General features: G+C 37.7%; 45 protein-coding genes and 1 tRNA gene (2 of these 46 only partly in view). 30 read left to right on the forward strand and 16 right to left on the reverse strand.

Going from position 1 to position 57,671, the window contains the following annotated elements:
- Together ACFIO5_RS00840 and ACFIO5_RS00845 are read right to left on the reverse strand one after the other, a co-directional pair.
- On the reverse strand, positions 1-1,046 hold the 5' portion of the coding sequence (locus ACFIO5_RS00840) for a saccharopine dehydrogenase family protein (protein ID WP_375633624.1). The gene continues 193 nt to the left of window position 1, outside the view; only the first 1,046 of its 1,239 coding nucleotides appear in the window; its start codon is at positions 1,044-1,046; the stop codon falls past the left edge of the window.
- 55 nt (positions 1,047-1,101) lie between these two features.
- Positions 1,102-2,199 (reverse strand): carboxynorspermidine decarboxylase, encoded by a 1,098-nt coding sequence (locus ACFIO5_RS00845; protein ID WP_375633736.1) that lies wholly within the window; start codon positions 2,197-2,199, stop codon positions 1,102-1,104.
- A 167-nt stretch (positions 2,200-2,366) separates the two neighbouring features.
- On the opposite strand from ACFIO5_RS00845, the gene ACFIO5_RS00850 reads away from it, so the two are divergent.
- The 7 genes from ACFIO5_RS00850 to mnhG all read left to right on the forward strand — a co-directional run bounded on the left by ACFIO5_RS00850 (position 2,367) and on the right by mnhG (position 9,146).
- Entirely contained in the window at positions 2,367-2,864 is a 498-nt protein-coding gene (locus ACFIO5_RS00850; RefSeq protein ID WP_375633623.1) for a BA14K family protein, read from the forward strand.
- Between the two features lie 230 nt (positions 2,865-3,094).
- Entirely contained in the window at positions 3,095-6,016 is a 2,922-nt protein-coding gene (locus ACFIO5_RS00855) for a monovalent cation/H+ antiporter subunit A (RefSeq protein ID WP_375633932.1), read from the forward strand.
- Positions 6,016-6,357, forward strand: a complete 342-nt coding sequence (locus tag ACFIO5_RS00860) for a Na+/H+ antiporter subunit C (protein WP_375617427.1) — start codon at positions 6,016-6,018, stop codon at positions 6,355-6,357. The genes ACFIO5_RS00855 and ACFIO5_RS00860 overlap by 1 nt, the downstream gene beginning before the upstream one ends.
- Positions 6,357-7,979, forward strand: a complete 1,623-nt coding sequence (locus ACFIO5_RS00865) for a monovalent cation/H+ antiporter subunit D (protein ID WP_375633621.1) — start codon at positions 6,357-6,359, stop codon at positions 7,977-7,979. The genes ACFIO5_RS00860 and ACFIO5_RS00865 overlap by 1 nt, the downstream gene beginning before the upstream one ends.
- Complete coding sequence (locus ACFIO5_RS00870) at positions 7,976-8,461, forward strand: Na+/H+ antiporter subunit E (protein ID WP_375617425.1); 486 nt, start codon at positions 7,976-7,978, stop codon at positions 8,459-8,461. Before ACFIO5_RS00865 ends, ACFIO5_RS00870 begins: the two co-directional genes overlap by 4 nt.
- Positions 8,458-8,739: a K+/H+ antiporter subunit F gene (locus tag ACFIO5_RS00875; protein ID WP_375633620.1), complete on the forward strand. Its 282-nt coding sequence runs from the start codon at positions 8,458-8,460 to the stop codon at positions 8,737-8,739. Before ACFIO5_RS00870 ends, ACFIO5_RS00875 begins: the two co-directional genes overlap by 4 nt.
- Positions 8,736-9,146: a monovalent cation/H(+) antiporter subunit G gene (gene mnhG, locus ACFIO5_RS00880; RefSeq protein ID WP_375633619.1), complete on the forward strand. Its 411-nt coding sequence runs from the start codon at positions 8,736-8,738 to the stop codon at positions 9,144-9,146. The genes ACFIO5_RS00875 and mnhG overlap by 4 nt, the downstream gene beginning before the upstream one ends.
- Before the next feature lie 16 nt (positions 9,147-9,162).
- On the opposite strand, the gene ACFIO5_RS00885 is transcribed toward mnhG, so the two are convergent.
- From ACFIO5_RS00885 to ACFIO5_RS00900, 4 genes are all read right to left on the reverse strand, one after another.
- Positions 9,163-9,555, reverse strand: coding sequence for an MliC family protein (locus ACFIO5_RS00885; RefSeq protein ID WP_375636430.1), 393 nt, complete (start codon positions 9,553-9,555; stop codon positions 9,163-9,165).
- A gap of 17 nt (positions 9,556-9,572) precedes the next feature.
- Positions 9,573-9,968 carry an MliC family protein gene (locus ACFIO5_RS00890; protein ID WP_375617422.1) on the reverse strand — a complete coding sequence of 132 codons (396 nt, stop codon included), beginning with the start codon at positions 9,966-9,968 and terminating at the stop codon, positions 9,573-9,575.
- Between the two features lie 416 nt (positions 9,969-10,384).
- Positions 10,385-11,518: a 3-dehydroquinate synthase gene (gene aroB, locus ACFIO5_RS00895; RefSeq protein ID WP_375617421.1), complete on the reverse strand. Its 1,134-nt coding sequence runs from the start codon at positions 11,516-11,518 to the stop codon at positions 10,385-10,387.
- Positions 11,493-12,125 (reverse strand): shikimate kinase, encoded by a 633-nt coding sequence (locus ACFIO5_RS00900; protein ID WP_375633735.1) that lies wholly within the window; start codon positions 12,123-12,125, stop codon positions 11,493-11,495. Before ACFIO5_RS00900 ends, aroB begins: the two co-directional genes overlap by 26 nt.
- Before the next feature lie 260 nt (positions 12,126-12,385).
- On the opposite strand from ACFIO5_RS00900, the gene ACFIO5_RS00905 reads away from it, so the two are divergent.
- The 3 genes from ACFIO5_RS00905 (at position 12,386) to ACFIO5_RS00915 (ending at position 15,149) form a co-directional block, all read left to right on the forward strand.
- Entirely contained in the window at positions 12,386-13,324 is a 939-nt protein-coding gene (locus tag ACFIO5_RS00905) for a site-specific tyrosine recombinase XerD (RefSeq protein WP_375617420.1), read from the forward strand.
- A 78-nt stretch (positions 13,325-13,402) separates the two neighbouring features.
- Complete coding sequence (locus tag ACFIO5_RS00910) at positions 13,403-14,359, forward strand: acetyl-CoA carboxylase carboxyltransferase subunit alpha (protein WP_375633734.1); 957 nt, start codon at positions 13,403-13,405, stop codon at positions 14,357-14,359.
- A 40-nt stretch (positions 14,360-14,399) separates the two neighbouring features.
- Positions 14,400-15,149 carry a L,D-transpeptidase family protein gene (locus tag ACFIO5_RS00915; protein ID WP_375617418.1) on the forward strand — a complete coding sequence of 250 codons (750 nt, stop codon included), beginning with the start codon at positions 14,400-14,402 and terminating at the stop codon, positions 15,147-15,149.
- Positions 15,150-16,035: 886 nt separating this feature from the next.
- Here ACFIO5_RS00915 and ACFIO5_RS00920 read toward each other — a convergent pair.
- From ACFIO5_RS00920 to ACFIO5_RS00930, 3 genes are all read right to left on the reverse strand, one after another.
- Positions 16,036-17,097, reverse strand: a complete 1,062-nt coding sequence (locus ACFIO5_RS00920) for a CobW family GTP-binding protein (protein ID WP_375633924.1) — start codon at positions 17,095-17,097, stop codon at positions 16,036-16,038.
- Between the two features lie 406 nt (positions 17,098-17,503).
- Positions 17,504-18,601 (reverse strand): D-alanyl-D-alanine carboxypeptidase family protein, encoded by a 1,098-nt coding sequence (locus ACFIO5_RS00925; RefSeq protein ID WP_375642807.1) that lies wholly within the window; start codon positions 18,599-18,601, stop codon positions 17,504-17,506.
- 692 nt (positions 18,602-19,293) lie between these two features.
- Entirely contained in the window at positions 19,294-20,100 is an 807-nt protein-coding gene (locus ACFIO5_RS00930) for a lysophospholipid acyltransferase family protein (RefSeq protein WP_273790137.1), read from the reverse strand.
- A 129-nt stretch (positions 20,101-20,229) separates the two neighbouring features.
- On the opposite strand from ACFIO5_RS00930, the gene thiD reads away from it, so the two are divergent.
- Entirely contained in the window at positions 20,230-21,084 is an 855-nt protein-coding gene (gene thiD / locus ACFIO5_RS00935) for a bifunctional hydroxymethylpyrimidine kinase/phosphomethylpyrimidine kinase (RefSeq protein ID WP_375617415.1), read from the forward strand.
- Positions 21,085-22,982: 1,898 nt separating this feature from the next.
- On the opposite strand, the gene ACFIO5_RS00940 is transcribed toward thiD, so the two are convergent.
- The gene (locus tag ACFIO5_RS00940) at positions 22,983-23,459 is read right to left on the reverse strand and encodes a GNAT family N-acetyltransferase (RefSeq protein ID WP_375633918.1); all 477 of its coding nucleotides are present in this window, start codon (positions 23,457-23,459) and stop codon (positions 22,983-22,985) included.
- A 181-nt stretch (positions 23,460-23,640) separates the two neighbouring features.
- Between ACFIO5_RS00940 and ACFIO5_RS00945 the strand changes: the two genes are divergently transcribed.
- The gene (locus ACFIO5_RS00945) at positions 23,641-23,763 is read left to right on the forward strand and encodes a hypothetical protein (protein ID WP_375633916.1); all 123 of its coding nucleotides are present in this window, start codon (positions 23,641-23,643) and stop codon (positions 23,761-23,763) included.
- Between the two features lie 306 nt (positions 23,764-24,069).
- Here the strand turns inward: ACFIO5_RS00945 and ACFIO5_RS00950 are convergent.
- Positions 24,070-24,144, reverse strand: a tRNA-Gly gene (locus ACFIO5_RS00950).
- Positions 24,145-24,330: 186 nt separating this feature from the next.
- Here ACFIO5_RS00950 and ACFIO5_RS00955 point away from each other — a divergent pair.
- The 7 genes from ACFIO5_RS00955 to ACFIO5_RS00985 all read left to right on the forward strand — a co-directional run bounded on the left by ACFIO5_RS00955 (position 24,331) and on the right by ACFIO5_RS00985 (position 32,756).
- On the forward strand, positions 24,331-25,308 hold the full coding sequence (locus tag ACFIO5_RS00955; protein WP_375633609.1) for an ABC transporter substrate-binding protein: 978 nt from the start codon (positions 24,331-24,333) through the stop codon (positions 25,306-25,308).
- Positions 25,309-25,370: 62 nt separating this feature from the next.
- Positions 25,371-26,267 carry an ABC transporter permease gene (locus ACFIO5_RS00960; RefSeq protein ID WP_375634319.1) on the forward strand — a complete coding sequence of 299 codons (897 nt, stop codon included), beginning with the start codon at positions 25,371-25,373 and terminating at the stop codon, positions 26,265-26,267.
- The gene (locus tag ACFIO5_RS00965; RefSeq protein ID WP_375618340.1) at positions 26,260-27,054 is read left to right on the forward strand and encodes an ABC transporter ATP-binding protein; all 795 of its coding nucleotides are present in this window, start codon (positions 26,260-26,262) and stop codon (positions 27,052-27,054) included. The genes ACFIO5_RS00960 and ACFIO5_RS00965 overlap by 8 nt, the downstream gene beginning before the upstream one ends.
- Before the next feature lie 4 nt (positions 27,055-27,058).
- Positions 27,059-28,099, forward strand: a complete 1,041-nt coding sequence (gene holA / locus ACFIO5_RS00970; protein ID WP_375633607.1) for a DNA polymerase III subunit delta — start codon at positions 27,059-27,061, stop codon at positions 28,097-28,099.
- Between the two features lie 1,956 nt (positions 28,100-30,055).
- Positions 30,056-30,985 carry a prephenate/arogenate dehydrogenase family protein gene (locus ACFIO5_RS00975; protein ID WP_375634321.1) on the forward strand — a complete coding sequence of 310 codons (930 nt, stop codon included), beginning with the start codon at positions 30,056-30,058 and terminating at the stop codon, positions 30,983-30,985.
- A 409-nt stretch (positions 30,986-31,394) separates the two neighbouring features.
- Positions 31,395-32,249, forward strand: coding sequence for a YihY/virulence factor BrkB family protein (locus tag ACFIO5_RS00980; protein ID WP_375633605.1), 855 nt, complete (start codon positions 31,395-31,397; stop codon positions 32,247-32,249).
- Positions 32,250-32,279: 30 nt separating this feature from the next.
- On the forward strand, positions 32,280-32,756 hold the full coding sequence (locus ACFIO5_RS00985) for a YaiI/YqxD family protein (RefSeq protein ID WP_375634323.1): 477 nt from the start codon (positions 32,280-32,282) through the stop codon (positions 32,754-32,756).
- 2 nt (positions 32,757-32,758) lie between these two features.
- Here ACFIO5_RS00985 and ACFIO5_RS00990 read toward each other — a convergent pair whose 3' ends face one another.
- Positions 32,759-33,454 (reverse strand): TlpA disulfide reductase family protein, encoded by a 696-nt coding sequence (locus ACFIO5_RS00990; RefSeq protein WP_375634325.1) that lies wholly within the window; start codon positions 33,452-33,454, stop codon positions 32,759-32,761.
- A gap of 32 nt (positions 33,455-33,486) precedes the next feature.
- Between ACFIO5_RS00990 and argH the strand changes: the two genes are divergently transcribed.
- The 5 genes from argH (at position 33,487) to ACFIO5_RS01015 (ending at position 39,956) form a co-directional block, all read left to right on the forward strand.
- A complete protein-coding gene (gene argH / locus ACFIO5_RS00995; protein ID WP_375633603.1) occupies positions 33,487-34,887 on the forward strand; it encodes an argininosuccinate lyase in 1,401 nt (466 codons plus the stop codon).
- A 51-nt stretch (positions 34,888-34,938) separates the two neighbouring features.
- Positions 34,939-35,118 carry an LPS translocon maturation chaperone LptM gene (lptM, locus tag ACFIO5_RS01000; protein ID WP_375618333.1) on the forward strand — a complete coding sequence of 60 codons (180 nt, stop codon included), beginning with the start codon at positions 34,939-34,941 and terminating at the stop codon, positions 35,116-35,118.
- An 8-nt stretch (positions 35,119-35,126) separates the two neighbouring features.
- Positions 35,127-36,407 (forward strand): diaminopimelate decarboxylase, encoded by a 1,281-nt coding sequence (gene lysA, locus ACFIO5_RS01005; protein ID WP_375634328.1) that lies wholly within the window; start codon positions 35,127-35,129, stop codon positions 36,405-36,407.
- A gap of 126 nt (positions 36,408-36,533) precedes the next feature.
- Positions 36,534-38,963: a TIGR02302 family protein gene (locus ACFIO5_RS01010; RefSeq protein ID WP_375676947.1), complete on the forward strand. Its 2,430-nt coding sequence runs from the start codon at positions 36,534-36,536 to the stop codon at positions 38,961-38,963.
- A 222-nt stretch (positions 38,964-39,185) separates the two neighbouring features.
- Positions 39,186-39,956, forward strand: coding sequence for a class I SAM-dependent methyltransferase (locus ACFIO5_RS01015; RefSeq protein WP_375632423.1), 771 nt, complete (start codon positions 39,186-39,188; stop codon positions 39,954-39,956).
- A gap of 912 nt (positions 39,957-40,868) precedes the next feature.
- On the opposite strand, the gene ACFIO5_RS01020 is transcribed toward ACFIO5_RS01015, so the two are convergent.
- The 3 genes from ACFIO5_RS01020 to tsaD all read right to left on the reverse strand — a co-directional run bounded on the left by ACFIO5_RS01020 (position 40,869) and on the right by tsaD (position 44,581).
- A complete protein-coding gene (locus ACFIO5_RS01020) occupies positions 40,869-41,549 on the reverse strand; it encodes a response regulator transcription factor (protein WP_375633600.1) in 681 nt (226 codons plus the stop codon).
- A 906-nt stretch (positions 41,550-42,455) separates the two neighbouring features.
- A complete protein-coding gene (locus ACFIO5_RS01025; protein WP_375634332.1) occupies positions 42,456-42,890 on the reverse strand; it encodes an EVE domain-containing protein in 435 nt (144 codons plus the stop codon).
- A gap of 596 nt (positions 42,891-43,486) precedes the next feature.
- Positions 43,487-44,581: a tRNA (adenosine(37)-N6)-threonylcarbamoyltransferase complex transferase subunit TsaD gene (gene tsaD / locus ACFIO5_RS01030; RefSeq protein WP_375671992.1), complete on the reverse strand. Its 1,095-nt coding sequence runs from the start codon at positions 44,579-44,581 to the stop codon at positions 43,487-43,489.
- Between the two features lie 308 nt (positions 44,582-44,889).
- On the opposite strand from tsaD, the gene ACFIO5_RS01035 reads away from it, so the two are divergent.
- The 4 genes from ACFIO5_RS01035 (at position 44,890) to ACFIO5_RS01050 (ending at position 50,324) form a co-directional block, all read left to right on the forward strand.
- Positions 44,890-46,074, forward strand: a complete 1,185-nt coding sequence (locus tag ACFIO5_RS01035) for a COG4223 family protein (protein WP_375671991.1) — start codon at positions 44,890-44,892, stop codon at positions 46,072-46,074.
- Between the two features lie 11 nt (positions 46,075-46,085).
- Positions 46,086-47,645: a heme biosynthesis protein HemY gene (locus ACFIO5_RS01040; protein WP_375642816.1), complete on the forward strand. Its 1,560-nt coding sequence runs from the start codon at positions 46,086-46,088 to the stop codon at positions 47,643-47,645.
- Between the two features lie 147 nt (positions 47,646-47,792).
- The gene (locus tag ACFIO5_RS01045; protein ID WP_375606037.1) at positions 47,793-48,539 is read left to right on the forward strand and encodes a glutamine amidotransferase; all 747 of its coding nucleotides are present in this window, start codon (positions 47,793-47,795) and stop codon (positions 48,537-48,539) included.
- A 798-nt stretch (positions 48,540-49,337) separates the two neighbouring features.
- The gene (locus ACFIO5_RS01050; RefSeq protein WP_375705050.1) at positions 49,338-50,324 is read left to right on the forward strand and encodes a DUF2125 domain-containing protein; all 987 of its coding nucleotides are present in this window, start codon (positions 49,338-49,340) and stop codon (positions 50,322-50,324) included.
- A gap of 1,313 nt (positions 50,325-51,637) precedes the next feature.
- Here the strand turns inward: ACFIO5_RS01050 and ACFIO5_RS01055 are convergent.
- Entirely contained in the window at positions 51,638-56,347 is a 4,710-nt protein-coding gene (locus tag ACFIO5_RS01055; protein ID WP_375705051.1) for an NAD-glutamate dehydrogenase, read from the reverse strand.
- A gap of 274 nt (positions 56,348-56,621) precedes the next feature.
- Here ACFIO5_RS01055 and ACFIO5_RS01060 point away from each other — a divergent pair, with 274 nt between their 5' ends.
- Positions 56,622-57,278 carry a carbonic anhydrase gene (locus ACFIO5_RS01060; RefSeq protein WP_375612226.1) on the forward strand — a complete coding sequence of 219 codons (657 nt, stop codon included), beginning with the start codon at positions 56,622-56,624 and terminating at the stop codon, positions 57,276-57,278.
- 230 nt (positions 57,279-57,508) lie between these two features.
- Positions 57,509-57,671 carry the 5' portion of a signal recognition particle protein gene (gene ffh, locus ACFIO5_RS01065; RefSeq protein WP_375634440.1) on the forward strand. It continues 1,406 nt past the right edge of the window, so 163 of the gene's 1,569 nt are visible here — the first part of the coding sequence; the start codon lies at positions 57,509-57,511; the stop codon falls past the right edge of the window.

Genomic DNA, 57,671 nt, shown 5'->3' on the forward strand with positions numbered 1-57,671 from the left:
GCCCCAGTTTCATGAAAAGCTTGTTTGTGATCGGCTATATTATAGATAAAAATTTCTCTCGGGTTTCCATCTTTTTCGCCTTTAATAAGATCTCCAATACAGGTTTTTCCTGTATAGTCTGGGGCGAGAGAGGAAGGGTTGGGTAAGACGGCCTTTACGACTTTCAAGGGCACGACTTCTTGTCCTTCTGCTGTCTTAATGGGCTGTTCAGATAAGAGACCAAGATTTTTCAGAACCGTAAAAACAGTGATATAACGATCACCAAATCCCATCCAGAAACGGACATTCTCTACATCAAGATTTTTGGAAAGTGAATGAATTTCATCATGTCCTGTCATATAGGCTTTTTGTTTTCCCACAACGGGAAGATCCCATTCATGGCTGACTTCAAACATTTTATTGGAAGTCCATTTTTTATTTTGCCATGACCATACTTGTCCTGTAAATTCACGGAAGTTAATTTCTGGATCAAAATTTGTAGCAAACCAACGTCCATGATTTCCGGCATTAATATCAATAATATCAATATCTGTGATTTTATCAAAATAATCATCGCGCGCTAATGCTGCATAAGCATTCACTACACCTGGGTCAAAACCTGCTCCTAAAATAGCGGTTATACCAGCTTTTTCACATTCTGGACGCCGAGGCCATTCATAATTGCCATACCAAGGAGGTGTTTCACAAATTTTCAATGGGTCTTCATGAATCGCTGTATCGATATAAGCGCATTTTGTTTCAATACAAGCTGAAAGAACAGACATATTAAGAAAGGCAGAACCAACATTAATGACAATTTCACATTTGGTCTTTTGGATGAGCTTTATAGTTTCTTCTACATTCATGGCATTGAGCGAATGGCTTTTGAGAACACCTTGCTCTTTCATTGTGTTTTTTTCTTTAATAGAAGCAATGATGGCTTCACATTTTTTGAGTGTTCGTGAAGCAATATGAATTTCACCAAGAATATCGTTGTTTTGAGCACATTTGTGTGCAACAACTTGTGCAACACCTCCAGCACCAATAATGAGAACATTTTTTTTCATTGTAGGTCCATCTCCCTTTTTAATACTGTTGTATGACGTTTTTTATGGTTTATCTTTATGAAAGGCTTTCCTGATAGTCGTTATAGCTGAATTGGCGTTGAAGTGTTAATGTACCATCGCACTCTTTGAGAACAATAGCAGGCATTGTAACGCCATTAAACCAGTTTTTCTTGACCATTGTATAACCTGCTGCATCCTGAAAAGACAGTCTATCGCCTATTTTAAGAGGTTTTTGAAATTGAAATGTTCCAAAAATATCGCCGGCAAGACAAGATTTTCCACAAATCATAATTTCGTGTGGTCCTAGATTGGGTTCTAATTTGGCATTTTCACGATAAATGAGAAGATCAAGCATATGTGCTTCAATTGAGCTATCAACGATGGCTAGATTCTTTTCATTATACAATGTGTCAAGAACACTGACTTCTAATGTGGTGCTTTTGGTAATAGCAGCTTCTCCTGGTTCTAGAAAAAGAGTGACACCATGAGTTTTAGAAAATTGTTTTAAGCGTTTTGCGAAAGCTTCTAGAGGATAATTTTCAGCCGTAAAATGGATTCCGCCGCCAAGGCTTATCCAGTCAACAGCAGAAAAAAGTTCTGCAAATTTTTCTTCCATATATCCAAGCATTTGGTTAAAAAGATTAAAGTCAGCATTTTCACAATTGTTATGGATCATCAATCCGTTGATAAGAGGCAGAACTTCTTTGATAGCGCTTTGGTTTGTTTCTCCTAAGCGGCTAAAAGGGCGAGAGGGGTTGGCAAGATCAAAATTTGATGCGCTGATTCCTGGGTTTAACCTTAAACCTCTTTGAATGGTTTTTGTTGCATCAGAAAAGCGTTGAAGCTGTTGGATGGAATTAAAGATGATTTTATCTGCATAACCACAGGCTTCATCAATTTCATCATCTGCCCAAGCCACTGAATAAGCATGGGTTTCTTTGCCAAATTTTTCTCTTCCTAAACGTAGTTCATAAAGGGATGATGATGTGGTTCCATCCATGAACTCAGACATTAAATCAAAAACACTCCATGTGGCAAAACATTTTAAAGCAAGTAAAATTTTAGCTCCGGACATTTCCCGTAAACGAGAAATTGTTTGCATGTTTTTGATGAGTTTCGATTTGTCTATAAGATAGTAGGGGGTTTTTATCATCATTTATTCATTCTTTTTTGAAGGATCTTATTGCCAAGATCAACGTTTAGTACAAAGAGTAACAGAATGTCTCAAGAAAAAAGAATCTTAAGAAAAGAATCTGTTTCTGTCTAGCAAGAGAAAGGCTTTCTGTAATTACTGTTGTTTATTATGTTGAGTTTTTTGTTATGAGTATGAAAAAAAAATTATATTATGCTTTAGCTTTTGTATTTGTTAGCAGTTTTTTCATTATAACAACCACTCTTGTTAATTGGGGGCAAAATAGAAGTGACGCTAAAGCCAAACTGGTTACTCAGACTTCTGTCCTAGATAGTTCGGTGCCTCTGATTTTTACGGGGCGTAGAGAACTTAATGGTTTCAAAGGTTATCGTCATTATCGGCGTGGTTATCGTAAATACAGTGATAATTGGTGGTATCCTGAAGTGGCATTTGTTACATCACCGCACTTAAGCACAAAAGGCGCATCATTAAAAGTTGTACCAGATGCTAAAAAAGTGTTTTTAACGTTTTCTTCGGAAAAATTAGAAAAAAAAGAGCCATGGATGCTTAAACAACATATTGAATCTTGCCGTGCGCGTTATCGCTCTTATAATAAAAATGATAATAGTTTTCAGCCTTTTCATGGGGGGCGTAGGCAGTGTTTATCCCGCTTTTTTAAAGGATAGAAATTAAATAAAATTTTAATTGCTTCTTGTCGTGGGCGTTATTGTTCTTACAATAAAGAGAAGACTTGTGTGGTGCGCAGTATTTTCATGCAAGCATTGTTTTTTTTAAAAATTTAAATGCTTTTAAGTTTTATTAAATCTTATTATCATTAAGTGTGGAATGGGGGGGTGAGAATATAAGTTTTTGTTTTGTCGATGACAAAATATTAAGGTAAAATGGAGTTTAAAGAATGACAACACGGGAAGCAATGTTGGTATTGCTCGTTTTGCTTCCCTTTGGTGGAAGTGCTGTCATTGGCTTTTTTCGTTCGACAGCAAAAAATAATGAAGCGTGGTTTGCTGGGGTCGTCGCACTTTTCTGTCTTATTTTTACAATAATGCTTTATCCGGAAGTTCGCGGAAACCACATAGTGCGTTTAGATATTTCTTGGCTTCCAGAATGGGGAAGCGATTTTATTCTCCGCATAGATGGTTTGTCGTGGCTTTTTTGCTTGCTTATTACAGGGATTGGGCTGCTTGTTGTCATTTATTCACGTTATTACATAGATCCAGCGGATTCTGTACCGCGTTTTTTTTCCTTTTTTTTGGCCTTTATGGGATCAATGATAGGAATAGTTTTATCAGGTAATCTCGTCTTTTTGGTTGTTTTCTGGGAACTCACCAGTATTTTTTCTTTTTTGCTGATCGGCTATTGGTACCATAATGCAAGTGCGCGTGAGGGTGCGCGTATGGCTCTAACGATCACAGGTTTTGGCGGCTTTGCTCTTTTTATTGGAGTTTTATTGATTGGGTATACTGTTGGCAGTTTTGATTTGGATAAGGTGCTACAGTCTGGAGATATGATCCGGTCAAGTTCTCTTTATAGTCCTATCCTTATTTGTATTTTATTGGGAGGGTTAACAAAAAGCGCGCAATTTCCCTTTCATTTTTGGCTACCTAACGCGATGGCTGCTCCAACTCCCGTATCGGCTTATTTGCATTCGGCAACAATGGTAAAAGCGGGATTGTTTTTGCTTGTTCGTTTATGGCCTGTGCTCTCTGGAACAGAATCTTGGTTTTGGCTGGTTGGCTTTTCAGGACTCTCAACTCTTCTTCTAGGTGCTTATTTTTCGATGTTTCAGCAAGACTTGAAAGGACTGCTTGCGTACTCGACTATTAGTCATCTTGGATTAATTACAACACTTTTAAGTCTTGGTAGTCCACTTGCATGTGTTGCGGCAATCTTTCATATGGCCAATCATGCTACTTTTAAAGCTTCTTTATTTATGGCTGCTGGCATTATTGATCACGAGACGGGAACACGTGATATGCGTAAACTGTCAGGGCTTTATCGTTCTATGCCTATCACAGCAACTCTTGCTTTAGTTGCGAGTGCAGCGATGGCTGGGGTTCCTTTGTTGAATGGTTTTTTATCGAAAGAGATGTTTTTTGCTGAAGCTGTTGAAACGCATATGGAATCATGGCTCGATTGGATTGCGCCTTATGTGGCAACGCTAGCTAGTCTGTTTAGTGTGACCTATTCTATACGCTTTATTCATGGCGTTTTTTTAGGACAAAAGCCTGACAATTTACCCAAGACTCCCCATGAACCACCGCATTTCATGCGTTTACCAATGGAGCTTTTGGTGTTTATTTGTTTAGCGGTTGGTATTTTTCCTAATTTAACAATAGGACCTATTTTAGATAATGCGGTCGTGTCTGTTTTAGGAACAATGACAATTCCTTATAGTTTGGCTGTTTGGCATGGGTTTAACACTCCATTAGTGATGAGTTTTGTTGCATTATTAGGGGGCGGATTGCTCTATGCTGTCGGGCATCGTTATTTTTTATCCTGTGATGATGGGGCTCCTTTTTTCCGTCACTTAAAAGGACCGCGTATTTTTGAACGCATTCTCGTAATTATTTCTTGGAAATGGGCCCGTGCGGTGGAATCTGCTTTGTCAACACGCCGTTTGCAGATCCAATTGCATTGGATTTTTTGGGTCTGTTTTGCCTTTGTTGGTCTTTTACTTTGGTGCGATGGTTTCATTCCAGTGGGGACATTACCGCTTTTTCCACTTGATATTCCTTTTCTCGCTCTTTGGCTGGTTGGCGGATTATGTGCGCTTTTAGTTGCTTGGCGAGCAAAGTTTCATCGTCTTGCTTCACTTATGCTTTTAGGGGGAGCTGGTTTGATGACTTGTGCAACCTTTTTATGGCTTTCTGCTCCTGATTTAGCAATAACACAATTGGTTGTTGAGGTTGTTACAGTCGTTTTATTATTGCTTGGTTTACGGTGGTTGCCTAAACGTTTGCATGACCCTGGGCCAGCTGCTGTTCGTTTTTGGGTTCGCTTGCGTCGTTTCCGTGATTTCATCATATCCCTTGTAGGAGGTGCTGGTGTAGCATGGCTTTCTTTTGCAGTGATGACACGTCCCCAAGGTACAACGATTTCTGATTTTTTTCTAACGCATGCTTACTCAGATGCTGGTGGTCGCAATGTTGTGAATGTGTTATTGGTTGATTTCCGTGGTTTTGATACCATGGGAGAAATTGTGGTTTTGGGTGTTGTTTCCCTTACTGTTTTTGCCCTATTACGACGTTTTCGTCCTGCGCCTGAGAGTATTGATGCGCCTTTTCAACAACGTATCCAGAAAGCCTTTGATATAGCACAGCCTAATCGAAATGTGGGAGATACAGTATTGAATTATTTAGCTGTTCCTGCTGTTATTATGGGTTGGCTCTTTCCGATTATTATCGCTTTTGCTATTTATTTATTCATGCGAGGGCATGATCTGCCAGGAGGTGGATTTGTCGGTGGTATTACTTTGGCAATAGGATTTATTTTACAATATCTTGCACGCGATATTCGGTGGGTGGAAACGCATTTGAGAGTTTTACCTTTGCGTTGGATAGGCTTTGGCTTATTGTTGTCAGTCGTAACGGGGATGGGCTCTTGGTTTTTTGGATATCCTTTTTTAACATCCTTTTTTCGATATATTCATCTTCCGTTAATTGGGAAAGTTTCCATGGCATCCGCTTTTTTGTTTGATTTTGGTGTGCTTTCTCTTGTGTTAGGAGCAACTGTTCTCATTTTAATTGCACTTGCACACCAGTCAATTCGGAGTTACCGAATCGGTAAGAAACCTATTTTAAAAGAGAAGGAAAATTAATGGAAATTGTTCTTTCTTTGGGTATCGGTGTTTTTGTCGGATCAGGTATTTGGCTTGTTTTGCGTCCACGTACTTTTCAAGTCATTCTTGGTTTGTCCTTGATCTCCTATGGTGTTAATCTTTTTATATTTTCAATGAGTAGACCGCGTAGTAATGCTGCTCCAATTGTTGATCCTACCCCTGTTATTAATCCAGCTAATTATGTCGATCCTCTCCCACAAGCCTTGGTTTTAACTGCAATTGTGATTGGTTTTGCAACAACAGCTTTATTTTTAGTTATCTTGTTGGTTTCACGTGGTTTAACGGGTTCTGATCACGTTGATGGACGTGAGGTGCAATAATGGAAATAGGAGTGCATCATCTCCTTATTTTGCCTATTCTTTTGCCGTTAATCACTGGAGCACTTCTTCTTTTTTATGATGAACGTCGTGCAAGACTTAAATCATTCATCAGTCTTTCTTCTGCGGGACTGTTGGTCGTTACTGCTATTTTATTGATTATACGTACTCTTGAAATAGCACCGGCTTGCGATGTTTATCGACTTGGTAATTGGCCGTCTTCTTTTGGAATTGTTTTAGTCCTTGATCGCTTAAGCGCTATGATGCTTTTACTTTCCAGCTTGTTGATGACTAGCGTGTTGGTTTTTGCGCGGGCTCATTGGTACAAAGCTGGTTCTCATTTTCAGTCACTAATGCAATTTTTTATGGTGGGGATAAATGGTGCTTTTTTGACTGGTGATTTATTTAATTTATTTGTGTTTTTTGAAGTTATGTTAACAGCTTCCTATGGGCTTGCTTTGCATGGTTCTGGTCAGACACGCGTGCGCGCAGGGTTGCATTATGTCGTGGTTAATCTTGTTGCTTCATTATTTTTTTTAGTTGGTATAGCGCTCATTTATGGAGTCGTTGGTACTCTTAATATGGCCGATTTGGCTGTTAAAATAAAATATATATCTTCTACAGATATTGTTTTGTTCGAAATAGGTGTTGCACTTTTAGGTATTGCTTTTTTGCTTAAAGCGGGTATGTGGCCGCTTAATTTTTGGTTGGTGCCAACTTACAGTGCAGCAGTAGCACCAGTTGGAGCTTCTTTTGCACTTTTGAGCAAGGTGGGTATTTATATTATTTTACGTTTAACGTTGCTATGGTTTGGTTCTGAAAGTGAATATTTTAACCATTTTGGTCATACGGTTTTGTTTTATGGTGGGCTTGCCACTATGATTGTTGGTTTTATTGGGGTATTGGCAAGCCAAGTTTTGGTGCGTTTGGCAGCTTATAGTGTCCTTGTCTCTTCTGGTACATTGTTGGCCGCGATCGGGATCGGCAATGCAGCACTGACAGCAGGTGCACTTTTTTATATTGTTTCTTCAACTTTAGCACTGGGAGCTTTTTTTCTTTTGGTAGAGTTGGTTGAACGCTGTCAAGATGTGGCTGCAAATGTTCTTGCTGTCACAATGGAGGTGTATGGTGACGATGAAGAGGAGGAAGAAGATGAAGTTGGCATCTATTTTCCGGTAACCTTGGCAATTCTTGGAGCTTGTTTTGGTATTTGTGCCATTTTGATTATTGGATTGCCGCCTTTTTCTGGTTTTGTTGCTAAATTTATGATGTTCATGGCAATTTTAAATCACAGTAGAGAGGATTTTTCTGTCTCTCTACCGGTTTACCAAGATTGGCTTTTTGTAGTTTTTGTCACTCTCTCTGGTTTTGCGGCTTTGATTGCATTGACACGAACGGGTATCCGAACTTTTTGGGTTTCTCTTGAAGGGCGTATTCCCCGTGTGCAAGTGATAGAATTTGCGCCTATTGCCGTTCTCCTTGCTTTGTGTTTTCTTATAACAATTGTAGCCAGTCCTGTTAGTCATTATATGTCTGAAACTGCTAAGACTTTGTATGAACCTCAAAACTATATTGGGAGCGTTTTAACGGATTTTTCTCTCGAAAATAGGGAGGTGAGTAAATGAATCGTTTTTGTCCTTCCCCTTTTTTCAGTGGTGTCATTGTCCTTATGTGGCTTATTTTAAATGGTTTTAGTTTAGGGCAATTTCTTTTAGGGATTTTAACCGCTTTGTTTTGTGGTTGGATGATACGGCTTCTGGAGCCGGAGAAGGCTGTTATTAAAAGCTGGAGTGCGGTTTTTCGTCTCGTTTTTCGAGTATTTATAGATTCTATATTCTCAAATGTTTCGGTGACTTGGTTTGTTTTAACAAAAAGGTCTCGAGAGCAGAAATCTGGTTTTATTGTAGTACCTCTTCTGCTTCATAATCGCACTGCTTTGGCTATTTTAGCATGCATCCTTTCGGCAACCCCTGGAACTGCTTGGGTTGCCTATAATAGTAAAAAGGGTGAACTTTTGCTTCATGTCTTAAATTTTAAAAATGGATATGATTACAAACAGTTGATCAAACAACGGTATGAGCAATTGCTTTTGGAGATTTTTTTATGAGTATGGTGATTCTTTATTGGGGGCTTTTCTTTTCACAGTTTTTTTTAAGTTTAGCGGTGATTTTCGCGCTGTTTCGGTTGATTCGTGGTCCACGGGCGCAGGATAGAATTGTTGGTTTGGATGCCCTTTATATAAGCACTATTCTTTTGTTTCTTACATTCGATATTCGTTCAGGAACAACCGCTTATTTTGTCGCAGCTCTCATTATTGGATTGTTGGGATCTGTCTCAAGCATCGCTTTGGCGAAATTTCTTATGCGGGGGGAGATTATTGAATGAAAGATGATATATCGCTTGTGGTTGCTATTGCTATCACAGTTTTCTTAATATTAGGGTCTGGATTGACATTGATCGCAACGATAGGTTTGGTGCGTTTTTCCAATTTTTATAAGCGTTTGCATATGCTTTCAGTATGTACGAGTTGGGGCGTTGGTAGTATTCTTATTTCTTCATTTCTTTATTCAATATTTGTGGACCATTATTTTGTTTTTCATGAAGTGTTGCTAATGTTTTTTTTATTTTTAACAGCACCGGTAGCTTCTATGTTGCTCTCACATACAGCAGCTTATCGACATCATTCAGAAGAACAGTCAGAAAAACCGCTGGCTCTTTTATTACACCAGACGGAGGAAAAGTCATCCACGTCAGAAGGAACATCAAGAGATGAGAGCCAGCGCGGTTCTTGAAATGTAAGAACCTTCTTTATTCTGTGCTTTTTTCTTCTACACAGTGGATGGGCTTTTCTTCTTTTGGATCATTAATAAGATCGTAAAATATGGCTTCATTTTTAGTTACCCACCAAATGTATTGACCACCCACATATTTTCCTCCAGAAGCGGCAATTACATTAGAACCAACGATGCGCTTACCGTTCCATTTTAAATCAACAAGCGCAATATTGCCAGCATTATGATAAGTTGCCTCAACATGCTCTTTGCTTGTTCCCATGTCGCATTGATAGAAGACGGTCTCTGTTGTTGGTTCTGGATCATTTGGTACTTCAATGACTAAAGAACTTGCTAATGCATTAATTGAACCGAGGAGGAACACACTTAACGTAATGAAAAATTGTTTAGTAAAAGAAATTTTTTTCATAATATTTCCCGTGTTATTTAAAATAATAATGTTGACTCATCTTTACATAGGATAGGTTTTTTTTCTTCTGGATCCTGAGCAAGGTCATAAAGCGTGACTTCTTTGTTCTTCTCCCACCAGATGTACTGAGCTCCTGCAAATTTTGCTCCTGTTGCCGCGATGACATTAGCAGCAATGACACGATCACCGTTCCATTTGAAATCAACCAACGAAATATTGTCAGCATTAAGATAAACTGCCTCTACGCGCTCTTTACCTGTTTCAGTATCACACTGATAGGTAATGGTCTCTGTTTTGGGCTCTGGATTGTCTGGTACTTCAATGATTAAAGAACCAGCTAAGCTATTGTTTGAGCTGAAGAGTGATAAACTTAAAGCGGTGAAAAATCCTAAAATGTGCAAAGTTTTTTTCATGATGCTTCCCTATATTCCTAATATTGTGCACAAAGAATAATTTGACTGATACGATGGTGTCTACGGCAGGATTCGAACCTGCGACCCCAGGATTCATACCACTTCGATTTTCACCGCCAGCCTTATCGGCTGTTTGTGGTCTGGACTGTCTCTTCACCTTAAAGCTTTTGCTCTTTAGGTGCTGCCCGTTCAGTCTCTACACCTTTCTCTCATTTGAAAAGAGACTTGGCTCGGGATTGGCATATAGTCGCCCATGAAGCTTTCCCCGAATTTGAGCAGATTCACTTTGAGGATTTCTCCTCAAAGTGCCCAATTTCTTTAGGAATCCTGTGCTCTATCCTACTGAGCTACGCAGACATCATCATATTTAATCTTTAATAGAAGTATAAAAACGAATCAATTATATTCAATATGAATTAACGAATTTCTGTTAATTTTTGTTCCAAAAAGGATAAAACTGCATCTGGTGAAACATTTTTTGCAATAAATGATTGGCCAAGTCCGCGTGTTAAGATGAAAGTCAAATTGTTTTGCGAAACTTTTTTATCTTGGGCAATGAGAGTCATTAAAGTTTCAGCATCTGGTAGACCCCCTGGGATATCCTTTAATTGTGTAGGCAATCCTATAAATTTGAAGTGCGCTTCAATGCGTTGTGTAAGCGTGGGGCTTATTAAATTTAATTGAGCAGAGAATTGATGAGCTAGAATCATCCCAATTGCTACGCTTTCGCCATGGATTAAACGGTTGGAGTCATAAGCGGTTGCTGTTTCAAGCATGTGTCCAAATGTATGGCCAAGATTTAAGAGTGCACGCTCTCCCGTTTCGTACTCATCGCGTGCTACAATGTCAGCTTTAAATTGGCATGAGCGAACAATGGCCTCTGTTCGCATAGGGCCATTAGAGAAAATTTTCTGCCCATTTTTTTCAAGCCACTCAAAAAAGTCAGGTTGGTTAATGAGACCGTATTTTACTATTTCTGCGTAGCCAGCGCGAAATTCGCGCGGCGGCAGGGTATCAAGAAGACACGTATCAGCAATAACGCATTGTGGTTGATAAAAAGCACCGATAAGATTTTTGCCATATTGGCTATTGATTCCAGTTTTTCCACCAACAGAGGAATCAATTTGTGCAAGAAGCGTTGTGGGCATTTGAATGAAGTTCATACCACGGCGGATTATACTTGCCGCAAATCCTGCTAGATCGCCAATGACACCACCGCCAAAAGCAATAACACAGTCGCCTCTTTCTAAACGCGCAGCAAGAATTTGATCGATGACAACTTGCAGGGTTGAAAATGATTTTGATTGTTCTCCCGCTTCTACAATAATAGGGACAGTATGAATTTTATTTTTTGTTAATTCTGCTTGCAATATCTCCAAATGAAGGGAAGCAACATTTGTATCTGTAACAAGCGCCAAGCGCGTTTGATGAGGATCTTTTTTATTAAGAGCATGTTTAATTTGTGAAGCAGCTTGTGTAATCAGACCCGGACCAATGATGATATCGTAACAGTGTTTGTCCAGTTTAACAGTAACGGTTTTGGTTTGCATGCTGGTTATCCCTATTGTTAATTTCTGTGTATAGGTAGTGCTGTACGGATCGTATAACATTTTGTGCTACGGTATGACGGCTTTCTTTATGACTGTTAATTGTTAAGTTTGCCTTTGCATAGATAGGATAACGCTGTTCCATGAGTTTTTGCATGGTTTCTTTAGGATTGGCTGTTTGAAGCAAGGGACGTGTCGGGTGCTTTGAGACACGTTGCATGAGGATATCAAGATCGACTTTTAGCCATATGGATATACCATTTTTGTGAATGGCTTTTCGGATATTTTCATTTATATAGGCACCACCACCTGTTGCTAAAACAAGGGGATTTTTTTTCATGAGGTTTAGAATAACACGCTGTTCAAGAGCACGAAATTCGGATTCACCATAAATTTCAAAGATTTCCGTAATTGTCATTTGTGCAGCTTTTTCAATTTCTTGGTCAGAATCATAAAAAGGTAAACGGAGCATGGTGGCGACGCGTTTTCCGATCACTGATTTGCCTGCCCCCATAAGACCAACAAGGACAAGTGCTCTTTTATCAAGGGACGATAAGAGCTGATTCTTTATTTGTGTTATGGGAACGCGTTTTGGTCGATTGCTTTTCATAACTTTATTTCGGCATTTATCCATCTTAAAGTCAATTCCTGTTAATCTTTGTGAGGCATAATACGAGATAGAATATTTTTGGGTAGGTTATTGTCTTATGCCAACATTGACTAGATTTTTGATGATTCTTTTCATTTTGCTTTCTGTTCTTTTCATTATAATGGGTGCTCTTGTGGTTTGGGTTGAACCAGTAACTGTGGATATGTACATTGATGTTCCCTTGGATTCATGGAATCTTTCTACGGAAGCGAATCAATGAAATGAAAAGTGGTGCTGTGATAGATCATTTTCTTGAGATGATGAGTGCGGAGAGAGGGGCTTCGTCTCATACGCTTGCGGCTTATCAGCATGATTTGCAGTGGGCACAAGACGAATTGTCTTCACACTCTGTTTCGCTTTTTTCAGCACAAAAAGAAGATTTAATTACCCTTTTGTCGCTTATGCATACTTTTGGTTTTGCGGCATCGTCGCAAGCGCGCCGTTTATCAACTTTGCGTCAGTTTTATCAATTCCTTTATGCTGAAGGGTTGAGAGCAGATGATCCCTCTCATGATATTGATGCACCTCGTCAGAGGCGTCCTTTGCCCAGAATCATGAGTGAAGATGCAGTGATAAAATTGCTTGATTTTGCGGAGTTAGAAGTCAATCAAGCAGACTATGGGTCCAAAGGTTATTTCCGTGCACTGCGTCTTCAGCTATTGATTGAAATGCTTTATGCAACAGGGTTACGTATTAGTGAGTTGGTGAGTCTGCCGGTTCAGTCTGTTCGAAGGAAGGAATACAGCGTTTTGGTTCGTGGTAAGGGCAAAAAAGAACGAATGGTGCTGTTATCAAAAAAAGCATGTCAAGTTCTTTCACAGTGGTTAAACTTGCGTGATCAGGGAAAGGATGCTACGAGTTCTTATCTTTTTCCTGCGCATTCCGAGACAGGATATATTGCTCGTCAAGTCGTTGCACGAGAGTTGAAAAATCTCGCTAGAAGAGCAGGGATAGGAAGTGATAGCTTTTCTCCCCATGTGTTGCGTCATGCTTTTGCTAGTCATCTTTTGCAAAATGGTGCTGATTTGCGTGCCGTTCAACATTTGTTAGGTCATTCTGATATTGCTACCACTCAGATTTATACCCATGTGTTGGAAGAGGGACTTTATCGTTTAGTCAATGAGCATCATCCACTTGCCGATGAGCAAAAGGCTCGTTAAAGAAAAGGTGATGTTTTTGAAAAAGACTTTATAAAGCAAATTATAAGTGTATAAGTGACACTGAATGAGTTGATACAAATGTATAATTATCTTGATTTTGAAAAACCAGTTGCTGATCTTGATGGGAAAATTCTTGAATTAAAAAAAATTTCTCAGGAAAAAGGCAGTCTTGATATGAGTGACGAGATTGCTCGTCTTGAAACGCGTTCCCAAACAGCGTTGCGCGATATTTATAAAAAATTATCGCCGTGGCAAAAAACACAAGTCGCTCGTCATCCGGATCGTCCCCATTTTATGGACTATTCTAAACGCCTATTGAGTGATGTTACGCCTTTGGCCGGAGATCGCAAGTTTGCTGAAGATGAGGCTATTCAAGCGGGGTTTGCACGCTTTAAAGGTGAGGCCATTGCTTATATCGGTCAAGAGAAAGGTCACGATACGGAAACACGTTTGCGCTATAATTTTGGTTCTGCACGTCCAGAAGGCTATCGTAAAGCTGTACGTATTATGGAAATGGCTGACCGCTTTGGTTTGCCACTCCTCACTTTTATTGATACAGCAGGTGCTTATCCTGGGGTAAGCGCTGAAGAACGTGGGCAAGCGGAAGCAATTGCTCAATCAACAGCTACAACTTTGCGTTTGAAAGTTCCTGTGGTTTCCGTTGTTATTGGAGAAGGCGGTTCTGGAGGGGCGATAGCAATCGCGGCTGCCAACAAAGTTTATATGTTGGAGCACGCAATTTACTCTGTTATTTCACCAGAAGGAGCAGCTTCTATCTTATGGCGTGATCCAGCTCGTGCAAAAGATGCTGCAATGAATATGCGTATTACCGCTCAAGATTTGTATCGCTTAAAGATTATTGATGGCATTATTTCGGAACCTTTAGGGGGAGCGCATCGTGGCAAAGAGATTGTCATTGATGCAACGGGTGATGTTATTTCAGAGGCTTTAAAAGCTATGGCTGGAAAAGATGGTCAAGTGCTTAAACAAGAGCGAAGGGAAAAATACCTTCAAATTGGTCGATCTCTAACATAGATTATTTTTTGTGAGGGGTGTTGGATTGGAGTTTTATTCGATGACATTTAGCAGATTCCTCGCTGTGTGTGTGTTGTTTGTAATGGGACTATTGACAGCATGTGAAGGAAGATTACCAGCCTCTATTCGCGCTAAAGTTGAGCAGCCGTTGCCGCAAGAAATCAAAAATAGAATGGTTCTGTATGATATAGATCCCTATGCACCGATTATGATGCGGTTTTTTAAGGAAGAAAATCTTGCTGAAGTTTGGAAGCAATCTCGTTCAGGACCTTTTATCTTGGTTGCTCGCTATGGCATTTGCAAATGGTCTGGTAAGCTTGGACCTAAATATAAAGAAGGGGATCTTCAGACACCAGAGGGTTTTTATACTATTAGCGCAAACCAAATGAATCCTTATTCAAAATATTATCTCTCTTTTAATATAGGATTTCCTAACCTTTATGATCAGGAAAATGGTCGCACAGGAAGCAATCTTATGGTTCATGGTTCTTGCTTTTCCGCAGGTTGTTATTCTATGAGTGATAAGAACATGGCTCAGATTTATGCGTTTGCACGGGATGCTTTTAAAGGAGGACAAAGAGAGTTTCAGTTGCAGGCTTTTCCTTTCCGCATGACCGAGGATAATATGTCACGTCATAGCAAGAATCCTCATTATCAATTCTGGATTATGCTTAAGAAAGGTTATGATTTTTTTGAAAAAAATCGTCAACCTCCAACTGTTGAGGTTTATGGAAAACGTTACGTTTTTAATCGCGATATTGATACAAATTCAGTTTCTCTAATGCAGTGAGTGGTATTGTATCCTACTGCACCGTAAACACTATCACTTAATAATGGTGATACAGGATATGCAAAAACTTTGCACATAAGATGTTTAAGTGAGTGGTCAATATTTTAAAGTGCAGAGTTTTTTCATAGAGCTTTATGTAAGTAAATCATATGAAGTGGGAAGCCAAGAGGAATTTTCTCAAAGAAGTTGGATTGTTTGCACATCGTTACTGGTATCAATCTTCGTTTTTAGTGAAGAGTAAGTTAATATAAAATGTACCTCTCTTTTTATTTCTTTCAAAGAGTTTTATTCTTTTATGCTGTGAAATATTGTCTTGTCGTGCTGTTATATAAGATACATTCACATATTTTAAAATGCGATATTGCCTCTGTCTAATTTTGGTTTTTTTCTTAACAGGGATTTTGATTTCAATTAGCTTGAATAAATATAGAGTTGAGCAGAATATTTTAGAACCAAGAATTTGGCCAATCGGTCTGTGAAATGAATCACATGAAATGGTTTGCAGATGAAGCGCATTTAGAGAGAAAACAATCTATTTGCAGATTGATGGGTATTAAATTTTGTATCATAACAATTTGATTTATAATGATAATTTAGTTTTTAAGTCAAATTAGAACCCTGAATACCGTAAGCTTCTCTCATTTCAAAGCCGTTCCATGTTGAATAAATTAAAACCATTTGCTTGCACGTTACAAGCGGGGATAGCCGCGTGGGTGAAACTGTGCAAGAAAGACTAAAATGCTTTTTACAAACCGTCTCAAGTACCAAGAGCTGTTTCAACATTGGGAATTAGCAAAGTGTGTAATGGTGCCGGTTTGCTCCTTTAAAAGCATAAAGATGGTGGTGCTAATGAATTTAATGTTATATCATTGAAGGGGAGAAAAAATTAAAATTTTATTCCTGGAATGACCAGGGGATTTTCTAAGAGAGCTGTTTTGTCTGCAGTATCTATTGCTGGTTTATTAAAAAAAGCATTGAGGAGCTTTTGTATTGCGTCTTTTTCAACACCATCGGCAATGATGACGAAACGTGTTTGTTTTATTCCTTTTGGCCATGCTGGCAATCTTATGGGAGGATGAAAAAATGTTTGTACGCCATGTAATACAAGTGGGCGATAAGGGTCATCACGTAATGCGATAATTGCTTTAATACGTAATAATTTTGTACCATAACGCTCTTGTAGGAGATCTAAAAAAGCCTCAATTGTGGCGTAATCAACAGGACCCTCACAGTTTAGTGAAAAGGTACGAATGGTTTTATGGGGGCTATGATCATGTGGGGTAGTCGTAAGATTTTGTTTAAGTTTTGTATTTTCTACTTTTTCATCCCATAATGTGTTATTTATTAATAGATTTGAACAGAAATCTTTAGAATGGGCGTCAATGATTTGTGCTGTAGGATTCATTGTTTTAAGTGTGCTAAGGAGTGCATCTGAAAGCGTTTGTGGGTCTCTAAGATCTGTTTTGGTGAGAATGATTTTATCAGCAAATATTAATTGTTTATATATTTCAGGATAGCGCTCACATATGGAAAGTGGGCTTAATGTATCAAATGTTGCAAGAACAGCATTTATGGACAATGTTTGAATAAACAATGGGTGGCTTAAAAGTATTTGTAAAATAGGGGCGGGATCAGCCATCCCTGTGGTTTCAATGATAATATGATGGAGTTGTTTGATCTGTCCTGTCTGAACGCGATTTATTAAATCAATTAATGTGTCGATGAGATCACTGCGTAAATTGCAGCATAAGCAACCATTGGCAAGCTCAATAATTCCTTCTGTTGTTTTTTCAACCAGAAGGTGGTCAATACTGATTTCGCCGAATTCATTGATGATAACAGCACATTCTGTTAGAAGAGGGTCTTGTAGCATACGGTTGAGCAAAGTTGTTTTGCCAGAGCCTAAAAAACCCGTAATAAGCGTGAGAGGGATGCGCTTTATTTTCATGTTAATCATCAATCATAGTTTTGTTTTTAAAAAATATATCTCAGTATGTCTAACCAATTTATAATGATGTCCGTGAGGGATGTAATGGTTAATCCCTCATGAGATCCATTGTACCACTATCTTTACGCTTATAAAGGTAGGTGCACGTGGGTATATTATACACTTTTTAGCGTCAATGTTATGATAATTCTTGGTTCTTGAAAGGACTTATAGGAAGGATTTTTATTCCTTGTTTTAATTATTTTATCTACATGTTCATCCACCTTGTGGCGCGCAAGAGACTGGTTTTATTGATTCAACAAATACAGATTTGAAATGAGAGAATCTTACAATACTTGTGGTTTTGACATAAGGTACAAAATAATTAATTATCATTATAAATCAAAGTATTATAATTAATTGTAGATTATGATTTATGGCTTTTTATAGAATGGTTTGCGTGCCTTTTATACGGAATATAGGGTTTTCTTAGTGGTTTTACTGTCATTTTAGGTGTTTGTGGCGTACGAATGAGGTGTACTGATAAAGGATGAGAAAAAGAAGGTGGAGCAGTGATAAAAGGTGAGGTGAGAATAATATTTCCTTGATCATCATATGATTTTGCATGCATTTTTATGGCTTCAGGTGTGCATGTTTGTTGTCTCATATTGTTGGCTTTTGTTATGTTGCTCCCATAAGGTTTTAATGTTGCTAGTGTTAATTGGGGGTTTCCTTGGTGCAAAAATCCTATTTCAAGAAGTTGTGCAGCTTTTTCTTCTCTTTCACTTATGTTGTTAGCACCTAGAATGACAGCAATAATTGTACGTTTATTGCGGGTGGCTGAGGCAACAAGATTAAAACCAGAGGCACAAATAAAGCCTGTTTTCATACCGTCTATCCCATAAAAACGGCCAATGAGGTTGTTTGAGTTATGTTGGATTTTTCGATTATTACCAAAATCAATGGCTGGAATAGAAAAATAATGAGCATATTGTGGAAATTCTCTACGTATTTGAACGGCTAAAAGAGCAATATCGCGTGCCGTGGAATAGTTTTGAGGATCTGGTAAACCACTTGCGTTCGCAAAATGGGTGCCAAACATGCCTAAACGTTTAGCTTCGCTATTCATTTTATGTACAAAATCTTTCTGTGAACCCGCAACAGCTTCACTCATGGCAATGGCTAAATCATTGGTAGATTTAACCATGGTGATACTTAAGGCTGTATCAAGTGTGAGTACAGAACCAGCTTTATAGCCTGAACGATATGAGGGAGCTTTTGCGGCGTATTCGCTGATGGTGATATGTTTGTTTGGTGAAACTTCTCCTCGGCTCATGGCACGAAAAATAACATAAGCGGTCATTAATTTTGTCAAGGAAGCAGGATACCAACGCTCAAAAGCTTGATTATGTTTTAAGATACGCCTCGTTGTAACATCAACAGAAATAAAAGGCTGCGCTAAAGCAACAGCGCTGGATAAACTCAAAATCACAGAAAAAAATAAATTATAGAAGAGACGTTGCATTAATTTAAATCTAGTTCCCTCTTATTCGTTATTTAGAATTGTTTTAATGTAGCACACAAAGCTTTTAAGTCTAGGATAGGGAGGAAAGATGGTTAATTGCTGTATCCGTTGTGTCTGTGGGATAAAAACCAACACTCATTTTTATTTTCCCCTTGAATTTGGTTTGATGACTTAAGTATCTCAAGAAATACTTTTTAAATAATGAAGATTGTACAAGATTTCATGTTCTTGGAGGGATTGAATTTCTCAGAAAGGAATGAATCTGTATAATCATGCATTTTTCTTGCTCTCCTGTTAGGATAGCCCTTGGCACTTGAGACGGTTCGTAAAAAGCATTTTAATCTTTTCTTGTATCGTTTTATTCACACAGATATCCCCGCTTGTAATGTGTAAGAAAATGATTCTAATTGATTCAACCTAGAATAGATTTGAAATGAGAGAATCTTACGGTATTCAGGGTTCTCATTCAAGTTGAATAACGCTAAAACATCCTTATAAGTCAATGAGATGTATGTTATTTAAATGATTTTAAAGAGAGGAAGAATTCTTTTTCAAAAAAATTTACACATTGATTATTTCTTATCATGTACATGTGTTTTATAATTTTGAATTAGAAAGTTTGAAGTATCTTTCTTATATTTTTGTTCCCTATACTCCGCTCAATATACAAAGTTATGCATTATTCTTATCAATTAGTGCATTGTTTCATGATGATTTAGTTTTTGAAGTTTCTGAACAGCGTATGGTGGCATAGGAGGAGGGGTAGGATCTTGAGCTGCTAAGAGAAGCAGTTCATCACACGCTTTTTCAGTTTTTTGGACAAGTTGATCTAGAAAATCACGTTTGCTTAAACCCGCTTCTATCGGGGGAAGAATACGGACACGAATTGTTCCGGGATAGCGGCGAAAATTATTGCGTGGCCAATATAAACCCGCATTGTGTGCAATAGGGACAACTTGAAGTCCTAATTCATTATAGAGCGCGACAATTCCTGACTTATAATCTGGTTCTTGACCGGGTTGTCGGCGTGTTCCTTCGGGAAAAATCAAGATTTGGCGCCCTTGTTTTACTTTCTCTTTTGCTTTTTGTATAATCATTTTTAAAGCTTTGATGGGTGTTGTGCGGTTAATGGGGATAATTTGCGTTTTTGCCATATACCAGCCAAACAATGGAATCCACATCAATTCACGTTTTAAAATGAGAGTGGGATCATCAAAATAAGGAACAAGACTGAAAGTTTCCCAAGCTGATTGATGCTTTGGAGCAATGATATAGGGGCCTTTGGGAAGATTTTCTAAACCTTCAATCTCATAACTTGTGCCTGCGATGTATTTTTGCAAAAAGAGTGTAACGCGTGCCCATGTTTTAGGGACAATCCATGCCTTTTTGCGGGGCATTAAAAAATAAACGGGAGCGTAAAGAATCATTTGTATGAAAGTTGTTGTATAAAAAGCGAACGTAAAAAGAATAGAACGAAGGATAAGCACTACATTTTCCATTTTATATCTATAAGAAGACTTCATATATAATATAATTCACATGAGAAAACATCTTCTTTATGTTTTCTCAAGCATCTATTTTTTCGGTAACTCATTTTCCGATATTTAAAAACAGAAGGAAAGAGGTTAATGGAATTACAAAAAGATAAACTTTTTATTCCACGGATTTTATCTATTGCGGGAACAGATCCTTCTGGTGGCGCTGGAATGCAGGCGGATTTGAAGGTTTTTTCAGCTATGAAAACTTATGGTATGAGTGTGGTTACAGCTGTTGTTGCACAAAATACTCAGGGTGTGCGTTCTTTTCAGGCATTAGATGCTTCTTTTGTTGCAGATCAAATTGATTCTGTTTTTGAGGATATCCATGTTGATGCCGTTAAAATTGGTATGGTTGCAAATGCTCAGATTGCACAGGTTATTGCAGAACGTCTTGCTTATCATAAAGTGCGTTTCATTGTTTTTGATCCGGTTATGGTTGCAAAAAGTGGTGATGTTCTTTTAAAGTCTGATGCAATTGAAATTATGCGTGATGTTCTTGTGCCGATGTCAACTTTGATCACGCCAAATTTGCCTGAAGCTGCACTGTTATTGGGGGGTGAAGTGCAATGGTCTTTAGAGACTATGTATCAATATGCTCCACGACTCTTGGCGCTAGGGTGTCATGCAGTTTTGTTAAAAGGGGGACATTTGAATACGCTTACCAAAAATAGCACAGAAAATTACGATTGTTCTAGTCCAGACCTTTATTGTGATTGTGAAAACCTTTTTATACTTGAAGCTTCTCGTCTTTCAACTACTCATGATCATGGGACAGGGTGTACCATTTCTGCTGCCATTGCAGCTCTGTTACCTACTCAACCTTTGGATTGCGCTGTTAAACAAGCAAAAGATTATTTGCATGGCGCTTTAACTGCTTCAGATGCTTTAAAAGTAGGGAAAGGGCGAGGGCCGCTTCATCATTTTTATGCATTATGGAAAGATTAATACAACGATTGATTGTGAAAAATCTTCACTCTATGAATTTGTTTCGTCATTATATGATGTTTTGGACTTATGACTGATAAGTGTTAGCGCATTGTAGCTTAACAGTTATTTTGTATTAAGAAGGATAAGAAAAAATGTTATAATTTGCTTCTTTTATATATTTTTTACGATTAATCTATCCTGTTTCAGAGGCAATTTTGAGTATAAAAAAGAGAGCAAGGAATTGTAAAATCAGGATTTGATAGCAAAAAGAGTAGAGGGAAAGACCTTTTACAAGGCGATATTAAAGCTGGCGGATCCTGCTATATTCGCTGTTTCTTATATTGGTGGCAAAACAGGGTGAGCCAAAATCGTCATCAAAATTATTATATATCTAACATTTACATAGTTTTTGTCAGCATGGATAGGGTTTTCTAAATAGAAATTGATACTTCCTGATGGAATTATTAATGATCTTTCAGGTGATGTGGTAAATTTTTTTCGGATATTACAACGTCATTATCCTTTTTTATGGAACTGCTTTATAGAATTATTGGCGTTTCAGATGAGTAGCTATGAGGAGTTTCAACATTTAATACAGCAAGATCTAGAAACTTTTACGAATTTAGAGCGGATTTTAAGGTTTTTATATTTATAGTGATTCAGTTTTAGCGAGAAGGTAGTCGATTGCACAATCGGAGTTTCAATAGACCTGTAGCGTATGGTTTAATCTTTTCAAAATTGAATTTTTATTCTGTTGTTTAGCTGATGTTACCATTAAACATTTAAAATGGTCTGATTTTATTGTGCACTATGACGGTTTCAATACTTTATGTTACCTTATCTTGATTTGAAGTTATGTTCCTCATGTAAAATAGAATGCACTTAATATTGTTAATTCACATGTCTATTTTAAAGAGATTTCTCTCAAAGTGTGTCACATCCATTTTATAATAACGTTCGTGAATGGTCTAAAGCCTTTATGAAGTGTATAAAGCTATTATGCTTCCCATTTTTACGTTTTCAAGGTGAAAGGGGTACCTCCCTATACTATTTTAGCTCCCAATGTTGCGATAATCTTTGGTATTTCAGAGCGTTCAGAAGAAGAGTTTTTATTCCTTTCTTCAAGTGAATTTTATTGATGCCTCAATTTTTCCTGTTATGCGTGAGTAGATGATTGTGAGTGATTTTAATGTATAGAGATTTGAAATGAGATAATCCTATGATATTTGAGACGCTTGCTCAATATGAATAATGATAAATTATCTTTATAAATCAAGTTATTAATTTATTTTTGTGTTGAAGATTATTCTGGATAAGAATTTGTTCAAGAAAGAGGATTATCAAATGATGTGCCAGAAATCCCAAAAACTTAATTTACTCTAAATAATAGGTGAAAACAGTTTATTTCGTTTGAAAATAATTACAATTAGCGTGAGGGATTTTTCATCATCAACTGTGACATAGAAAAAGAAACAATACACATAAAGGACCTTTAAATGATCTTTGAAAGATTTTTTAAGCTCCTTTGGTTATTTTATAAAGCGAAAATTTTTTCTATTAATTAACTAACAGACTAACCATCTAACAAATTATGATGCAACTGTCGTTTTAAATGTTTGCTTTCGAGCTCTTCATAAATATCAGTAACAGACAGTAGATTATCGATCATATAAAAAAATTACATTTGTTCAACTTAGATTTGTGATAGATATATTTATTTAAGACAAAGTAAAAAATAAGAAAATTTGAGTGAGCCATTTGAAACAATTATGTTTATAAAACTGATTTTAGCTTTTCACTATCAGTATTAAAGGCGATTGGCCAAGCTTTCTTGGTTATATCGATTGCTTGATCATATTTGAGTTCTGCTGAAAATAATAAATTCTTTTAATTGATGAGCAAAAAAGAATTCAGAGCTAAACCACTATGTGTTTATTGGAATAAATTTTAAATTCACCAAAGTTTGTAAAGCCCAATTTTTTATAAATGCTAATTCCCTCGTGAGAGGCTTGCATACCAATAACATGATATCTCTTTCTTTTTAAATGCTCAATAGCAATTTTTGTCATGAATGTCCCAATACCTTTTTTCTGAAAATCTGGCTTGGTGACAATATCATACAATCCACCAATCCCATCCGCTTTAATACAAAAACATATTGCTATAGGATTGTTATTTATATAACCAACGAACATCTCTACATCAGAGTCTTTTTTATAACAACGCCCTATTGTTTCATAAAATATAACTGCTTCTTCATTAAAAGGCTCGAAGACTGATGCCATAACATTTCCATAATCTCTAAAATCTTGAAGTGATTCAACTTCCTTGATTTTGAAGCTATCTGGCATAGAAGTAACATGTGAGTCTATATCTTGCGCTAAAGCTGCCATTCCTACCTCTGTTTCAACATGCTCTAAGCCAATAGATAAGAGAACTTCATCAACTTTATAATGAGATGAATGAGGTCCAACCCACTAAACTAAAGGTAGTTTCTGCGCATTAAAGGAAGCGATTATAGATTTTGCCTGCTCTACAGGTATAGTTTCTTGTAAATTTTTAGAAGAGATAATATTGAATGTATCTGAAGCGAATGTTGAATTAATAGAAGACACGCCATTTGAAAAATCAACAACCTTCATTTTAGGGCACAATTTTGGTAAAAAACGTACTTTTGAACAAAAATTATTCATCTAATGATAAGTCAATTTTTGATTTGTTTAACATTTGTTTTTCTTGTCATTGCTCATCATTTCTAATTAATCTTTTATACGGGGGCTGTAAAAAATCCGTCTAAGTTAAAAATTATTATCTTAAATCTAAGCCCCCAATCCAATAGATGCTTCATAAGAAATTACGAATCTTAGAAAAACTTTGAAAAAAAATAAATTGATACAAGATCGAGTGGAAAAATATACAAAACCTGCTGGCAAGCTACATACAGCTACAACAACCGATGACAAGCTATAACTCCACACAAGAACGAATAAATACAAAATTCAATGGAGCGGGCGATGGGATTCGAACCCACGACCCCAACCTTGGCAAGGTTGTGCTCTACCCCTGAGCTACACCCGCTTACCGATTCGATATATGTCTTGTCTGTATGGCGTAGGCTTCTACGAATTGCAACAAAAAAATATCATTTTAGTTTGATTTATTTTGTCCATGTTTAAATAAAATGAAATAAAGATTGATTTTAGAAAATTCTTCAGTAATAGATTATTCTTTTTTTAATTTTTGCATGGAGAGGGGTGGAATATAATGTTGAAGAGAATAAATATATTAGGGATTATCATTGCAACTGTTTTTATGATGAACAGTGTTGCAAAGGCAGATGACCAAGTTAAACGCGTTAAAGTTGCAATAACGCAAATTATGGTCCATCCTGCTGCGGATGCCGTTCGTAAAGGTGTGGAAGATGTTCTTACAGAAAATGGTTATAAGCAAGGTGAAAATTTTCAACTTACCTTTTTATCAGCGCAGGGTAATATTTCAACAGCAACGCAAATTGCACGTAAATTTGTTGGTGATAAACCCGATGTTATTGTAGCAATTACCACGCCTTCAGCACAAACGATGCTTGCGGCAACAAAAACAATTCCTATCGTTTTTGCGGCGATTTCTGATCCTATCGGAGCTAAAATCGTTTCTTCGCTTACCAAACCTGGCGGTAATATGACGGGGAGTTCTGATCGTATAGATGTTGCAGAAAGTGTTAAACTTTTACAAGAAGTAAAACCAGATTTGAAAAAAATTGGTTATCTCTATAATGCTTCTGAAGCAAATTCTGTTTCAACACTTAAGGTGTTAAAAGATGCGGCAAAAAAAGTTGGAATTGAAATCATTCCTTCATCAGCACCAAAACCTTCAGATGTTCAGGCGGCAACACGGGCTTTAATAGGTAAGGTAGATATCATTTTTATTCCCGCTGATAATACGGTTCTTTCTGTTTTAGAGGGGGCAGTAAAGGTCTCACAGGAAGCAAATGTTCCTGTATTTACTGTTGATGCTAATTCTATTGGACGCGGTCCCTTTATGACGCAAGGTGTGAATTTCTATGATGTAGGGGTTGATGCTGGGAAGTTGGTTGTGCGTATTCTAAAGGGTGAAAAGCCTGGTGATATTGATGTTGTGCAGGCGGCTAATAATGACATTCGAATTGATATGAAAGCAGCAAAAAAAGCGGGGATTGTTATTCCGCAGGCAGTTATTGATCGTGCAACAAAAGTGATTCAATGACTTTCATTGATAGGATGTTGATACAATAAAATACGTTAAGTTTTCATGGGGATTGTCTTTACATGAATATATTTGCGTTTTCTGGCGCTGTAGAATTAGGTCTTATTTATGCGTTTGTGGCTATAGGGGTTTATCTCTCTTTTCGCGTTTTGGACTTTCCTGATTTAACAGTTGATGGCTCATTTCTTCTTGGGTCTTGTGTCTGTGGCGTCTTGATTCTTTTAGGTTTTAATGCATGGACAGCTATGGCATGTGCTTTTTGTGCAGGCATGGTAGCTGGTTTATTAACCGCTCTGTTGAGTTTGCATTTTGGTATTTTGAATCTTTTAGCTTCTATTTTAACAATGTCGGCACTTTATACGGTTAATCTTCGTATTATGGGAATTATGGGAGGGTCTAATGTTAATTTAGCTCTTGCTGATACGGCGTTAACGCCCTTTTATAATCTGTTTGGTTTGTCTGATATTTTTGTGCGTCCTCTTTTCGTTGGTATTGTGTTGCTCGTTATGGCGTTTTTGATTTGGCGCTTTTTGGAAAGTGAGATTGGTCTTGCTATGCGTGCAATGGGCGCTAATCCACGCATGGCGACGGCGCAAGGTGTTCATACATCAGCATTGATATATTTTGGAATGGGGCTTTCCAATGCGTGTGTGGCACTTGGTGGTTCTCTTTATATTCAAACTGCGATTGCAACAGATATTACCGGTGGAATTGGAACAATTGTTTTTGGATTGGCAGCCGTGATTATTGGTGAAACTCTCTTTCGTACGCGCAATATTTTTTGGATTATAATCAGCTGTATTGTAGGGTCTGTACTTTATCGTGTGGCGGTGCAATTTGCATTTGAAGCAAATGGCATTGGTATTGATACGTCGACAGATCTTCAGTTGATTACTTCGTTGTTGGTTGTTTTAACCCTTATTGTGCCACGCTATTGGAGGAGGCATAAACGTGATTGAATTTTTTCATGTTGGGGTCACATTTAAACCGCAAACACCTTTGGAAAAACAGGCTTTAATTGATATTAACCTGAAAATTGATCAGGGTAGTTTTGTTACGGTTATTGGTTCAAATGGTGCTGGTAAATCAACTTTGCTCAGTGTTTTAGCGGGTGCAACGCTTCCCTCAACGGGGAAAGTGGTTATCAATGGACAAAATGTTTCTAGGCAATCAGTCAGTGAACGCGCTGGAAAGATTGCTTGTGTTTTTCAAGATTCTTTAGAGGGAAGTTGTGGTTCTTTAACAATTGAAGAAAATTTGGCTCTTGCTGCTCTTCGAGGAAGTCGTCGTGGTTTGCGTGCGGCTTTAAATCATGAGAAACGGCAATTTTTTCGAGAGAAAATTGCTCAATTAGGCATTGGTCTTGAAGCATATATTCATAATCCTATGGATAGTTTGTCAGGTGGGCAACGCCAAGCAGTTTGTCTTGTGATGGCAACATTAGCACATGCGGATGTTTTATTGCTTGATGAACATACCTCAGCGCTTGATCCTGGAATGGCTGATTTTGTGATGCGGTTGACTGAAAAAATCGTTGAAGAGAAAAAATTAACGACTATCATGGTGACTCATTCTATGCGTCAGGCTCTTGATTATGGCGATCGTACCTTGATGTTGCATGGTGGAAAAGTGATTTTGGATGTCTGTCATGAAGAGCGTAAGGGCTTGGATGTAAATGATTTAATTGGCATGTTTCAGAAAGTTCGCGGGGAAGTTCTTGATGATGATGAACTGTTAATGGATTAATAGTGTGGCTCAGAAAAAAGCACATGAAGTTGATCAGTTTCTAATGCGCTTTTCACGTGCTTTTCCTATTGTTCTCATTTATGGGCCAGATCGTGGTCTTATTTGTGAGCGTGCACAATGTTTTGCAAAACTTACACGGGTAGCAATAGAAGATCCATTTTCGACAATTCGTTTGGATGCTGCTGAAATTGATAAAGATCCTGCACGTTTAGAAAATGAAGCGCGTACGTTATCGCTTTTTGGGGGAGATCGTTTGATATGGATCTCTAATGCTGCTAACCAAAAAGGTTTTCTTGCTGCCTTAAAGCTTTTAATTGAGAAACCACCAGAAGCTTGTTTTATTCTCATTGAGGCAGGGGATTTAAAAAAAGGAACAGGGTTGCGCAATGCTGTTGAAACAGCATCAAAAGCGATGGCTTTGCCCTGTTTTGCCGATGATATGCGTTCTCTTGACGGTTTGATTGATGAGGTTTTAGGACAGTTTAAGAAGACTCTTTCTTTAGATGCACGTAGATGGTTGCATGAATGTTTAGGGGCGGATCGCCTTGTATCACGAGGTGAATTAGAAAAGCTTTGTCTTTATGCTGCAAATGTTCGTATTACTCTTGAAGATGTGAAAGCTGTTGTAAGCGATGTCAGTGCTCTTTCTCAAGATGAAGTCATTGATGCTCTTTTATTGGGCGATATATCAGGCTTTGAAGCGCATTTTAACCGACATGCAGCAGTGCAGGGGGCACTTTTTTTAATTTTGAGTACAGCTCAAAGGCATTTTCAGCAATTACAGCTATTGCGTTATCAGGTAGAGGTTGAAGGAAATTCACCTTTTACGGTGGTTTCTCAGGCACGTCCTCCCATTTTTTTTCAACGGAAAAAGATCGTTGAACAAGCTTTAAAATATTGGAAGTTAGAACAAATTTCTTATGCAATGGAAAGAATTCAGAGTGCTGTTTTAGACAGTCGTAAAAATCCACTTTTGGGCGAAGCTATCATTCGTCAAGTTTTGTTAGGGCTTACAATTATTGCACGACGCCAGATGGCAGCTTAACAGCCTAGAAATATAATGATTTTTTATTTTTGGTATACCACAGAGGTATTTTCAGTAATTAAAACTGTTATGCTATCAAGTAGAGGTTGAGGGAACTTGTATTTTTGAGGATGTATTTTAGGAGCTTGAAAGCTTGATAGAAATTTTTCTTCAAAAGAAATAGTTTATTTTCAAAAGGCCATTTTGAAACAGTTTTATTATTTTGTTGTGTCGTAAAATACTGTTTTTTAGGGTAGTGATACGAGGCCCATATCAAATTTTATGTGTTCGATGTTTTTTTGTGTGGGTATTTGGTGAATATTAGGTTGGTTCATAGAGTCTTAATGGAGTAACACCCCCGTGTAAAAAAGAGTATCTCAAACAACAGAAGACACTTGTATGGTAGATTCATACGCTTTCTTAGAAATATTTTTCAATGCGCGTCATATCTATTTTGCGGCGGTGTTTATGAATGGTGTAGAAGTAAAGTTCCTTGTGAAGAATATAAAACCCATAGAGCAACTCTATCTTTATGCTTAATAAAAGTGCAAGTCGACACTCATTATATACTTTGCTAGCCTCTAATGTTGCTACAGTTTTTAGCATTAGAAAGCGTTTTTCATCATTTTTGCTCACATGTCTTCTTGTGATGTGTAGACAAGAGATTTTAATTGATAAGAGGGTTTGTGATGGAAGAATTTTACAGTATTCGAAGTTATGATTCAAATTGAAAAAAGTATTATTTTTATAAATCAATGTATTATAGATTAATTGAATCACATAAAATAGTGAGCCAGAGGAATCTTTTAGACAAGAAAATGAATTATTTGCAGATTGGTATGAATTAAGAATCTTCGTGGGATGAGGAGAAAGTCAAAATAGATTATGATGAAAATGACAACACCTATGGGGAAACTTTTATGTTTGATATAGAGATGATTATCTTAGCAATGAATGTGTCTCATAAACAGAGCTAGCCATTGTTTATTATTAATAATTTATTATTTTTCATATTGAATCAATCAGAACAATGTCTTTTGCACGTCATAAGTGGGGGCGTGTGGATAAAAATTGTGCAAGAAAGCACTAAAATGCCTCTTATGAATGCTCTCAAATTCCAAGGTTTTTTGCAACATTGGGGGTAGGAAAATATAATGATAGTGTTTTATTAAGTGTGAAGAGGGTCGTGCTTAATAGATTTATAGTTATAACATTTACGAACACTGTCGTGAGATAGGCTAGAGAGCGAGATGCCTTTTTAAAACAAACGCATGAATTTGTAATCCAAATCTATTCTATTTAGGGCGTTCTGTTTTACGTGAGGGGTGTGATTCCATTAAAGGGATATTCGGTGTTTTTATTATCAAACTTTTTCTTTATTGAGAGGTCGTGTTTTTCTCATATTTATTTGATTTATGGTATCCGGAATCTGGAGAGGAAAATGTTTTTAATGGTATCTTTTGGTATGCGTTGTTTTACGGTGTTTTCAATATTCGCGAAACTTATGTTGTTGTTGTAGGTGGAGGCTTAATACGTTTTTATATAGGTCTGATGTACAAATTAATGAACGTATCGGGATAATTGGAGAAGAGCTAGTGTCTGCTTACGCTTTTGATGTGTTTTTTTGTGAGTAAAATTAGTAAGATAAAGTAAACTGATGGGATTTTATGTAGAGTCGTTGTTATCCTCATTGAGAGTGCATTTTATTTTGTTTCGGTGATGCGCTTTGATCAGTAATTAAGAGGGAGTTTTAGAGCGTGATGTTAGATTTCTCGTCATTTATTTTTTATGTGTTTTCTAGGTAAAGTGATCTGTTGTCAGCTTGCGCAGGTGATAATTGGTAAACTGCGTTATTCTTTATTCCCTAGTTGTCATTTTTTAATGTTTTACGCATAACTCTTGAACAAACAAACAAGAAAATTGTGATTTTACAATTAGTCTTTATTGCCATTTGCAAAGAATCTTTGAAGGTGAAAGATGCTCCATATTCAGTTTGAAAAAATAGCACTCATTGGGATCGGTCTGATTGGGTCTTCTTTAGCAAGAGTGATTAAAAAGAAAAATCTTGCGGCTCAGATTTCTATTGCAACACGTCGTCCAGAAACCCTGAAAAGAGCGCGTGAATTGGAGCTTGGGGACTTTTATACGACAGATAATACAAAAGCTGTTGAAGGAGCAGATTTGGTTATTCTTTCTGTTCCTGTTGGGGCTAGTGCAGAAGTGGCAAAAACCATTCGTGATCATTTAAAACTTGGAGCGATTGTGAGTGATGTTGGTTCTACGAAAGCGTTGGTTATTGCGGAAATGGCACCTTTATTGCCAAAAACGGTTCATTTTATTCCAGGGCATCCAATTGCTGGAACGGAATATTCAGGACCGGATGCTGGTTTTGCTGATTTATTTATGAATCGTTGGTGTATTTTAACGCCTTTTGCGGATAGCGATGCTGCTGCTGTCGCACAATTAACAGCGTTTTGGGAAGCTTGTGGTGCGCGTGTCGAAAAGATGGAACCTAAGCATCATGATCTTGTTTTGGCTATTGTTTCACATTTACCCCATTTGATTGCGTATAATACTGTTGGGACAGCGAGTGATTTAGAAAAAGTAACAAATTCGGAAGTAATTGCTTATTCCGCTTCCGGTTTTCGTGATTTTACGCGTTTAGCATCTTCTGATCCCGTTATGTGGCGAGATATTTGTTTGCATAATAAGGATGCTATTTTAGAAATGTTGAGCCGTTTTAGTGAGGGGCTTGCTTTTTTAGAACGGGCAATTCATTTAGGAGATGGTGAGACACTGTTTAACTTTTTTACACGTACGCGTGCTGTACGTCGCAATATTATTGATGCTGGACAGGAAATTGATGCTCCTGATTTTGGACGTCAGAGTGTTTCTAAAAAAGGGTGAATAAAAGCAAGGGGTTTTTGTTGAATTTCGTTGGTTTTTTCTAGAAATCGATAAGAAGTTTTTTCTTTATTCAGTCATAGATTGCAATAAAAAAGAGTGACGATTGCTCCGATACAGATAACCATGACTTTAAAAGGTTTTATGTGTGCACGATCATCTTGCTTAGCTCTCTATAGGGCATATAATGTACAGAAGAGGTTACTGATCTGTAGAAGTAACAAAAAATGAGGTTGTTGTAGAACTTCATAGAGTGGGTTATTGTTTTTGTTTTGGTATAAAGTCGGGCTTGACCGTATTGATTATTGACCGTTATATTGCAACATTGCAAAATGTTTATTTGCAGAGCTTTGATGATTTTTATAAAACTTGAAATAGACTGAGGAAGAGTTTTACCAGAAAGTATTGAGTTTTGTTAAAAAATATCTTTTGGTATAGCTATCGTATTTTGGGTGACGCAGTAAGTCATTATTGGCGTGATAATGGGAGTGCTTTTGCAAGCCATGTTGCGCTATCGGGGCTTTTAGCATTTTTCCCTTTTTTTATTTTTGGAACATCGTTTGCTCGTTTTCTAGGTGCTTTTACCTATACACCGCAAAAAATTAAAGCACTGGTGCAGTTATTGCCTGATGTTATCGCAGAGCCTTTATCTCAGGAAATTGTCAATGTTTTAACCATTCATCGAGGAGGTGTGTTGACGCTTTCTGTCATTGGAGCGGCTTATTTTGCTTCTAATGGGATAGAGGCTTTGCGTACGGCTTTAAATAAAGCTTACCGTGTTACTGATCGACGGAGTTTGTTGTTTTGTCGTTTTCAAAGTCTGTTTTTTGTAATCCTTGGAGCTGTTGGTCTTGTTGTGATTAGCTTTTTATTGATTCTGGCGCCTTTGTTGATCAAAATTATGCAAAATCATTCTTTTTTTATGACTGAATATATTGCTGCTATTCGTGTATGGCGTTATACAGTTGCAATCATTATTTTGTTTATCAGTCTTTTGATTGTTCATAAATGGCTTCCAGCAGGGCGGCGGAAATTTATAGATATTTTACCAGGAATAGTGGTGACAATGTTTATATGGTTTATGGCTTCTATCGCTTTTGCGCAATATTTAACGATGTTTGATTATATTTCTACCTATGCAGGGTTGGCATCTATTATGGTTGCTATTATTTTTCTCTACATATTGAGTGCAATTTTTATTTTGGGAGGAGAAATAAACGCGGCGATAATGTTTTATCGCAAGGATTTGCAACATTCAGATGAATGAAAGAGTTTATTATTACTTGAAAGCCAAGGTATGAGTATCCCAATAAAGCCTGCTATCACTTTGTTGATTGATGCAGATGCTTGTCCCGTAAAAGATGAAGTTTATCGTGTGATGAATCGTTATCAGCTTAAGACATTTGTTGTGGCAAATCGTTCTTTGTCCCTTCCAGATGAAGCACTCATTGAAAGAGTGGTCGTTGCTGGTGAATTCAATGGTGCTGATGATTGGATCGTAGAACATGTGCATGAGGCAAGTATCGTTATTACCAGTGATATTCCTTTAGCAGCGCGGGTTGTGCAAGCTGGGGGTTTTTGTCTTTCGCCAACGGGGCGTATTTTTGATGTAAATTCAATTGGTCAGGCTTTGGCGATGCGCAATTTGATGGAAGATTTGCGTGGACAGGGTAGTATAATAGGTGGTCCCCGTCCTTTTTCTCGTAAAGACCGTTCTGCTTTTTTGTCAGCACTGGATATTGTTATACAACGTTTAAAAAGACGCGGTTATTAAAGTTATAGGGCTTCTTTAATGATTGCTTTTATAAGTGCTTTGGCATCGTCATTGGCCCATGGAGCTGCACCATTGAAAGAAGCAATGAGATATCCTTCTTTATCAATGAGCAATGTAATGGGGAGTCCTAAAGCGAGCCCCTGTTTTCTAACATTGTTGAAAATATCCATTGTTTCATCGCGATAGTAAAGCAAATTGTCTGAATGAAGATTCTGTAAAAATTGCTGAATTTTTTCAGGAGAAGCAGTTTTATCGATATTAATAGCTATGACATCAAAGTTTTCTCCACCTAATTCACGTTTTAATTGCGCAAGTTCAGGCATTTCTGTGCGGCAAGGTGCACACCAAATAGCCCATAGATTGACCAGCATTGGTTTTCCGGTAAATTCGCTGAGTGTGCGCTCTTTTCCTTGAATATCCTTGAAAGAGAGTTTGTTCATATCTGAGAGCGTATCAGCAAATCGTATGTGGCTAAAAAAGCCTTTTGCTGCTTTTCGTATCGCCATCATTTTTTCTGCTCGTGCTTTATTAATGTTTATTTCTTGTGCTTGTGCTGCTGAAATGAAATTGAAAAGAAAAAACTCTCTTTTGGTATCGTAGTTTATGGTTGCGTATAAACTCAGTGCAATGATAAAGAATGCAAGGGAGAGTTGCCTTTTTTTATTGTTTTTTTCGCTGATGAAAATTTGAAAAATCATAATTTTGTCCTTTGGATGGGTGTTTTCAGAATATGACAGATGAGAAGTTAAAGAACCAAATGTGGGGTGGTCGGTTTGCGGCAGGTCCTGCTGCAATTATGGAAGAAATTAATGCCTCTATTGATTTTGATCAAAAACTTTATCGACAAGATATTGAAGGTTCTCTTTCTCATGCAGCTATGTTAGCGCAAACGAAAATCATTTCACAATCAGATTATGAAAAAATTGTTCATGGTTTGAAACTTATTCGCCAAGAAATTGAAGACGGTAAATTTGTTTTTTCACGAAAGCTTGAAGATATTCATATGAATATTGAAGCGCGGTTGAGTGCGTTGATTGGTCCTGCAGCAGGACGTTTGCATACGGCGCGTTCACGCAATGATCAAGTTGCTGTTGATTTTCGCTTGTGGGTACGTGAAGCAACGCAAAAAATAGCACAAGCTTTAAAAGGATTGATAGAGCAATTACTTATTCGCGCAGAACAACATGTTGATACCTTTATGCCAGGCTTTACGCATTTACAATTGGCTCAACCCGTAACATTGGGTCATTATATGATGGCTTATGTTGAAATGTTTGGTCGAGATTTATCGCGGATGCGTGATGCTGTTGAGCGAATGAATGAATCGCCTTTAGGGGCGGCTGCTTTAGCGGGGACAGGCTTTCCAATTGACCGTTTTATGACAGCAAAAGCGCTAGGCTTTCGGGAACCTACACGCAATTCAATTGATAGTGTTTCAGATCGTGACTTTGCATTGGAATTTTTAAGCGCTGGCGCTCTTTGTGCAACACATCTTTCGCGATTGGCGGAAGAAATTGTTCTTTGGTCAAGTGCACAGTTTTGTTTTATTCATTTATCAGATGCTTTTTCAACAGGGTCTTCCATTATGCCACAAAAGAGAAATCCTGATGCGGCAGAGTTAGTACGAGCGAAAGCAGGTCGATTGAATGGTGCACTTATGGGATTGTTAACGGTGATGAAAGGATTACCGCTTGCTTATTCAAAGGATATGCAAGAAGATAAGGAATATGTGTTTGATGGGGCTTTGAGTTTGGAATTATCACTAGCAGCAATGACAGGGATGATTGCTGATTTGAAAGTGAGTAAAAAAGCCATGAAACAAGCAGCGGATTTAGGGTATGCAACAGCTACAGATTTTGCGGATTGGCTTGTACGCAATTTAGGGATTCCTTTTCGCAAAGCACATCACATCACAGGGTGTGCTGTGGCATTGGCAGAAAAAAAACAGTGTCGCCTTCATGATTTATCATTAGATGAACTTCAAGCAATTTGTCCTGATATCAATGCGACACTTTTTGATGTTTTGACCGTTGAAAAATCTGTTGAAAGTCGTAAAAGCTTTGGAGGAACAGCGCCTTCAGAGGTTCTTCGGCAAATTGCGTATTGGAAAAAGCGTCTCGTGAGCGCTTGAGTGATTGTATTTTAAAGGTAAAAAAGAAATCGAGATGAGGAAAGAGGACAAATGAAAATTATATTAAAGGGGTTGGTGATTGTCCTTTTGGGGGGCTTGGGTATTGTTGGGTGTGGGCGTAAAGGGTCATTAGAGTTACCTCCTTCAACAGGAGTGAATTCTTCACAAGGAACTTTTGTTTCTCAAGGCAAAACAGATAAACCTTTTATTCTTGATCGGTTAATACAATAGGAATTTTTATGCGTTTTTTTTCTTATCATCAGGGTGTGCTTCACGCTGAAGGTCTTTCTCTTTTGGAACTTGCGCGGGAAGTTGGAACACCTTTCTATTGTTATTCAGCTAGCGCAATCGTTGCACATTTTAAAGATTATCAGAATGCATTTCATGATATGCCGAGTTTAATTGCTTATGCGGTTAAAGCGAATTCCAATCAAGCAGTTTTACAACTTTTAGCTAACAATGGAGCGGGAGCTGATGTGGTCTCAGAAGGGGAATTACGGCGTGCACTTGCTGTTGGTATTCCTGCGCAGAATATTGTTTATTCTGGTGTTGGTAAAACAGTGAGAGAAATAGATTTTGCTCTTGCACAAGATATTTATTGTTTTAACGTTGAATCAGAGCCAGAACTTGAACAATTATCGGCGCGGGCTGCTGCGCTTTCAAAAACGGCTCGTATTTCTTTACGCATTAATCCTGATGTGGATGCTAAGACTCACAAGAAAATTACAACAGGTAAGTCTGAGAATAAATTTGGTATTCCACTGTCTTTGGCGGGTGATGCATATAAAAAAGCAGCCCAATTGCCCGGTCTTCATGTGTGTGGTGTTGATCTCCATATTGGCAGTCAAATTTGTGATTTAAAACCGTTTGAAGATGCATTTGTTATTGTTGCAGATTTTGTGCGTCAATTATGGAATAATGGTTATGCGATAACCCATATCGATATTGGGGGTGGGCTTGGTATTCCTTATGGTTATGAGCAGCATCCAGTACCTTCTCCTTTTGAGTATGCAGCACTGGTAAAGAAACATATTGCGCCTTTAGGGATCAATATTATCCTAGAACCTGGGCGTAGTATTGTTGGTGAAGCCGGTGTATTGGTAACATCGGTTGTGTATTTAAAAAAGGGGGAAGGACGAAATTTTGTTATTGTTGATGCGGCGATGAATGATTTCATGCGTCCAACGCTTTATGATGCGTGGCAAAATGTAATGCCAGTGAAAAAAACACCAGTAGATGCCCCTCTGATTAATGCTGATATTGTTGGTCCTATTTGTGAAACTGGTGATTATTTAGGCTTGGAACGTTCTTTACCAGTGTTGAAAGCGGGTGATGTTTTGATGTTAACAGGAGCAGGGGCTTATGGCGCAGTGATGGCAAGCACTTATAATAGTCGACTTTTGGTGCCGGAAGTTCTGGTTCAGGATACGCGTTATGCAGTCATTCGTCCACGCCTTGATTATGCACAATTGATAGGCTGTGATCATATTCCAGATTGGATTGAGCCCAAATTAGATTGAGCATTATTAAATATTTTGGGTCTTATTTTTACTAAACTTTGATGAAACAATTTATTTTCTAGAAATTGTTTTGTATGGGGTTTATGATCTTAATGCACCACGATAAAAGGGGATAAATGCTTGTTTATGAAAAATAAAAACATCAAAGGTTTTGCAATGAAGCTTTTGTGTGTGCGCATTTTGATGTGGGGGATCCTTTCATTTGAACGGATGTGGGTACGGTTGTTGCCATTTTTCCTCGTTCTTAGTCTCTTTTGTTCGTTTAGCTGGTTGGGACTTTTTGGTATTTGGGGCTATTGGTCACATTTGCTCTTACTTGGGGTTATACTTATTTGTGCTGGGGCGAGTTTATTTTTTCTTATTCGTTTTCGGTTTCCCACAATGCGGGAAGTAAATTGCCGCCTTGAACGCGTCAATGATCTTAGACATCAGCCTTTGAATATTCAGACAGATCGTTTATGTTCTGAAAATGATGAAGATTTTAGTGCTGTTATTTGGCGTGAACATCAACGCCGAATGGCAAAGCAATTATACCATTTAAAAACGGGATTTATCTCTCTTAATAGTGCGGATTATGATCCTTTGGCTTTGAGGGCTTTGTGTGCTCTTCTTTTTGTGTGCGCTTTTAGTTTTTCTTTTGGTTCACAAGGGGGGCGTTTGGCTGATGCCTTTGATTTTCGTCCTGTCGTTGATGAAAAACTCATGCGGATTGATGCTTGGGTAACACCACCTGCTTATACCGGTGTGGCACCGATTTATTTGACAAAAGATGAGAAAACACAACTAGAAATCCCTGAAGGGAGTAATGTTGTTGTGCGTGTTGTCAATGGGGCTGGCATTACAGTAAAAGCAAAATCTGTAGAAGATGGGAGGGAAGTTTCGTTTTCAGAGAAAACGGAACAAACAGCTTTGAATGATCCAATTGTTCATTTTGAAACACATTTAAAGCATTCAATAAATTTATTTGTATCATCACGTCGTAAAAAACAGCAATGGCACTTGCAGATAATTAAGGACACGCTTCCAACAATTCATTGGTTGGAAAAACCAGGGAGGATTTTAACAGGATCATTGGAGTTACGATATGTGGTGGATGATGATTATGGTGTGACAAAGGCTTTTGTTGAAATAGAGCCTTTTCTTCCTCAGAATAAAAGTGCTTCTTCTCTTTATAATGCTCCGGAAATAGAGCTTCTTCTTCCGCGTGGTGGAAAGGGGAAAATGCGAATGGTGCAGGATATATCAGCGCATCCATGGGCGGGTTCGCAAGTCAAAATTACTTTGGTGGCAGAAGATGGTGCGGGGCAGAAAGGGCGTAGCAAAACTTTTGTTATGATATTACCACAGTGTGTTTTTTCGAATCCTGTTGCACGCGCAGTGGTTGAACTGCGTCGTTTATTAGCTCTTAATCCTTTAGCGCGAGAGCGGGTACTTGATATGCTTTCTGCTTTGCTTGTGCGTCCAGAAAAGGGGTTGCAAAATGCATCGCATTTTATTGTTCTACAAAGTGCGTGGACAAGACTTTCTTTAGCACAAACAGACGAGGATTTGCGCGATGTGGTGGATTATTTATGGCAAATTGCTTTGGGTATTGAAGGCAATCAACTTGAATCCGTGCAAAAAAAGTTAAAACAAGCACAAGCTGCTTTACGTGATGCATTGCGTTACGGTGCTTCAGCGGCAGAAATTGAACGGCTTATGGCAGATTTACGTCAAGCTATGGATGAGTATATTCGTGCTTTGGCTGAAAAAGCACCGGATAGTCAAGTTTCTAAAAATTCTAAAAGCTCAAAAAGTCCTAATCTTTCTGAAGCTACATTACAAGAAAAGCTAAATTTAATTGAGGAAATGGCTAAAACAGGCTCTTCTTTAGCAGCTGAACAACTCTTGGCGGAAGTTGAACAGACGCTTGATCATTTGCATGTGCAAAAAGGCAATCAAAATGAGGGAGAAAAAAGCCAATCTGCACAAATGAAAGAAAAGATGGACCAGCTTGGAGATTTAATGCGTCGTCAGCAAGAAATTCTCAATGAAACACATCAGTTAGAGATGGAACAAAAACGCGGAGAAAATATACCGGAAACACAAAAAAAATCTTTAAAAAAACGTCAAGCTGAATTGCAATCTGAATTATCAACATTAGAAAAAGAATTATCAGAACGAGGATTTGAAACAGGGGGCGCATTGAAAAGGGCAGAAGAAAAAATGAATTCTGCGGAAAATGCGCTTGATAATGGAAATCATCAGGTATCTATACAAAATCAGTCTGATGCTTTGGAATCTTTGAGGCAAGGTGCACAAAATGTTTTGAAAAAAATGCGCGAAACACTTAAAGAAACGGGAGATGAGCAAAATGCTGATTCTGGTCCTAAAGATCCGTTAGGACGTCCACTTTCTTCAAAAACAGATGAAGAACAAGAAGGCGAGGCACTACCACAAGAAAGTGATCAAATGCGTACGCGGCAGATTTTGGATGAAATTCGCAAACGTCTTGGTAAAGAGCATCTTTCAGAAGAAGAAAAAAACTATCTTGAAAGATTGCTTCATTTTAATTAACCAGTGTTGGTTTTTTTCTTAATTGATGTCAAAAACAGTGTATGAAGAATCTCTATGGGGTTTATCTCCAAAAAAATGATTAAAGTGCTTGTAAGGCAATAATCATCCTGTTGTACTGATTTTTTAATCATTTAAGTTTAAAATATGCAATATTGAAATGTTCGCTATTGCGGAAAAAAAGCAGAAGTCCATATAGGTTTGGTATATGAAAATCTGTAATGTTTGAAATTTGTTTCTACATGGTATGTTGAGTTGGATATCGTTACGCTGAAAGATTTTTATGCTTCTGCACTTGGACTACGTGTGCAAAAGACGCTGTGTGACCAATTGAATTTATGGTGGCCTGATCTTACGGATAAACGGATTATGGGATTGGGTTATGCACTTCCTTATCTTTCTACATTGCGTGAACGTGCCCAACAATGTTTTGCTTTTATGCCTGCTGCTCAGGGTGTTTCGCCTTGGCCTTGTTCTGAGCAAGTTGCTACAGCGCTTGTTTTTGAAGAAGATTTGCCGCTTCCTGATGCGTCAGTTGACTGTATTTTATTAGTACATGCATTAGAATATACAGAAAATTCATTTGAAACGTTGAATGAAATATGGCGTGTTTTAGCACCTAATGGCCACTTGATCGTTATTGTACCTAATCGCTCTGGCTTTTGGGCGCGCAATATTACTACACCCTTTGGTTATGGCGAACCCTATAGTCGGCAACAAATTACTCGTTTGTTCGAAAAAACAAATTTTGTTTCTGGGCCAATACAAGAAATTGTACACTATATGCCCTCTACGGGGTATTTTTCGCGGTTGTTCTCATTTTTTTACGAGCCATTTGCTCGCTATCTTTTGCCTTATTTTGGTGGACTCTTAATGTGTCAGGCACAAAAACGTGTTTATCAGGGTTTGCTCGTACAGCGTCGTCAGTCGCGACGTATTTTTATTCCTGCTTTATCGCCACAGACAAGAAATATTTTAATTTATAAAGATAATTAATCATTTTGTCATTGTCATAAGAACCGCAAGTATAGAAGGATTCTCTTATTTCAATTTTTTGCATTTACAGTTTAAAAATATTCTTTTGTACATTAATATGTGGAATTGGTATGTGAATAAAAATCTCAAGTATCTATATACCGAACCATATTTCATGAATAGTGGAAACATTTTAAAAGAAAAAAATACTGGTATCTTCGTAAAAATAGCAGAGATCCAAGGGATCTTGCATAATATGGTTTATGGTGGTTAAAAACTGTACAAGGAAGGATTAAAATGCTTCTTATGAACCATCTCAAGTATCAAGGGCTCCTCTGCAACATCTAGATCTAACATAAGTGTGTGATGGTGCTGGCTTATTCTTTTATAAACGTAAAGATGGTGGTGCTCAGTGGCTTTATCGTTAGGATAAACATTTAGCGTTATATCATTAATTATATAACCTCTTAAGAGGAGATAAAATCATAAAGAATAGAAGAAAATTATAAAGATAAAAAACATCTCTCAATTTAGGCTAGTGAATGTGAGATAAAGCAGTGCGTGGAGCGGTTTTTCTGAAAAAATAATCATAAATAGCACTCATCTAAAGATGATAGTTATGATCAAGAATGTTGCTAAAAGATATCACGATTATTTATATGCGAAACATATTAAAAACTTTAGAAAGAACAAAAGCATGTGAAACAGAAGTTACAAAGTATATCGTGAGGGTTGAAAGCATTTTTGTTTTTGGTTCTCATGTTGGAATATTTCGTTTTTTATTCATAATGTTATATATTTTGTCATAAGAGTACAGATAAGAGTAAGTTCTATGTATATGTAATAGCATTCGAATTATACGTGAAGTTTTTTCATCTCGTTTCTGTTTTCATTTAGGATATTAAAATTATTTTTGAAACAGAAAATCTCGAATTAAAGATTTAAACGGTAACCATTTTGATCTGTTATGAGAATTTGCGCATTGGACGGATCGTTTTCGATTTTTTGTCGCAAACGATAGATATGGGTTTCTAAAGTATGGGTGATAATATTTTCATTATATCCCCAAACTTGTTCTAACAATGTTTCACGGCTGACAATTTTATCATTGGCATGATAGAGACATTTAAGGATCGCTGCTTCTTTTTCTGTGAGACAGATTTTATTGTTGCATTGATCAAGAAGAAGTTTTTGTCTTAGTTTAAAAGTATAGGGACCAATATGAAAGGTTGCGTCTTCATTTTGTTCATATTGGCGCAACTGTGCCCGAATTCTCGCTAATAGCACCGCAAAGCGAAAGGGTTTTGTTACATAATCATTGGCGCCTGTTTCAAGATCTAAAATATTATCACAGTCTGTATCATAATTTGTTATCATGATAATGGGGGCACGAAATCCTTGGGTGCGTAATTGTTTAACGGCTTTGTAGCCATCAAGATCAGGAAGTTGAAATCCCAAAATAGTGAGATCAATATTTTCTTCTTGGATTATTCTCATTCCCGCTTCTGCTGTTTTTGCTTGGAAAATTTTAAACTCTTGATGCATTTGAAATTGTTCTACTAAAATGGGGCGTAGATCATCGTCTTCAACGATTAAAAGAGTATAGTGGTTCATGTTTTTCCTTATAGGCATGTTGATGCACTGATTGATATAGTTTCATGAAAAATGAGATTTCATGCAAGAAAAATTAAAAGAGGAAAATTAAAAAAGAACGCTTCTAAAAAATAAACTTTTATAATTTCTAATGGTTGCTTGCTGAAAAGAAGGTATTCCGTCTGCAGAGTATTTTACGTATTGGTTGGAAGCGTTTTTTATGTTCTAGAAGGTGTTTTAGCTATTGAGTGTCATCATCTTTACGCTTATGGAGAAACAAGCTGGCACTATCATTCACTTTGCCAGCTCGTGGGTGTTGCGGACAGTCCTTGGCACTTGAGACGATTCATAGGAGGAATTTTTAGTGCTTTCTTTCACGTTTTTTATCTATATGGGACTTTCTCCGCTTAGAATGTGCAAGCCAATAGCTTTTGATTGATTCAATATAAAACAGGTTGGGAATGAGAGAATCCTGCGGTATGAGGTGCACTCGTCCAACATGCAAAACAATAAACACGCAATATGATGCGTTTTTTAAGCGTGAAGAGAATTGTGCAACACTTAGCACATATGCACTGTTTAGGAGAACTTCACGATCGTTTTTATTGTTTTTATCCACGTTCAGTTTTGTTTTTTTGTTGCATTTGTGTGCGAAGGGGATTGTGTGTTATGTTCGTGGTGTTGCTTATTATAATCGTTGAGCAAGCTTTGCCTTTAGCAATGCCGAAAAGATGCATCATAAAGAGGTTTTTTGTGTAATTTGGAAGGAGACTGTATTGAGAAAGAGTGCAGGATAAAAAATGACAAAGAAAAATATCATATTTATGCATTTAGCATGAGAATACCTCAACAGAAGGATGTGTTGAGCTTATTCTTCTGCGCTATGAAGCATCTTTTTATATGAGTTAATGAATAAAAATTATTGTTTTAAGATAAAAGCATTTCCTCCTTAAGGTTGCCCATTAAACAGACTTCTTTCCATTCATCTTCTGTTACGGGTTGCACTGATAAGCGGCTGGCTTTGACCAGCACCATATTTGCTAGTTTGGGATTGGCTTTAATTTGTTTTAATGAAACAGGTGTTGGCATGTCACAAAGTGCACGGATGTCCACACATTCCCAGCGTGGATCAGAGCTTGTAGAATCAGGGTGCGCTTCAGCACATATTTCTACAATTCCTACAATTTCTAAACCTTTATTTGAATGATAAAAAAAACCTTTATCACCATATTTCATAGCGCGCATATTGTTACGGGCTTGATAATTGCGTACACCATCCCATTGTTCGCCATCAGCTCCTTTTTTCTTTTGCATCTCCCATGACCATTTATGGGGTTCAGATTTAAAAAGCCAATAAGCCATGAGTTCTCCTTTTTCATAGACTGTTATGCATTTTTATAAGCATCTTTGTAATACCATCAACGATGATTTTTAAAATGGGGTAAAGAACGACTATTATCTATTTTTTCTTGTTTCAAAATAATGTGTAGTAGAGAGACACGCTCCATTGATATTTCATGTTGTATAAAAGTATTTTGCTCTTTGCTTATCTTTTCAGCTATGGTTTGAAATGCGGTTACTATAAGAGTTTGTTGGAAAAAATTAAGAAAATTGGTTCTAAAAAGCTTTAAGATTACAATGACAATGAAACGAATAAATGATCAAAGATGATGAGGTCAACGAATGGCATTCATATCTATGCTTCGTGGGAGAGAGTAGATCTTATTATGCTGTAAAATACCGTCATTTGAAGTGTAATGATATAAGGTAGTTTTTTGAAACATGAAGTTTTTAAGAATGTGTGGTGAATATTTAGGTTTACGTGTCGATCTTTGGGTTAAGTGAATTGTGTGAGTGGGAAGCAGGTGGAATCTGCTCGATAGAGAATTCGGACTATCTATAGACCGGATTGAGTAGAAATCTTCGTTCTTTAAGATGTGTGTAGGACGTCAATTTTATTATGCTTTTGTTCCACGGCGTCCCATCCCGATCAAGGGCGGGGCTTTTTCATCTAATGGCCAGCGTGAGCGGGGTGCAATGTCAAGAGAGTTTGTTTCTCCTCGTACGAGTTTTTGTGCACCGGCAAAAGCAATCATTGCAGCATTATCGGTACACAAGGAAAGAGGAGGGGCTATAAATTCAAAACCATGTTGATGGGCAAGTTTTTGCAACGTAGAGCGAATGGCTTGGTTTGCGGCAACACCGCCTGCGACAACCAAAGCAGGAGAACGCTTTTCTTGATCATGAGAGAGAGGATATTGGTGGGCAAAGTGCTGTAGAGCGAGGTGAACGCGATCACGTACTGTATCGGTTACGGCGGCTTGAAAACTTGCGGCAATGTCAGCAATATCATTTTCTGTAAGAGGAGCTATGGCTGTTGCGGCTTGTCGAACAGCAGTTTTGAGTCCTGAAAAAGAAAAATCTAATCGTTTTTCACCTTTTAAAGGACGTGGAAGAGGGATGCGATTTTTATCACCAAATAAAGCTGCTTTTTCAAGTGCTGGTCCACCAGGATAAGGAAGACCTAAAAGTTTTGCTGTTTTATCAAAGGCTTCTCCTAATGCATCATCAATAGTGGTTCCTAAACGTTGGTAGTTGCCTACTCCATGAACAATGATTGTTTGTGTATGACCCCCTGAAACTAAAAGTAATAAATAAGGGAAGCTGACGTTGTGCGTTAACACAGCTGTTAAAGCATGTCCCTCTAAGTGATTTACCGCAATAAATGGTTTGCCAGTGGCAAGAGAGAGTGCTTTTGCGCTCATAACGCCTACCAACAATCCTCCTATCAAACCAGGTCCACTGGTGGCTGCAATGCCATCAATATCTTTTAATTTTGTGTTTGCTTCTGTTAGTGCTTGCAGAATTAAATGATCAAGAACTTCAACATGGGCACGAGCAGCAATTTCAGGAACAACACCGCCGTAAGGTGCATGGTGATCAATTTGACTCCAAACAACATTGGAAAGAATTTGGCTGTTTGATTCATTGTTATACTCAATGACAGCTGCTGCCGTTTCATCACAACTTGTTTCTATTCCCAGCAGACGCATTTTAAACAAAACCTTATATTGAAGCTTCTTTCCTGCGTGCGTACCATGAACAGAAAAAGATGCAAAGTATTTCTCTTAGAATTGATTTTTCTATGAAAAATATGTGTTTTGGCATTTTCTTTGAATTTTATGATATCATGGATTAAAAAATAAAGCTGTATTTTCGAGTATAAAATGCAAATGTTTTTTTTAAAACTTGTCTATTAAAGGCGATAATTGTAAATATTATTGAGAAAAGCTGCGTTTTTAAAACTTTTTTCATTTTATTATTTTATCATTAAAAAAAGTGTGCACGAAAAGTGACAGAGATGGTCGATTCTTCAAAACCAAAAGTTAAACCACATTATGCTGGTACGCGCCGTAAGAAACCAGTTATTGAACATGAAGCTGTTCCCCATGATTCAGAGGAAAAAATCCATAATTCTGTAGAATCTCATGCGCGAGAAAAACAGAATATGCAAGGTCAGGATAAAAGTATCTCTAGTACAACTTGGCTTTTCTTGTCCCTTTCTGGGATTTTGGGAGGATTCATTGCTTTGGGAGTTTTTATGGGGCTTCAATGGGCTGGTTTTTTTCCTTCTCCTTTTGTGGAAAATTCTGCTGGAGGAGAAAAAGCTTTGCAGATTGCTGAAGCCGCAAAAAGTCAAGGTGAAGACACAAAGGAACAATTGAGGCGGGTCTTTCAAGAAATTGATACGTTAAAAACAGAGTTTTCTTCTTTTTCATCACAACAGTTTAAAACAACGAAAAATGATGAACTATCGAAAGAAGAAAGCAAAAAAGCTTTTGCGATTTTAGAGGAAAAAGTAAAAGCTCTTGAAGAAACTGTACAAACTTTTGTTAGAAAGTCGAAAGAGATAGAGACGGCTTTGTCTGTTGGGCAGAGCAATGCAAATGATCTTGCTGCGTTAAAACAACAGTTAGAAGCACTACAGGAAGAAACTGCTGTTAAAAATAGTGAGAAAAAAGAAATAGATACCGCGCTCTTTACTGCAATTAGTTCATTAAAAAATGCTATAGAGCGTGGTGGATCTTATAATAATGAATTAAAGCTGTTGCGGCAATTATCGCCTTCGATTAATGGACTTGATGTGTTGCAAAAAACAGCTACTGTGGGTCTTCCAAGTTCAGCACAACTTTCAGTTGATTTTGCTCATGTTGCTGATGCAATTGTTGGTACGCAAAATCTTGTTGCGTCAGATGCTGGTTTTTTTGACCGAATTTTAGCGTGGATAAAAGGGCTCATTGTTTCGCGACCGATTGGAAATGTTGAAGGGACAACGCTGGGGGCTATTGCGGCACGCATGGAAGTTGCCATTCAAGCTGGTGATTACGAAAAGGCTTTGAGCGAATGGCAATCATTGCCCCAAAGTGCAAAAGATGTTTCAATGGATTTTGTTAAGCAGCTTGAAAGACATATTGCTATTCAACAGTTGTTGCAGCAATTGTTATTGTCTGTGCAACAAGGATCTTTTAAAGCAACAAAGATGTAAATAGGCCCAAGATGATACGTGTTTTTATTTATATTTTTGTTGTTTGTATCCTCGGTTTAGCTTTCACGTGGGTTGCTAATCACAATGGTATTTTTGTTCTCACATTTTTGCATTTCAGATTTTCTGCTTCATTTCTTACAGTGTTAAGTGTGCTTATTTTATTTTTTGTAACGCTGGTGCTTTTATGGTGGTTATTGTCTTTCTTTTTTTCCATACCGAATGCTCTTTCCAATTATTTTTATAAACGCCATCAAAAGCGTGGTTACGAAGCTCTTTCAAAGGGGATTCTTGCAACTTTTGCTGGTGATAGTATGGTTGCGCAAAAAATGGAAGCACGTGTTGCTAAATATCTTGCAGGGAAACAAGAGCCATTGGTAAAACTCTTACAAGCGCAAACCTTGTCTTTACAAAATGACTCTGTTCGCGCCATCGGTCTTTATGAAGAGATGAGAAAGGAAGATCCGACAAAACTGGTTGGACTTTATGGTTTGTTTCGTGAAGCAATGAAGAGTAAAGCTTATGAGGCAGCGCAACAATATGCTGAAGAGGCACTGACTTTATCGCCAGCACTTTTATGGGCGCATCAGGCGGTGCTTGATCGGTTAAGTACTGAGGGTAAATGGGATAAGGCACTTACTATTTTTGAAAGAACGCAAAAAGCTCTCCCGCGTTCTATTCGCGCGATTCCAGAGCGGCAGCATATACAGGTTTTACTACTAAGTGGGCAGGCACTTTCTTTGTTTGATACACATCCTGTACAAGCACGTGAAGCTATTTTGAAAGCCCATAAATTGGCGCCTGATTTTGTTCCAATAATAGTTATTGCTGCTGATATTCTTTATAAATTAAACGAAACGCGTAAAGCGGATAAAATGATTATAGCGGCTTGGCAAAAGGAGCCTCATCCTGACTTGGGAGCGCTTTATCTTGAAAGAGAAGAAGGAGCCATTGGGCGATTGAAAAGGGCTAAGACACTTGCTTCTTATAATAAAGATGCATTTGAGTCGGCTTTCCTTATTGCTAAAGCAGCTTTGGATGCTGGTGAAACAGCATTAGCAAGAGAGAAGGCACAAAAAGCATTACAATGTCATCCACGGGAAAGTGTTTATTTATTGTTGGCAGATATTGAAGAGGCACAGGGAAACAATCAAGGTGCTGTGCGTCAATGGCTTTCTTTAGCACTTCGTGCTGAACGTGATCCAGTGTGGATGTGTGATGGGGCCATTTTTTCTTCTTGGTCAGTGGTTTCTCCAATCAGTGGACGTTTGGGCTGTTTTGAATGGAAGGCGCCTCCTTGTATGCCTTCTCTCACATTAGAGGCGGACAATATTGTGTCGAAAAGGCAAGACAAAGAGTATGTTATGGGAAAAAGTGATGATGTTGGAGATAAGAAGCTTGAAAAATTAACACCTGTAGATGATTCTCTTTTGCATAATGTGCAGGTGGAGAAACAAGATATAAAAGAAAAAGATGTAAAAATGTTCAGTCAAACTCACTTAAATGTTGATGATCCAGGGGTTAAAACAGAAGAAGAAACATCTTTATCGAGGAAAAAATTTCGTTTATTTTAAATTGCACCAATGTTGATAATACGAATGTTTTCTCAGAAGAAACAATTGACCTAGAAGAAAAAATATCGTTAGTCTTGTCCAATAAAATTATTCTCTTATGCTTTAAAAATAAAGTTTTGCTTGGTAGCAGAGGTGATTGGTTAAAAAATGTTTTTAAATCAGAGATGTCTTGATAAAAAACAAAAAAATAACAAACCAAGGATTGCTGTCGTTATTCATCGGCGCTCTACTTATACTGGTCGGTTGGGAAAATTTTTACAACAAAATGGTTTTGTTCTTGATATTTATCGTCCTATTTTTGGACAAAAACTCCCTGATACATTAGAGCATTATGCCGGCGTTGTTATTTTAGGGGGACCGATGAGTGTGAATGACAGCGAAGCCTATATTGGTGAGGAAATTGATTGGATTTCGTTATCACTAAAGGAAAATAAGCCTTTTTTGGGTATTTGTCTTGGAGCACAAATGTTAGCGCGAAATCTAGGGGGGCGCGTTGGTACAAGAAGTGATGGGACTGTTGAAGTCGGCTGGTATCCACTAGAAGCAACCCCACAAGGGAAGGAATTGATGAATTGGCCAGAGATGGTCTACCATTTCCATGATGAAGGTATTTATGATTTACCGAAAGAGGCAATGCTTTTGGCAACAGGGAATACATATCCTACACAAGCTTTTCGTTATGGAAACAATGCATGGGGCTTGCAGTTTCATGCTGAATTTACACGCGCTATGATGCGGCGTTTGGTCGTGCGTTCGGCACATAAATTGACTGAAAAAGGTGCTCAACCTGCTTGTGCACATTTGAAAGGTCGTTTAATCTATGATCGAGCTTTGAGCCAATGGTTTGAAAGTGCATTACACCAGATTTTTTGTACACCGCCCGTACTTGTGTGATTGTTGACAAAGCATTGATTTATATAGGTAATTCACGGTTTTGTATATTGAATGAGAACCCCGAATATAGTAAGGTTTTCTCATTCCAAATCTGTGTATGTTGACTCAATAAAAACTTCTTGCTTGCATGTCACAAGTAGGGCTGGTATGTGGGCAAAAACTGTATAAGAAAAGACTAAAAATGCTTCTTATGAACTGTCTTAAGTGCCAAGGGCTGTCGCAACATTTGGGGGCTAGCCAAATATAATGATGGTGTTGGCTTTGGGTCCTCCATAAGCGTAAAGATGGGGAGCTCAATGGCTTTATCGTTAAGAGACACTATTCATTATCATTTTTGTTGTGCTGTAAAACAGTATGGTTTAAGGCAGAGGTAGAAAATCTATGTAAAACTTTACACATGAGGTGTTTTTTGTTAAAGGGTGTAATGGTTTTTTTTTAAGAAAATCTTGTTTATTGAGCTTATGAGATACTGTACTTTAGAACGATGTATAGAGACTTCTTGAAGTGATCAGTAGATAAAATCCGATCGATTAAGAAGTTGGATTGTGTATAAACTGAACGTGGTTGGGAATCTTTATCCTTTTTAGGGTGGGGAGGAAGTTAAGAGATAAAGAAAGTTTGAATATTGTCTAAATCCTTTCAAATACCATCATCACAAAAAAGTTTTTCTTTGAGTTATTTAATTTGTGGGCTCTTTTGTCTTGCTCTGATATTTATTTATAGTGCACTCTGGTTTTTTTTTCACGTAAAATAGAAGACTATGTTTCTGATATATTCACAAAAGTATCTTCCCATAATATGGCGGTGGTATGTGAGAATGTGCACAAGGATGGTTATCCTTTACGTGTCGGTGTTGTTTGTGACAAGTTTCAATTTTCTTGGCCTTTACATGGGGTTTCTTTATCGACGGGGCGTTTGACAGCTGGTGCACCAATTTACGCACCTCATTTAGTCGAGTTTAATGTTCATTCTCCTGCATTAATTGTTTTTTCCGGAAAAACTCCCATAGTATCGCATTGGCGCAATTTGGTGATTGAAACAGAGCCTTATTGGAAAACGGGTAAAACATTGAAATTTATAGCTGAAGGGCTTGATATTTCATCTTTTTCCTCTTCCCCTGAAGATCAAAAGCTTCAAGAAGCATTAAGAGCACAAACGGCAGATAAAAAAACGACACAAGAAAATATTGAAGATCCGGCATCTTTGCAAAATACGCATGACGTGATTATTCAGCCGTTAGAGCCACAAGATATGCTTCAAAAAATAACGGCAGAATTTTTGCGTTTTGATCTAAAACATGAAAAGAATAATTTATCGGGACATATAACTTTTGACGGTTTTGATGCTTCTCCTTTTTTAAAATCTTCTTTTGTTGATATTCCTAAAATTGATGGCAATTTGAAATGGATTTTAAATGACATCTCTTTTCAGTCTGAAGATGAAGAAAAAAATTGGCAACAGCGACTGTATGGAAAAAGTGGACTTTTAAAGCAAGGTGAATTGACTTTTCATACAGGTGGTGCAGTGCGTATTAGTGGACCTTTTTCTTTTGATGATGAAGGATATTTGACAGCAAAATTTGAACTTGTCCTTATTCAGTCCATGAAGCTTCTTGACACTTTGCAGCACTTATTTCCCGCGCAAGCCAATAATCTTCAAGCGTTATTTTTTATTTTGGGTGTTTTGCCTAAAAATGCGGACGGCACTCCCGTTCTTTCCTTGCTCATTAACAATGGGTGGGTAAAATTAGGCTTTTTAAAACTTGGTCGTCTTGCTCCGCTTTAGGTGTTGTACCAAAGTCTTTTTTCATTTTTACTACCAAATTTCGATTTTTTCTGATTTTCATACTTTTTTGCAATTTTAGAGTGTCAAAATCTATTTTAACAAAATGCGTATTTAATGGTAAAAAAATAGCTATAAAAATAAAAAATTACCACCTACTCCTAATTCGTCCAACCTCTTTTCACTTAGTACAAAATCTTATGTCAAACTACATATAGCAACAGTGTTTGTATGGAAAAAGTGGCATTTTAAAGTATGCTGAATTGCCTTTTTATACAGGTGGTGTGGTTTTTGTTAGGAACCTTTTTCTTTATATATGGATTGAGCATATTGCATATATTTGTTTGGGTGTAACCTCTAAAAACAAGTAAATAGCCTAGTTGGAGGAAGATATGAAGTTGTAAAGGGGAAAATCAACATCCATCTTTACTGTCATTTTTTATTCGATTTTACGCATTTCAAAAGCAGTTACAGTTATATCTTTTAAATAATGGATTAAACTTATCCTTTTATTTCTGATATTTTTTAATGAAGCCATATGTCTTCCACGTAAAACAGAATATATTTGTATTGCATATTTACGCATTTGTTAAAAAAATATTTCTCAGTGCTTCCTATTTCACGATGTCGCCTGTGAATGGTATAAGGATAAAGCCATTAAGCACCATCATCTTTTCGGTTACGGAGTAACAAGCTAGGGGAAAACATCATCATATTATATTTGCTTATATTTGCTAATTCTCAATCTTACTGCAGCTTTTGGCACTTGTGGCGGTTTATGAGGGGCATTTTTAGTCCTTTCTTTACTGTTTTTATCTATTCGGCTTTCCCATTTGCAATATGCAAGGGGAAATGGGGTTAATTAATTGAATATAAATAGATTTTAAATGAGACAAATTTAGAATATCGGATTATCATAAAAATGATAAAATTATGATTGTAAATCAATATATTATATTTTTATGATGAAGGATATTTGACAGTAAAATTTGAATTTATTTTTTATTTTGAGTGCTCTGTCTAAAAATGCGGGATAGGGTTTCCGTTCTTCCCTTGTTGATTAGTCATGGATGGATAGAACGGAGCAAAAGCTTAGCTGTTTTGTACTGCTTTTAAGTCTGAAAGTTTATGTTTTTAGGGTGAGAAATCAATCCTGTTGTTTTTTTTGAAATTGTTGCAAACAATTCTATTGTGATAAATAGCGAGATTTTTATTTTTGGTGTTATGTCTAAAATGCAAACTTCTGCTCTGTCTTAGTTGGTTTGTTGTGGTGGTGGGATAGAACGGGAGATTGAGGGGGTCGTTTTGTATTTTCTTTAGGTTTGAAAGCCAATATTTTGAAGTTGAGAAATCAATCCTGCTGCAAAAGTAAAACGAGAAATATTGAGATCATTTTCAATAAGGGCGCTAATGCGGTTTGTAATGTTGTGAATATGATCTTCTTCTGTTTTTTTCCAAGTGTCAAAAGGATCTTTTTTCTTTCCATAATTTTTGAGGATTTTCATAACGATTTGCCGAAAGCTTTCAGAAACATTTTCTTTGGCTTGGCTTAAAGCCATACTATCATAATAATCTACTACAGGGATTATACGACTTGCTTCGTTAATGCGGTTTATACGAATGATTTGCGCAAGTGAAAAGTAGATCTCTGCGGTTTTAATAAGATCACTGTTGCTTTTTTTTGCAATTAAAGAAATATCACAGATTGTTGAAGCAGCTTCCAAGAGGGCTAATTGTTTCGCTAATGCTTTTGGTGCTCCCTCTTCGCTGTAGTGTAATGCTTTTTCTTCAATCTTTTGCTTAATATCGTTGTCGTGAGAATGCATAAGCTCTTTTTCAATAACGCTACGGGCTTGCTTTATTGTTTTTACAATTTCTTCTAATGGACGTGAGAGATCTATGTTGTGCAACCCCCAATTGGTTGTTTCAAAGAGCATTGGGGTCATTGTTGCGTAGAATTTATTTTGGACAAGACCGGGTATTTTATTATCAAGCTTATCAATTTGCTCAGACAATTGAGGAATTTCGAAACCATCGCGGATGGCAATGAAAACGCGAATAATATTTTCAGTCTTTTGTTCTGTTGCATCGTGTAGTCTATTAACAAAAGTGGGGCCTCCACGATTTACAATATCGTTGGCAATCAGCGTTGCGATAATATTACGACGCAATTGATGGTTAATAACTTCCTTCTTAAAATTTTCTTGAATTTGGGTTGGAAAATAGTTCAGCAAGGCTGTATTGAAATAGTGATCATCAACAATGGGGCTATTAGCAATTTCTTCTTTTAAGGTCAATTTAGCATAGGCAAAAATAACGGCGAGTTCTGGACGGAGAAGACCTTTGCCTTGGGTTGTTCTTTGTCGTAAAATTTGCTCATCAGGGAGTATTTCAACTCTACGATCTAGAAGCTTTTTTTGTTCCAAATCGTGCATAAAGCGTATTTGATAGGGCAAATCAGTAGTGCTTTGGTTTTCCGCCAAAGAAAGCGCAAGGGGTTGTAGATAATTGTTGCGCAAGACGAGTTGCTCGACTTGAGGCGTCATTTTTTTCAAGAGCTTATTGCGATCTTCGCGGGTTAACGTTTTGGCACGTAGTGCTGATGCAAGAACAATTTTGAGATTGACCTCAATATCAGAACAATTCACACCAGCAGAATTGTCAATGGCATCCGTATTGCATCGACCACCATTTAAGACATATTCAATCCGTCCACGTTGTGTAACACCAAGATTAGCTCCTTCACCAATAATTTTTGCACGCACTTGTTCTCCGGTAATGCGTATTGCATCATTTGCGCGATCACCTACTTGGGCATCGTTTTCTGTTGCAGCACGGATATAAGTACCAATGCCACCGAACCATAAAAGATCAACAGGGGCTTTGAGAAGAGCAGAGATAATTTCAAAGGGTGTTCCTGTTTGTTTTTCGAAACCAATGGCTTGTGCTGCTTCAGGTGAGAGAGTAATGGTTTTTTCTTTTCGTGAGAAGATACCACCGCCCTTTGATAATTTGGTTTTATCGTAATCCTGCCAGCTTGAGCGAGGCAGTCTGAAGAGACGCGTACGCTCTGCATAGCTTTCGTCTATGTTCGGATCTGGATCAATAAAGATATCGCGGTGATCAAAAGCGGCAATCAATTTTGTTTGTTTGGAAAGCAGCATTCCATTGCCAAAGACATCACCAGACATATCGCCAACACCGACACAGGTGAAGGGCGTTGTTTGAATATCGTGATTAAATGACTCTCTAAAATGTCTTTTGACGGCTTCCCATGCACCTTTAGCTGTAATACCAATGTCTTTGTGGTCGTAACCTGCTGAACCTCCAGAGGCAAAAGCATCATCAAGCCAAAAGTGGTTTGCTTGGCTGATGGCGTTGGCTGTATCAGAAAAAGTTGCTGTTCCTTTGTCTGCCGCAACAACAAAATAGGGGTCAGGGTCATCATGACAGATGACATTGTGGGGAGAACTTATTTTGCCGTTAATCAGATTGTCTGTAATGGAGAGCAAAGCTGTGATAAAGTCTGTATAAGCTTGTCGTGCTGCTTCTATGATGACAGCACGGTCATTTGTTTGGGGAAGCCGATGGGGATAGAATCCACCTTTTGCACCTGCAGGAACGATAACCGCATTTTTAACTTGTTGGGCTTTGACTAAGCTAAGCACTTCGGTGCGATAATCTAATGCACGGTCAGACCAACGAATTCCACCACGAGCGATAGGTCCAAAACGCAAATGGACCCCTTCAACTTCTGGTCCATAAACAAAAATTTCTCGGTAAGGGCGCGGTTCAGGCAAACCTTCAATCTGGCGCGGATTTAATTTGGTGGCTAAAATACGCCGTGGACTTCCATCAGGAAGAGGTGTAAAGGCATTCGTTCGTAAACTCGCCTCGATAAGGTTACAATAACGGCGTAAAATGAGATCATCGTCTAAACCAGAGACTTTCCGTAATTTTTCTTCAATGCGCTTTTGAATGACTTGTTGGTTTTTTTCCCGTTCTTTTTCTGTATGGCTTTGATGAAATTTTAAATGAAATAAAGCATAAAGATCTTGGGTAATGTCAGGATAAGCATTTAAAGTTTGGGCAACGCGATCTTGCGAATAAGGAATTCCAGCTTGTTGGAGATAGCGCCCATAATGGCGCAAAATAACAATTTCATGCCAATCAAGCTCAGCTGTCTGGGTGAGAGCATTAAAGCCGTCATTATCAGCATTTTGTGCCCAAATGGCTTCAAAGGTTTCGGCGTGTTTTTGACCGTCTTTTTCAAAATCGATACAGCGTTGGAAAGTACTTTCTAGCTGCATATCATGAAGATACACAGAGCGCCCATTGCCATCTGGTAATTCAAGGGTTTGTTCAGCAATAACGCGAAACCCCATGTTTTCAAGGAGTGGTACACGTTTGGAAAGGGCAAGTGCTTCATGGCGGTGAAAAAGCCGAAGAGAAATGCACTGTTTTTCTTTGTTTTGTGCGTGATAAAAGATCACGAAAAGGGGCTTTTCATCATGAAGACTTAGAATATGTCCGGCATCGTTAATAGCGTCTTCAGCTGAAAATAAATCACGATAGCTGTTGGGGAATTCACTGGCTAGACGTGTTTGTTGCTCTGTTATTTTCTTGTTAAGAGCGATGGCTTGAACCCTGTCTTCCCAACTTCGTGCAATCGAACGTACATGTTGTTCAAGTGTGGAGCGCTCGTGAAGAGGAACAGTTTCATTTCCTTTGCGATGGATGATATAATAGACACGTATAAGAGTGCTTTCCAAAAATAGCGGATAAGATTCAAAAAAGTCACCTTTATAAAGCTCAACAAAATGTTCGCCAACTTTTTCACGCAGGCTGCTGCTATATTGGTCACGCGGTACGTAGACCAGGATAGAAACAAAGCGTCCAAAAGAATCAGTGTGGGCAAGAACCCGTAAACGTGGGCGCTCATCTAATTGTAGAATAAGCTTAGTGTTTTCTGTCAATGTATCAACATCAGAGCGAAACATTTCATCTCTTGGATAGGTTTCTAAAGCACTGATGAGTGCTTTTCCTGAATAATCGGCGTGATTGTGTCCAAGACGTTGAATAATAGTTCGGGCTTTTTCTTTTAAGAAAGGAATTTGCAAAATAGAACGTGTATAAGCTGAGGAGGTAAAAAGCCCTACAATGCGTAATTCTCCACAGAGTTGGTTTTCTTTATCAAAGATTTTAAGACCAATATAATCGAGCCAAACAGAACGGTGAATTTTGGAGCGGCTGTTCGCTTTTGTCACGATAAACAGATTATCGCTTTCCATGAAGGATAAAACTTCTTGAGGAGGTTCTTTCATGCTTTTATCGTCAATAATATGAATAGAAGCATCCGTGAGTATACCAAGTTCAATATTACTCGCTGTAAAGGATTTTAGGGGTTTTTGGTCTTTGATGAAGTTGTAAGTGCGCATACCAAGGAAAATGAAATTATCGTCCATTAGCCAGTGAAGAAACTCAATGGCTTTTTCGCCTTCTTGTTTGTAGTGCGGGGGAAGACTTATTTGGTAGGCATGAATATGCTTTTCAACTTCTTCAAGCATAGGTTTCCAGTCTTGTACAGCAGCATTAACCTGTTCAAGAACTAAGGTGAGTTCATTTTCAAGTTTTTGTATTTGCTGTTTGTTTAATGACTCGATGTGAATTTGCATCAGACTGATGCGTTTTCCAGAAGCACAATCAATAATGGGGTGTGCAATCAAATAGATATGGTTTTTGTGTTGATTGAAAACATTTAAAATAGAATCGAGAAGGAAGGGTTTGTTATCATTGACAAGCGTGATAACGGTTACAGGTCTGTTACTACGGGTTAAATTTTGCTCAAAGCAGATGGTGTTGTTTCCCGTCTGATGGAGATTAAAAGCTTTTACCGCGATGGCTGTGGCCTTTTTAAGTTCTTCATTTTCATAATAAGTAATATCTTCTTTATCGGTTTGGGCAAAAAGGATTTGTTCTATTTTATCTTGGGTGTTTTTTGTTTCTGTTTTTTTTTGTTGCAACACATTCACTCTCCCTTTTTGCTCTTAAGGGGTCTTTTCTTCTCTTTTTAAAAGCAGACCATTATATTTTTTATATACTGTAACACCTTCTTTCTGAAGAAAATAGCTCTTTATTTGGAAAGAATGAGTTTGTTTTTGCTATTTTTAGTAATATTTTGTACTTTAAAGAAATATTTTGCTTCAAGGAAAGGGCATTTTTAGTATTTTTGTATGTTAATAGTTTGTTTTTTAAACTATACAAAATGAAAGTAAAAAAAGAAGCAAAAGTAAAGAGAGAATGGCGCATTTACCAGAAAGACTTTTAAGTGGTTACCAAAACTTTATAAACAATCATTTTTTATATAAAATAGCAGATTATCAGCAATTGGCGATTGAGGGGCAGAAACCTGAAGTTTTGGTCATTGCTTGTTGTGATTCGCGTGCAGTACCAGAAATGATTTTTGATGCTAAGCCAGGGGAAATTTTCACTCTGCGCAACGTGGCGAATGTGGTTCCTCCTTTTTCTCCTGATGACCAATATCACGCAACATCAGCAGCTCTTGAATATGCTGTGCAATTGCTTGAGGTGAGACATATTGTTGTTTTTGGTCATGCCCATTGTGGAGGCATTCGTACTGCTCTTAATGAGACATATAAATCTTTATTATCAAATGATTTTATCGGTCAATGGATAAGTCTCTTAGCTCCAGCAGCAGAAATCGTTTTGAATAATAAGTCGCTGTCTTGGCCAGAAAAACAGACGGCATTAGAGCAGCTTTCTATTCGCCATTCGTTGAGAAATTTAGAGACGTTTCCGTGGATAAAGCTTCGCAAAGATCAAGGTTTTTTGACATTGCATGGGGTTTGGTTTGATATCTCTAGCGGAAAATTATGGAGCATGGAACAGGAAACAGGTTGTTTTATGCGTGTTGAAGTTGAAAGTTTTGAAGTATAGTATTTGTTGTTTTTATTTCTTCGTATAAAAAGATATTTTATGATAAAACTTGACAAAGCTGGGGTTTTATTGTTTGAAGGAGCAAGCTTTCAGTGACAAAATTAACTTGGAGCCACCGACTGAGACCCCGGTTTAAGGGTATAAAGAGATCTCAGAGGTCAACATCCGACGGCGCGATGCGTTCTCGGATGCTATTTTGGTTTGTTTGTTATGCAACAATGAGGTAAATGATGTTTGAATCCTTGCAAGAGCGACTTGGTTCTATCCTGTCTCATTTGACGGGACGTGGCGCTTTATCGGATCAGGATGTTGTAGAGGCGCTGCGTGAAATTCGTCGCGCTTTATTGGAAGCTGATGTTGCTCTTGATGTTGTGCGCTCTTTTACCGATAGAG

The sequence above is a fragment of the Bartonella sp. AA86SXKL genome (assembly GCF_042196885.1).

Bases quoted from the DNA above. Each gene is read 5' to 3' on its own strand.
- ACFIO5_RS00845 (WP_375633736.1), bottom strand. From the start codon at position 2,199: ATGATAAAAACCCCCTACTATCTTATAGACAAATCGAAACTCATCAAA.
- ACFIO5_RS00850 (WP_375633623.1), top strand. From the start codon at position 2,367: ATGAGTATGAAAAAAAAATTATATTATGCTTTAGCTTTTGTATTTGTT.
- ACFIO5_RS00855 (WP_375633932.1), top strand. From the start codon at position 3,095: ATGACAACACGGGAAGCAATGTTGGTATTGCTCGTTTTGCTTCCCTTT.
- ACFIO5_RS00860 (WP_375617427.1), top strand. From the start codon at position 6,016: ATGGAAATTGTTCTTTCTTTGGGTATCGGTGTTTTTGTCGGATCAGGT.
- ACFIO5_RS00865 (WP_375633621.1), top strand. From the start codon at position 6,357: ATGGAAATAGGAGTGCATCATCTCCTTATTTTGCCTATTCTTTTGCCG.
- ACFIO5_RS00870 (WP_375617425.1), top strand. From the start codon at position 7,976: ATGAATCGTTTTTGTCCTTCCCCTTTTTTCAGTGGTGTCATTGTCCTT.
- ACFIO5_RS00875 (WP_375633620.1), top strand. From the start codon at position 8,458: ATGAGTATGGTGATTCTTTATTGGGGGCTTTTCTTTTCACAGTTTTTT.
- mnhG (WP_375633619.1), top strand. From the start codon at position 8,736: ATGAAAGATGATATATCGCTTGTGGTTGCTATTGCTATCACAGTTTTC.
- ACFIO5_RS00885 (WP_375636430.1), bottom strand. From the start codon at position 9,555: ATGAAAAAAATTTCTTTTACTAAACAATTTTTCATTACGTTAAGTGTG.
- ACFIO5_RS00890 (WP_375617422.1), bottom strand. From the start codon at position 9,968: ATGAAAAAAACTTTGCACATTTTAGGATTTTTCACCGCTTTAAGTTTA.
- aroB (WP_375617421.1), bottom strand. From the start codon at position 11,518: ATGCAAACCAAAACCGTTACTGTTAAACTGGACAAACACTGTTACGAT.
- ACFIO5_RS00900 (WP_375633735.1), bottom strand. From the start codon at position 12,125: ATGAAAAGCAATCGACCAAAACGCGTTCCCATAACACAAATAAAGAAT.
- ACFIO5_RS00905 (WP_375617420.1), top strand. From the start codon at position 12,386: ATGAAAAGTGGTGCTGTGATAGATCATTTTCTTGAGATGATGAGTGCG.
- ACFIO5_RS00910 (WP_375633734.1), top strand. From the start codon at position 13,403: ATGTATAATTATCTTGATTTTGAAAAACCAGTTGCTGATCTTGATGGG.
- ACFIO5_RS00915 (WP_375617418.1), top strand. From the start codon at position 14,400: ATGACATTTAGCAGATTCCTCGCTGTGTGTGTGTTGTTTGTAATGGGA.
- ACFIO5_RS00920 (WP_375633924.1), bottom strand. From the start codon at position 17,097: ATGAAAATAAAGCGCATCCCTCTCACGCTTATTACGGGTTTTTTAGGC.
- ACFIO5_RS00925 (WP_375642807.1), bottom strand. From the start codon at position 18,601: ATGCAACGTCTCTTCTATAATTTATTTTTTTCTGTGATTTTGAGTTTA.
- ACFIO5_RS00930 (WP_273790137.1), bottom strand. From the start codon at position 20,100: ATGGAAAATGTAGTGCTTATCCTTCGTTCTATTCTTTTTACGTTCGCT.
- thiD (WP_375617415.1), top strand. From the start codon at position 20,230: ATGGAATTACAAAAAGATAAACTTTTTATTCCACGGATTTTATCTATT.
- ACFIO5_RS00940 (WP_375633918.1), bottom strand. From the start codon at position 23,459: ATGGCAGCTTTAGCGCAAGATATAGACTCACATGTTACTTCTATGCCA.
- ACFIO5_RS00955 (WP_375633609.1), top strand. From the start codon at position 24,331: ATGTTGAAGAGAATAAATATATTAGGGATTATCATTGCAACTGTTTTT.
- ACFIO5_RS00960 (WP_375634319.1), top strand. From the start codon at position 25,371: ATGAATATATTTGCGTTTTCTGGCGCTGTAGAATTAGGTCTTATTTAT.
- ACFIO5_RS00975 (WP_375634321.1), top strand. From the start codon at position 30,056: ATGCTCCATATTCAGTTTGAAAAAATAGCACTCATTGGGATCGGTCTG.
- ACFIO5_RS00985 (WP_375634323.1), top strand. From the start codon at position 32,280: ATGAGTATCCCAATAAAGCCTGCTATCACTTTGTTGATTGATGCAGAT.
- ACFIO5_RS00990 (WP_375634325.1), bottom strand. From the start codon at position 33,454: ATGATTTTTCAAATTTTCATCAGCGAAAAAAACAATAAAAAAAGGCAA.
- argH (WP_375633603.1), top strand. From the start codon at position 33,487: ATGACAGATGAGAAGTTAAAGAACCAAATGTGGGGTGGTCGGTTTGCG.
- lptM (WP_375618333.1), top strand. From the start codon at position 34,939: ATGAAAATTATATTAAAGGGGTTGGTGATTGTCCTTTTGGGGGGCTTG.
- lysA (WP_375634328.1), top strand. From the start codon at position 35,127: ATGCGTTTTTTTTCTTATCATCAGGGTGTGCTTCACGCTGAAGGTCTT.
- ACFIO5_RS01010 (WP_375676947.1), top strand. From the start codon at position 36,534: ATGAAAAATAAAAACATCAAAGGTTTTGCAATGAAGCTTTTGTGTGTG.
- ACFIO5_RS01020 (WP_375633600.1), bottom strand. From the start codon at position 41,549: ATGAACCACTATACTCTTTTAATCGTTGAAGACGATGATCTACGCCCC.
- ACFIO5_RS01025 (WP_375634332.1), bottom strand. From the start codon at position 42,890: ATGGCTTATTGGCTTTTTAAATCTGAACCCCATAAATGGTCATGGGAG.
- tsaD (WP_375671992.1), bottom strand. From the start codon at position 44,581: ATGCGTCTGCTGGGAATAGAAACAAGTTGTGATGAAACGGCAGCAGCT.
- ACFIO5_RS01035 (WP_375671991.1), top strand. From the start codon at position 44,890: ATGGTCGATTCTTCAAAACCAAAAGTTAAACCACATTATGCTGGTACG.
- ACFIO5_RS01040 (WP_375642816.1), top strand. From the start codon at position 46,086: ATGATACGTGTTTTTATTTATATTTTTGTTGTTTGTATCCTCGGTTTA.
- ACFIO5_RS01045 (WP_375606037.1), top strand. From the start codon at position 47,793: ATGTTTTTAAATCAGAGATGTCTTGATAAAAAACAAAAAAATAACAAA.
- ACFIO5_RS01050 (WP_375705050.1), top strand. From the start codon at position 49,338: ATGGCGGTGGTATGTGAGAATGTGCACAAGGATGGTTATCCTTTACGT.
- ACFIO5_RS01060 (WP_375612226.1), top strand. From the start codon at position 56,622: ATGGCGCATTTACCAGAAAGACTTTTAAGTGGTTACCAAAACTTTATA.